The sequence below is a fragment of the Labrenzia sp. 011 genome (assembly GCF_003075075.1).
Lineage (GTDB): Bacteria > Pseudomonadota > Alphaproteobacteria > Rhizobiales > Stappiaceae > Roseibium.
On the sequence record NZ_QCYM01000011.1, the window covers coordinates 1 to 56974 of the forward strand.

Below are 56974 nucleotides of genomic sequence, written 5' to 3' on the forward strand. Positions count from 1 at the left end.
AAGTCATGGCTCACATCCTCTTGAAACGATCCGCGCCGCGCCATTCATTGTCGCGGTTGCGGGACAAGAGCATGGACGTCATGTCCATGGTTGTTGTCGATTGCCACCTCCCGGTGTGGAGCCACCGAACGGCAGCAGGCGGGTGGCGTAAGGGGACCGGGTGCCCGGGCAAAATCGCGCCAGGCACCCGGTCCGCGATCACGCTTCCATGTCCTGGCCGGGCCAGTAAGCGTAGAAGTTCAGATTCTGCATAACACCAACAGCCTGACCGTAGCCTTCAGCTGTTCGTTCTTTAACCAGCGCGGAAGTGGTGGCATGTCCTCCAAATCCGATTCCGCCAAACGAGTATCCGTCCGAGTTGTAGTAGTTGACTCTATAGGTTTCCCAGCCCGTCAAGCCCTCGACGTCTTCCGGGTGCTGGATTGTCAAGGTTCCATCCTTGAGCGCCTTTTGGAAAGACGGGTCATCGGCGTGGAGTTCTTTTAGGCCGGCGAGGACAGTTGCCTGGAACGTTTCCTCACTGACCTCCTCGAAGGAGATGAGCGTGTAGCTGGCCGCCGACCCAACGCGGTCGCGAATGGCTTCAGGCAGGTCCTCGCGCGACATCGTAGCGGTCTCGAAATATGTCACGTCACCTTTGGTCACTTTCCGGGCTTCGGTCGGAGCAATTCTCGAGGGATCCACAGACGTCAGTTCGGCGATCCTGGTCATGGCTTCCGAAGCCTTGGCGCTCAAGGAACTGCTGCCAAAATTCAGCAGGTTGTTCCCAGTTGGCGCAGCAAATCCAACTGTCGCATTTGTTGCAGCCGGCACGGCGCTCTGGAACAGTTGCAGGGCGGTCTGGGCGGTCGAATTGACCGGACTGAGAGAGGTCATGGCTCACATCCTCTTGAAACGAACCCGCACAGCAACAGTCATTGTTACTCGAGCAGGGCAAGGGTGTGGGCGTCATGCCCATGATCGCTATGATTGCATACGTGCTTTAAGAAGTGGTTAAGACCTGTAAATTTTGCGAATAACGTTTTGGGGGAATTTTACCGCGCAAACCTGGTGATGAATGCCAAAAAGGGGGCCGGGAAAATTGCCGGCCGCTCACAACCGGAGGGCAACAAATCCAGTTGTTCATGTCTGCGGTGACACTGCAGGTAGAGGTGTCATCATCGTATCCACAGGCCTCGGCTGAACCTGCATTCCTGTTCCGTGGCGCTTCATGGATACCCCCGACCGAAGGGGCGGCATTCGGGACGGACCATGCCCGGAAACAGGCGACCCCGGGCGCCGGAGGATCTGTCCGGCGCCCGGGGGCTGTCGCGAATCTGAAAGGCATGTGGGCCGGATACTGAATGGGCGACCGGGGGGGGAGCCGCCTGAAAACTGGTGTCAGCATCCGGCCCGGGAGGCCAGGGGCATTCCAGAGGCTATTGGGGTCAGGCCAGTCCGATGAAGGACAGGATAACGCCGACGACGACCACGAGACCGACGAGATAAATGATGTTGTGCATTTCGCTCTCCTTGTTCTGAAGTGAGAACGTGCGAGCCGCAAAAAGGTTCCTGATCCCTCATGATTTCAGGCGAATTGCGGAAATGCCCGGATCAGGCGGACGCGCCGCCCGGCTCCCAGCCTTCAGGCGCCATCTCAAATCCCTCGAACCGGAAGCCCGGCGCCACCGTGCAGCCCACGAGCGTCCAGGATCCCAGCGAGCGCGCCTGTTGCCAGCCGTCGCGGGGAACGATTCCCTGCGGACGCTGACCGGCAATCAGGTCGTTGCCCAGTGTGTGGATCTGTCTTTCCCGGCCATCGGGGCTTATGGAGAGTTCCAGGGGCGCGCCTGCGTACCAGTGCCAGGTCTCGACCGCATCGACCCTGTGCCAGCGGGACAAGACGCCTTCCGGCAGCAGGAAATAGATGAGTGTCGATGCCGCCCGGCCGGTGCCGTCGGTCTTTTCGTCCCGGAAGGTTTCGGCGTAAAAGCCGCCCTCCGGATGCGGCTGCATCCGCAGGAGGGCGACAACCTGTTCGGCGCTCATGGGCGGGCTGGCGGGCATATGCTGTCTCCTGATGGGCCAGGTGGGTACGAGCGGGCCCCGGGTGCGATCCGCTCAGGCGTGTCCGGCTTCCGTGCAAAAGGCCAGATCGTCAATGGTCTCGCGCAGGGCCGCGACAACTTCCTCATAGAGCAGCTGCATGTCCAGCCTGTGTCCGCCGCCATGCTGCAGCGGAATGGACTCCACCTGGCTGACAATACGGCTGACCACGTCCCTGGCCCGCTGTTCCGCCGATCGCGAGAGATGATTCTGACTGTCCGAAAGTGTCATGTATTTGCCCCTTCATGATCACAACACATGTGCATATGGGGGCAGATACCGGGGTTTTAAGTCCAGCGCGCAAGAAAAATATTCTTCGCGGCAAGGTTGCGAACGCCCGGCAAAGAACACGGCTCAGGCGTTGTCCTTGCGTGTGCGGATTTCGGTGAAAATCTCGGCGGCCGATTTGCCGGTCATGCCAAGAGCGGCTGCCACGGAAGGCTCTCCGGCGCGCAGAAACGGGTTGGTCGCCTTTTCCCGCGCCATGGTGGTCGGCAGGGTCGGGGCGTTGCGGGACCGCAATTCCGCCACTTCCCGGGCGCGGGCCTGCAGGTCCGCATTGTCAGGCTCGATGGTCAGGGCGAATCTGGCATTGGCTTCGGTATATTCGTGTCCGCAATAAATGACGGTGTCGTCGGGCAGCGTTCGCGCCAGCTTGGCAAGGGACGACCACATCATCTCCATGTCGCCTTCGAACACACGGCCGCAACCGAGCGAGAACAGGGTGTCGCCGGTGTGGGCCATCCCGATGGACGGGATGTACCAGGTAATCTGGTCGAGCGTGTGCCCGGGGGTTGCGAGCGCCTTGACCTCATAGGGGCCGCACAGCACATCGTCGCCGTCTTCCACGGTGCGGTCCAGTTCGGCGAGTTTCAGGCGGGATCGCTCCGGCCCGAATACCACCGCCCCGGTTTTCTGCTTGAGCTCTCCGAGCCCCTGTACATGATCCCAGTGGTGGTGGGTGATGAGAATATGGGTGAGGGTCCAGCCCTTTTCCTGCAGAGCCTGCTCATAGGGACCCGCATCGGGCACGTCGATGGCAATTGTCGCCCCGCTGTCGGTATCATGAACGAGCACACCGAAATTCTGGTCGAGGCAGTTGAACTGATGGATTTGCGTGGTGTCGCTCAAGGCCATGAAAAGGCTCCTGCAATGAGTGTCTGATGGAAACGTACAGTGTCAAAGAGAGGGCCGGAGAGCAAGGCAAGAGAGCTTGCGCTTTTGCCTCGTTGCCTGTTCAATCGCGACCGGCTGTAACCTCAAGGGCATGGATAGGCTCACGACCTGATGTATCTCGACGTCGTCCATCTGCGCGCTTTTTACGATTTGCCGCTCGGCCGGCTGCTGCGCGGCCTGATCGGGACCCCCATCCGCAAGATGTGGCCGGATCTGCAAGGCCAGAGCCTTCTGGGCATCGGGTATGCCGGGCCCTTCATGCGGCCCTATCTCGACCGGGCCGAGCGGGTGATCGCGGCGATGCCCGCGCCCCAGGGCGCCGTTCCCTGGCCACGGGAAAGAAACAGCAGCGCCTGCGCCCTTGTCGAGGATGACGCCCTGCCGTTTCCGGATGCCTATTTCGACCGGATCCTGCTGGTTCATGCGCTGGATCACTGCGCGGACCCCACCGCGCTGTTGCGGGAAGCCTGGCGTGTCCTGGCACCCGGCGGCCGGCTGATCGCGGTGGTGCCCAACCGGCGCGGCCTGTGGGCGCAATCGGAGCTGTCGCCTTTCGGTTACGGGCGCCCCTACTCGGGCAGCCAGCTCAGGGACCTTCTGAAAACCTGCCAGTTCAATGTCGTGGAGGACAGGGAGGCCCTGTTCATGCCGCCGTCCAGGGCGCGCTTCATTTTGCGGGCGGCGCGTACCTGGGAAGCGATCGGCCGCAGGATGTGGCCCGCCTTCGGCGGCATTCTGATCATGGAAGCGGAGAAAGTGGTTTTCCAGAGCCTGCCCGCCGACGGCAAGAAAAGCCGCTTGAGAGCATTGCGGCCGGTGTTCCTTCCCGAAGGGGTCGCGACCGGGCTGAAACCGCTGCGAGCCGTGCGCGGGACGGCGCACCCGAAGCGCTGACCGGGACTGCGCTCCTGTCCGGGAGAATCAGGCGGTGCGTCCGCGCGCTCATCGCTTCAGCAGAAAGACCGCCTGTTCGGCAACCAGGTTCCAGACCCACCACGGAGCGTTGACCGGGATCTTGTTGCCCTTGCCGCTGAGGGCGACCGCCTTTTCGACATCGGCGTCCAGCTCGTGACACAGCGCCACGAAATCCCTCAGCGAACAGAAATGAATGTTCGGCGTGTCATACCATTCGTAGGGCAGATATTTGGTCACCGGCATGCTGCCGCGGAACAGCAGCTGGGCGCGGTTGCGCCAATGGGCGAAATTGGGGATCGACACGATCACTTCCTTGCCGATGCGCAGAAGTTCGCTCATCACCCGTTTCGGTTCGCGGGTCGCCTGCAGGGTCTGGCTGAGAATGGCGACATCGAACGCCCGGTCCGGATAATCGAACAGGTCGGTGTCCGCATCGCCCTGGATGACCGAAAGGCCCCGGGCGACGCAGCGGTTGACGCCTTCCTGGGAAAGCTCGATGCCGCGTCCGTCCACCTGCCGTTCCCGGGTCAGCAGATCCAGCAGCGCGCCGTCTTCCGAGCCGATGTCGAGCACACGGGCTCCGTGCGGCACGAGCGAGGCCACCACCTTGTGGTCGCCGCGGATCTCGCCGGGCCCGGTTCTGGTCGGTGACAGGTTCATGGCCGGGACCCCGCCGTTTCGCCAGGCGCGGGCAGGCCGCGGACCCGGGCCGCGCCGGTGATGAACCCGTTGATGGTCTGGAACATTTCCGGGACATCCAGAAGGAAGGCGTCGTGCCCGCGATCGCTTTCGATCTCGACAAAGGACACATTCGCGGCCGCGGCGTTCAGCGCCTTGACGATCCGGCGGCTTTCGGACGTCGGGAACAGCCAGTCGGAGGTGAAGGACATGACGCAGAAACGGGTTCTGGTGTTCTTGAAGGCATTCGGCAGCGATCCGCCGAATTCCTGCGCCAGATCGAAATAGTCCATCGCGCGGGTTACATAGAGATAGGAATTGGCGTCGAAGCGGTCGACGAAGGTCATGCCCTGGTGGCGCAGGTAGCTTTCGATCTGGAAATCGGCGTCGAAACCGAATGTCAGGTGATCCCGGTCCTGAAGGTTGCGGCCGAATTTCTGGTGCAGGGATTCGTCCGACATATAGGTGACATGGGCTGCCATGCGCGCGATCGCAAGACCCTTGGTCGGGCGGACGCCTTCCTGGATGTAGTTGCCGCCGCGCCAGTCCGGATCGGCCATGATCGCCTGGCGGCCGACCTCGTGAAAGGCGATGTTCTGCGACGTGTGGCGGGCAGCCGCGGCAATCGGCACGGCGGCAAAGACCCGATCGGGATAGCTGACCGCCCATTGCAGCACCTGCATGCCGCCCATGGAGCCGCCGATCACCGCGAAGAGCGTGTCTATCTGCAGATGATCCAGCAACCGCGCCTGGGCGCGCACGATGTCGCGGATGGTCACCACCGGAAGGTCCAGCCCGTAGGGAACGCCGGTCTCGGGGTTCAGGGTTGCCGGGCCTGTCGTGCCGAGACAGCCGCCCAGCACATTGGCGCAGATGACGAAATAATGATTTGTGTCGATCGGCCTGCCCGGACCGACCATCAGGCTCCACCAGCCGGGCTTGCCGGTCACCGGGTTGGTCGATGCGGCATACTGGTCGCCGGTCAGGGCGTGGCAGACCACGACGGCATTGGTCCTGTCCGCATTCAGCTCGCCATAGGTCTCATAGGCGATCTGCCAGGGGCCGAGCCGCACCCCCGAATCCAGCTCCAGTGCCTCGTCGGCGGAAAATCGGGCGAGCTTGCTGGACGGCGTTTCGGATTCGCTGGCCTTCAGATTTTCGGCGGCAGCGGAATTGACGGTATCAGCGGACATGGCTTTTGAATTTGCTCTTTATCGTTCCGGGTGAATTTCCTGACCGATTGCAAAGTTCAGGGCTTGGCGGGTGCGCCAATCAGACTGGCGACCTAGCCGCGCGACGCGGCCGGAGTCAATGTTTTCTTTTGCGTTTGAGCGATCACATGCCTATGACTATGCGCCGCTGAACCGAAAAAAAAGGCCGGAGCCTCACATGTCTCAATTGCCGGACAGCGGACTGGCGCTGGACGAGTTGCGAACGCGAATAGACGCGATCGACGCACGTATTCACGCTGCCCTGATGGAGCGCGCGCAGGCAGAATCCGGATTCGCCGCCGCATCCCTCGCCGCGGGCGGAACAGGCAGTCTCTTTCATCCCGAACGCGACGCGGACATGATGCGCCAGATGGTGGAGCGGCATCAGGGAGACCTGCCGCTGGTCACGGTGGAGCACCTGTGGCGCGACATCATCTGTGCCTGCACCAGCCTTCAGTCGGATACGGCCGTCCATCTCGACGGCAGCGCCGAGCTGATCGACATGCTGGATCTGGCGCGGTTCTACTTCGGATTCTCGGTCGAACTGGTTCCCGGCAGCGATGCGGCCGATGTCGTCGGCGCCGTGGCCGGGGAGCCGGGCAACCTGGGTCTCGTCGCCCTGACCGACCGCGCGGAACTGCCCTGGTGGCGGGAACTGAGCGAGGCCGGCGCCCTGGTGCGGGCGCGTCTGCCCTTCGTGGTTCTGGACGAACGGCCGGCCGATCTGCCGGCCCTGGTCCTGGCCAGGGCCGACAGTCTTGTCGACAACGCCGATATTGCCGTTTATGACGCCCGCTGGACGGATATCCTGCCCGGAAAGCTGATGGACGAGGGGATCGAGGTGCTCAGCTTCTTCCGGTCCGCAAGAGGGGTGGATGCGCTGCTTGCGATTTCCGGCGACCTGCCGGAAGAGGACGTTCTCAAGGCCTGCGCGGCAGCGGGGGCCGAACCGGAGGTCCTGAGACGCGTCGGCGGATATGCCGCGCCGATCGACGGCAATGGCGATCCGGACGAAACATTCGAACCCGAAGATGCTTCCGGATCCGGAGAAGGAAGCGCTTGCGGATGACCGGGAAGGCAACAGTGACACAAGCGGAAGACACAGGGGCAAGGCGCCCCCGCCCCCGGGCGGGCGTTCTGGATATCGCGGCTTATGTGCCGGGAAAATCGAAGGGTACGCACGGCAGGACCCTGCACAAGCTCTCGTCAAACGAAACGCCGCTGGGCACCAGCGCCGCGGCCAGGGCCGCCTTCGAAGATGTGGCCGGCACGCTGGAGCTCTATCCGGACGGGTCCGCCTCGGAATTGCGCGCGGCCATCGGCGATGTCTACGGGCTCAATCCGGAGCGGATCATCTGCGGCGCCGGATCGGACGAGGTCCTGAGCCTGCTTGCCTACGGCTATCTCGGACCGGGTGACGAAGCGATCTATTCCGAACACGGTTTCCTGGTTTACGACATTGCCATCCGCGCAGCGGGCGCCACGCCGGTGATCGCTCCCGAAACCGACCTGACGACGGATGTCGACGCGATTCTGGCCCGGGTGACGGACAGGACGAAAATGGTGTTCATCGCCAATCCGAACAATCCGACCGGCACCTATCTGCCCTTCGAGGAGGTCCGGCGTCTGCATGAGGGCCTGCCGGCCGATGTGCTGCTGGTGCTGGATGCGGCCTATGCGGAGTATGTGCGCAGAAACGATTATGAAAGCGGCCTCGAGCTTGCCGCGACCGCCGACAATGTGTTCATGACGCGGACCTTTTCGAAGATTTACGGTCTTGCCAGTCTGCGTCTTGGCTGGGGGTTCGGCCCGGCGCATGTGATCGATGCCCTGAACCGTATCCGCGGACCGTTCAATGTTTCCGGCGGCGCCATCGCCGCGGGCATTGCGGCGGTCAGGGACCGGGAGTTCGTGGCGCGATCGGTGGAGCACAACGAAAAATGGCTCCCCTGGCTGACCTCCGAGCTTGAATCGCTCGGTCTCGGGGTGACGCCGAGCGTCGGCAATTTCGTGCTGATCCACTTTCCGGACCAGGACGGCAAGCGGGCGGTGGAAGCGGATGCCTATCTTCTGGAGCGCGGCTGCGTGCTGCGTCTTGTCGGCAACTACGGGCTGCCGAACGCCCTGCGCATGTCCGTCGGTTCGGAAGACGCCAACCGGACTGTCGTCGCGCATCTGAAAGATTTCCTGGCATCAGTCTGAAAGCACCACGAGTAAACATGACCGGTTCCCCCATCTTCGAACGCCTGGCCCTCATCGGGATCGGCCTGATCGGTTCTTCCCTCGCGCAGGCCGCCCGCCAGCGCGGTCTGGTCGGGGAAATCTCGATTTCCACCCGTTCGCCCGAGACGCTGCGCCGGGCCGAGGAACTGAAGCTCGGCGACAGCTATTCTCTGGATGCGGCCGTCGCGGTGGAGGGGGCCGATCTGGTGATCCTGTGCGTGCCGGTCGGCGCGAACGAAGCTGTGGCGAAATGGATCGCTCCGGCCCTGAAGAAGGGGGCCATCCTGACGGATGTCGGCTCGACCAAGGGGTCCGTGGTGGAACAGGTCAGTCCGCATGTGCCCGAGGGCGTGCATTTCATTCCCGGTCACCCGATTGCCGGGACGGAGGAATCGGGGCCGGATGCGGGATTTCCTTCCCTCTTCGAACAGCGCTGGTGCATCCTGACCCCGCCGGAGGGCGTGGACGAGCAGGCGCTGGAAAAACTCAGCGCCTTCTGGCGCGGCTGCGGGTCCGATGTGGACCGGATGGATGCCAGGCACCACGATCTGGTGCTGGCCATGGTGTCGCATCTGCCGCATCTGATCGCCTATAATATCGTGGGGACCGCCGACGATCTGGAGACCGTCACCAAGTCGGAAGTGATCAAGTATTCGGCGTCAGGCTTTCGCGACTTCACCCGTCTTGCCGCATCCGACCCGATCATGTGGCGGGATGTCTGCCTGAACAACAAGGACGCGATCCTGGAGATGCTGTCCCGGTTTTCCGAGGACCTGTCCGCCCTGCAGCGGGCCATCCGCTGGGGCGACGGACAGACGCTGTTCGATCTCTTCACCCGCACCCGCGGTATCCGCCGGTCGATCATCGAGGCGGGTCAGGAAACCGACGCGCCGGACTTCGGCCGGCACGTCAAGGACTGACAGAAGTTCAATTCGTGCGGTTGACGATGTACCCGGCAAGCGCCGTCAGGGTGTCCGCCTTCGGACCGTAGGGCGCCAGAAGGGTTTCGGCTTCCTGCAGCAGACGGCCGAGTTCCTGCCGCGTTTTTCCGGTCCCCCACAGACCGACCAGGGTCGCCTTGCCCGCCTCCGCATCCTTGCCCGTGGCCTTGCCAACGGTTTCCGGGCTTGCCTCCACATCCAGCAGATCGTCGGCCAGCTGGAAGGCAAGGCCCGTCAGCTCGCCGAAACGGGTCAGCCGGTCGATGTCGGCTTGTGAGGCATCGGCGAGAATCGCGCCCGCGCGGCAGGCATGACGCAGCAGGGCGCCGGTTTTCATGGACTGCAATTGCCGGATGTCCCTTTCCGAGCGGTCGCGATGCTCGGAGTCCAGGTCGAGCATCTGGCCGCCGGCCATGCCGCCGATGCCGGCGGCGCGGGACAGCTCCCGGCAAAGCCGCAGGCGGACGGCCGGGTCGGGGTGCACGGTTTCCTCGCAGATCACGTCAAAGGCCATTGTCAGCAGCGCGTCGCCGGCCAGGATCGCCGCGGCCTCGTCATAGGCCTTGTGGACCGTCGGCTGGCCGCGGCGCAGATCGTCGTCGTCCATGGCCGGCAGGTCGTCGTGGACCAGCGAATAGCAATGGACAAGCTCAACGGCACAGGCGGCCTGCAGCATGCCAGGGTCGGTCCGCCCGAACAGCCTGGCTGTTTCCAGAACGAGGACAGGCCGCAGGCGCTTGCCGCCATTGAGCGCGCCGTGGCGCATGGCGGCGAGAAGGCGCGGGGGGCGCAGGGACTCGCCGGTCAGGGGGGGCGCGCTCAACAGGCGGTCGAGAACAGTCTCCACATTTCCGGCCTGAACGGCCAGCCGCTGCTGCAATTCAAGGGTCACGAGGGGCTCCAGGCGTATCAGAGACTGTTGGAAACAAGGGCTTGATCCCGGTTTGGCAGCACATGGCGTCTGCCGGGCAGGCAACCGCGCGGAACCGGGTTGTCCTTCGACCTGCCGCGACGGGCAAGTCCGGCCCGGGAGGTCGGCAAAAGCCCGGTGTCAGCGACGGTTTGGCGATGCCTGGGTGTTGCTCGCGGCAGGGGCCGGGGAGACGATTTCGGGCAATGGTTCCCCTGAAATCCGGTCCTGGCGTGATAAAATCGACCTACAGAATATTTGACAGTGTTTCGATTGCTTAGCAATTTTGAGACTTCGCTTTCTTTTCGAGGAGCCGTCTTATGAAGCTGCTGTCGAAACTTCTTCGGTCAGTTATCAAACGTGGCCGGTTGCGTGTTTATGATGCCGCCGGTGCTCTCCATGAATTCGGGCCCGGAGAAGACGGCCCGACTGTAACCATCCGGCTGCATGATAAAAAGCTCCACCGGGCGCTTTTTTTCAACCCCGAACTGGCGGCGGCGGAGGCCTATATGGACGGCACGCTCACCCCGGAGGAAGGCTCCACCTGCTATGACCTCCTGCATCTGGTTTTCATAAACGACGATCCGGTCGACACCCATCCGCTGGGAAAGCTGCTCCCCGTGCACTGGGAAGCCCTGAGACGGTACCTGCATCTGAACGGCGTGGAGCGGGCGAAGGAGCAGGCCCGGCGTCACTACGACCTCTCTGCGGAGCTCTACAGGCTGTTTCTGGACGAGGGCATGAACTACAGCTGTGCCTATTACACCGATCCGGAGAACAGCCTGGAAGCCGCCCAGGCGGCGAAGCTGACCCATCTTGTTGCCAAACTGAACCTGGAACCGGACATGGAGGTGCTGGAGATCGGTGGCGGCTGGGGATCGCTGGCCATTCGCATGGCGCAGGCCGGGGCGCGGGTGACCTCGCTCAACGTGTCGCCGGAACAGGTGAAGGTGGCCGAAGCGCGCGTCAGGGATGCGGGGCTGGAAGACAGGATCACCTTCGTTCTGAAGGACTACCGGGAATACGAGGGGCAGTTCGACCGCATCATCTCCGTGGGCATGATGGAACATGTGGGCATGGGGCAGCTCGACGCCTATTTCGGCAAGGTGCGCGATTGCCTGACCGAAGGCGGCTATGCGGTCATCCACTCCATCGGGCGGATGACGCCACCGGGGATCACGGGGCCGTTTATCAGCAAGTATATTTTCCCAGGTGGCTACGTGCCCGCGCTGTCGGAAGTTTTCGCCTCCACCGAACGGCTCGGGTTATGGGTCTGCGACGCGGAGATCCTGCGGCTGCACTATTACTACACCATCCGGGACTGGCGCCGCCGGTTCGAGGCCAGGCGGGAGGAGGCCGCCAAGCTATATGATGAAACCTTCTGCAGAATGTGGGAGTTTTATCTGGGGGCCGTCGAGCTGGGATTCCTGCACGGTTCCAACATGGTGTTCCAGCTTCTCCTGTCGAAGGAACGGGACGCCGTGCCGATCGTCCGCGACTTCATGGTCGACAACGAACGGAAGCTGAATGGCGAGGTGTAACCTGCCTCTCCGGCATTCAGCGCTTGCGGGGCCGCTTCGCACCGGCTGCGAGGCGGTCCGCCGCCCTGACCCCGGTTCCGGCCGTCCGTTGTGCGGCGGCATCACCCAAAAGGGCGAACGATAACTTTTGCATTGACCGGGTTCCCCCGAAAGCAATTGCCTGTATCGTCAAGGCTCGATTTTTTTAAAGAATACGGGTGGATCGGCCCTTTGGCATATTCAGATCCAGCATTTCGGAGAATGACCTTATGAGACTGTTGTCGAGCCTGCTGCGATCCTTCATCAAGCGCGGGCAAATGCGGGTAATCGACGTTGCCGGGACGGTGCACGCCTTCGGGCCCGGCGAAGACGGTCCGACGGTGACCATCCGGTTGCACGACAAGGCCCTTTACCGCTCCCTGTTTCTCAATCCCGAACTGGCGGCCGGGGAAGCCTATATGGACGGCACGCTGACCATGGAGGAGGGGTCGACCTGCTACGATTTCATGTTCCTGTTCTCCATCAACCGGGCTCCGCTCGGGGCAAATCCGGTTCAGGGCCTGCTGCGCAAGGGCTGGAAGCTGTTCAGGAGGCATCAGCAGAAGAACAGCGTGGAGCGGGCCAAGTCCCAGGCGCGCCATCACTACGACCTGTCGACGGAGCTCTACAGGCTGTTCCTGGACGAGGGGCTGAACTATTCCTGCGCCTACTACCGGGACCCGGAAGAGCCGCTGGAATCGGCCCAGGCGGCAAAACTGAACCATCTTGTGGCCAAGCTCGATCTGGAACCGGACATGGAGGTGCTGGAGATCGGCGGCGGCTGGGGATCGCTGGCCATTCGCATGGCGCAGGCCGGGGCGCGGGTGACCTCGCTCAACGTGTCGCCGGAACAGGTGAAAGTGGCCGAAGCGCGGGTCAGGGACGCGGGTCTGGAAGACAGGGTCACCTTCGTTCTGAAGGACTACCGGGAATTCGAGGGCCAGTTCGACCGGATCATCTCGGTCGGAATGATGGAACATGTCGGCATAGGCCATCTCGATGCCTATTTCGGTCAGATCCGCAACTGCCTGACCCGGAGCGGTTATGCCGTCGTTCACTCCATCGGGCGCATGACCCCACCGGGCACCACCGGCCCCTTCATCCGCAAATATGTTTTTCCCGGGGGCTACGTGCCCGCGCTGTCGGAAGTTTTTGCGTCTACCGAACGGCTCGGGTTATGGGTCTGCGATGCGGAAATCCTGCGATTGCACTATTACTACACCATTCGGGACTGGCGCCGGCGTTTTGAAGACAGGCGCCCGGAGGTCGCTGACCTCTATGATGAAGCCTTCTGCCGGATGTGGGAGTTTTATCTGTGTGCCGTCGAGTTGGGGTTCCTGCACGGATCAAACATGGTGTTCCAGCTTCTCCTGTCGAAGGAACGGGATGCCGTGCCGATCGTCCGGGATTTCATTGTCGATAACGAACGGGAATTGAATGCCAAGGTGTAACCTGCATCTCGAGTACTCACTGATTGCCGGACCGCTTCGCCACCCGTGCGCCGGGTCGGACGCAAGGCCGTGCGTATCCGCCGGCCAGAAGGAGTCCTAGGAGATGCCGCCCAGGTCCAGGCCGGGAGGGGCTGGCGGCAGCGGCAGGGCGCCGCAGCGCAAGGCAGGCCTCTGGCGTATCCTCCGCAGGCGCATTCTTCAGCTGCTGCTCGTTCTGATCGCCCTGCCGCCGCTCCTGACCGTTGTCTATTCGGTTGTGCCGCCCGTGAGCACGCTGATGATCGCTCGGTACGCCCAGTTTCTTTGGGTCGACCGGCAGTGGGTGCCTCTGGAGAACATATCGCCGAACCTGATCAAATCGGTGATCGCGTCCGAGGACAGCGGCTTCTGCGACAACCACGGGGTGGAATGGGATGCGCTGCAGGACCAGGTCGAGGCCCTGAGCGACGGAGAGAAACCGCGTGGTGCCAGCACACTGACCATGCAGACGGCGAAAAACCTGTTCCTGTGGGGAGATCGTTCCTATCTGCGCAAGGCGCTGGAACTGCCGCTGGCGCTGATGATCAACGGCATTCTTTCCAAGAAGCGTATCCTTGAAATCTATCTGAACATCGCCGAATGGGGCGAAGGGATCTTCGGCGCGGAAGCGGCGGCCCAGGCGTGGTTCGGCAAGGCCGCCAGGGACCTGACACGGGTGGAAGCGGCCCGGCTTGCCACGGCGCTTCCCAATCCGCTTGCCCGCAATCCGGCGAAACCGGCGCCCGGACACCGGCGGCTGGCAGCCACCAATCTTGCCAGGGTTGCCGCGGCAGGGCCGATTTTCGGCTGTGTGCTGGACGGATAGGCATCTGGTTTCACCCCGGGAATCGGCTTGTTTTCCAGCGAAAAAGAATTTTTCCTGTTTGGGGTGGCAAAACACCGGAGTTGCCTGTATAACGCCGCCCATTCCAACACGTTGCGTGCTACCACGCCCCGGGCTAACCCGGTCCGGGCCGCGCGGTTATGGACCACGGAGAAAAATAAGATGGCCGTTCCAAAGAGAAAAACGTCGCGCTCCAAGCGCGGTTTTCGCCGTTCCACGGACGCCCTGAAGCAGCCGACCTATGTCGAGGACAAGGATTCGGGCGAACTTCGCCGCCCGCATCACGTTGACCTGAAGACCGGCATGTACCGGGGCCGTCAGATCCTGACCGCAAAAGAAGAGGCCTAAAGCCTCTTCCTCTGCTTTCGGGCAGGATCGCCGCATGGCAAAACAGAATTGAGGCTGGCCCGTTTCAACAGGCCGGTCTTTTTTCGATTCCGGTTGCGGCTCCGCCAACCGCAGCCGATTGCTCCCGAAGCGTGCTGCGTTGAACTGAATTCAGGAAAACCGCCCGATCTCGTGACTCCGCTCATACGCGACAGACTTCATGCGCGGGCGTGCCTTGAACCGGTCTCGAAGATCGTGTCAGCTCACTGCGTTCCACCCGATCCGGGTCCGTTCATACCGGGAGCCGCTCCATGCGCCTTTTCTCCGCCATTCCTTTCACGCTGTTCTCGTTTCTGATCTACAACGCCCTGGCCTTCACGGCGGGAGCGGCGGATCCGGGCTTCTGGGCACAGCCGGTAATTACCATCGCGATGGTTTCGGGCACCAGCTTCGAACTTCTGGCCAGCGATCTTCTCATCACTGGCGGCCTGTTCTTTCTGTTTATCGAGATCCTGAAAGCCACGCGCATCGGCACGACGGCGCTTCTGGACCATATGTTCTCGGTGCTGGTCTTCGTCGCCTATCTGGTGGAGTTCCTGGTGGTGCAACAGGCCGCGACATCCCTGTTCTTCATCCTGATGGCGATTGCCCTGATCGACGTGATTGCCGGCTTTTCGATCTCCATCACCGGAGCCCGCCGGGACGTTTCCTTCGGGCACGGGGACATGCACTGACCGTTCCGGTCCCGGCGCGATGCGCCATTGCGGACCGGGTGTTGAAGTTCAGTCGAAAATCGGCATCAGGAGCGGGGGCTTCAGGCGTCGCCGGATTTGTCCGGGAGGGCATGCTTCTGGATCAGCGGCAACTGGGTGAGGGTGAAGACAAGGGTGATCGGCATGATGCCGAAAACCTTGAAGCTGACCCAGAAATCGGTCGAGAAGCTGCGCCAGACGATCTCATTGATCGCGGCGAGTACGAAAAAGAAAATGCCCCAGCGGAAAGTCAGCTTGCGCCAGCCTTCGTCGGTCAACTGGAAGGCGCTGTCGAAGACGTAGCCGAGGAGGGCCTTGCCGAACAGCAGGCCGCCGAGGAGGATGGTGCCGAACAGGCAATTGACGATGGTCGGCTTCAGCTTGATGAACAGATCATCGTGCAGCCACAGGGTCAGGGCGCCGAAGACAAGCACAACGACGCCGGACACCAGCGGCATGATCGGCAGGCGCCGGGTCAGCCACAGCGACACCACAAGCGAGACGGTGATCGCCACCATGAAGGCGGCGGTCGCCAGAAAGATCGGCTTGCCGACGGCCTGCAGTGCGGGAAATGCTGCCGCGATCTGCTCGCCCCTGGCATTGAATAGGAAGAACACGCCGAGCGGACCGAGCTCCAGCGCCAGCTTCAGGAGCGGCGACAATTCCTTGCGCGTCGGATCGTTCGGGCCGTGTTCGAATTCCATGTCGGTGTTCATCCCGCTGCTGGGTTGTCATGCCACGGACATAGGGGATGCCAGGTGCCGGGGTCAAGCGTTCCGGCTGCAGGCGCACCGGGATGATCGTCTTTCCGGCCGATGGACGGGGGCGGCGCTCATGAAAAAGGGCGCCCGAACGGGGCGCCCTCGCAAGATGTCCGTTCGGTGCCGGTCAGCCGTTGGCGATGTACTGGCCGCCATTGATGGTGATGACGGCGCCGGTCATGAAGGCGGCGCTGTCCGACGCGAGATAGACGACGGTCTGGGCGATTTCCTCCGGATGGCCGAGACGGCCGACCGGAATGTTGGAAACAATCGATTCCAGCACCTTTTCCGGCATGGCGGCAACCATGTCGGTGTTGATGTAACCCGGACAGATGCAGTTGCAGGTAATGCCCTTGAAGGCATTTTCCTGCGCCAGCGCCTTGGTGAAGCCGATGACGCCGGCCTTGGCGGCGGAATAGTTGGTCTGGCCCATCTGGCCCTTCTGGCCGTTGATGGACGAGATGTTGATGATGCGTCCCGCGCTGCGACCGCGCATCCCGTTGATCACCGGATGGGTCATGGTGAACATGCTGTCGAGGTTGGTGGACAGCACCGCGCGCCACTGTTCGAAATCCATCTTGTGGAACATGCCGTCCCGGGTGATGCCGGCATTGTTGACGAGCACTGCCACCGGGCCGAGTTCCTCTTCCACCCGGGCCACGCCGGCGGCGCAGGCTTCAGGGTCGCAGACATCCCATTTGTAGACGTGGATTCCGGTTTCGGCCTTGAAGGCCTCCGCTTTTTCCGTGTTGCCGGCGTAGGTGGCCGCCACAGTGTATCCTGCGTCCTTGAGGCCGCGCGAAATCGCTTCGCCGATACCCCGTGTCCCACCCGTGACCAATGCGACCTTGCTCATGCACCTTCCTCCTCAAGTTCCGGTTCCGGCCCCTGCGGGCTCTCTGACCAACCTGTTTTCCTGTGCAGCCACATGAAAATGGAAAAGTTGATCGGCTTTAGACCTTTCGGGCTGCCTGTCCGCGTTCGTGAAAAAACGGCTTGCGTCTGACGGTCAGGTGTTGCCCGGCGTTCCTGTCTTGAATCATGGCCGGCACATTGCGGCCATGATTCATATCAAGATGCGCGATCAGCGTTCCAGGCACATGGCGACACCCATGCCGCCACCGATGCACAGGGTGGCGAGGCCTTTCCTGGCGTCCCGCTTGACCATCTCGTGGAGCAAGGTGGTGAGAACGCGTGCGCCGGAGGCCCCGATCGGATGGCCGATGGCGATCGCGCCGCCGTTGACGTTGACGATGTCCGGGTTCCAGCCCATGTCCTTGTTGACGGCGCAGGCCTGCGCGGCGAAGGCTTCGTTGGCCTCGACCAGGTCGAGATCGGCGGCGGACCAGCCGGCCTTTTCCAGGGCCTTGCGGGAAGAGGGGATCGGGCCGGTGCCCATGATGGACGGATCGACGCCGGCGGTTGCCCAGGAGGCGATGCGGGCGAGCGGGGTCAGGCCGCGCTTTTCCGCTTCCGCCGCGCTCATGACGATGAGAGCGGCGGCGCCGTCGTTGATGCCCGAGGCATTGCCCGCAGTGACGGAGCCTTCCTTGGTGAAGGCCGGGCGCAGCTTGGCAACGCTTTCGAGCGTGGTACCGTGACGGATATATTCGTCGTCCTCGACCACACGCTCGGACTTGCGTTCCTTGACGGTGACCGGTGTGATCTCGTCCTTGAACCTGCCCGCCTTCTGCGCGGCTTCGGCCTTGTTCTGCGAGGCGACGGCGAATGCGTCCTGCTGCTCGCGGCTGATCTGCCATTTCTCGGCGACATTCTCGGCGGTCTGACCCATATGGTAGCCGTTGAAGGCATCCCAGAGACCGTCCTTGATCATGGTGTCGATCATCTTGAAATCGCCCATCTTGTAGCCTGCGCGCATATAGGCGCAGTGGGGCGAGAGCGACATGTTTTCCTGGCCGCCGGCCAGCATGATCGTTGCGTCTCCGGCAATGATCTGTTGTGCGGCGATGGCGACGGTGCGCAGGCCGGACCCGCAGACCTGATTGAGCGTCCAGGCGGTGGCGCTGTCGGGGAGGCCGGCATGGATGGCGGCCTGGCGGGCCGGGTTCTGGCCCTGTCCGGCGGTCAGCACCTGGCCGAAGACCACTTCATCGATTTCGCCGGGCTCGACACCGGCCTTTTCCATGGCGGCCTTCATGACGAGGGCGCCAAGATCATGCGCCGGTGTGTTGGCAAAAGCTCCATTGAAGGACCCGACAGGCGTTCGGGTCGCGCTGACAATGACAATATCGGTGGAAGCGCTCATCATACTCTCCAGGACTTGCGGCCGATCAACCGTAGAATAGCGGTGGCTCTCCGGCACTTTGCGGCTCTTGACGATGGATGGACTAGACAACCGCAGCGGTCGTCGTGTCAACCGTATCACCCCTTATTCCGGAAGCGGATTTGGCATTTGCGGCATCATCCTTTTGGTGGCGTCCATAAAAAGAGTGGCACGATCCGACATGATTGGCTTAGTCTCAGGAACGGAGGTGACGGCAGTACGGCGAAGGCCTTGTCGTCAAATGGGAAACGAGCCGTAAGGCTGACAGGCGGAAGTGACGAATGGCCAAAACCAGCGAGCCGACAATCATCAAGAAATACGCCAACAGGCGGCTGTACAACACGGGCACCAGCACCTATGTGACGCTTGAGGATCTGGCGGTGATGGTGAAGGGGGAAGAGGATTTTATCGTCTTCGATGCGAAGAGCGGCGATGACATCACCCGCTCCGTCCTGACCCAGATCATTTTCGAACAGGAAGGCAAGGGCCAGAACCTGCTCCCGGTCACATTCCTGCGCCAGCTGATCCGCTTTTACGGCGACAGCATGCAGGGGCTCGTGCCGAGCTTTCTGGAGTATTCGATGACCTCCCTGACCAAGGAGCAGGAAAAGCTGCGCGGCCAGATGAGCGAGGCGTTCGGCGCCACCGCCTTCGACGCCATCGAGGACCAGGTCAAACGCAATACGGAAATGTTCGAGCGGGCGATGAAGATGTTCATGCCGTTTCCCACCGGCGAGGGCGGGACTTCCGCCGGGGCGACGGCCGGTGAGGCAAAGTCCGGCAAGGCGGATCCGTCGGACCTGGACGACATGAAGCGCCAGCTCGAGGAAATGCAGAAGAAGATCAATCAGCTTTCCGACAAGCCTTGAGGCGTCCGGAAAGCGGACAGGTCCCGACACCAATGTGACGTTGCTCCCGGACCTTGTGCCGGGTCACGCCGGGACGGCCGGTCCCATGCGGCTCCGGTGACGGGCGAAGGCAATCCGGCGTTCGCCGGACGTTCCCCGCCTGTCAGCGCGAGACGGCGCCCTGAGGGGCCGCCGCATGCAGGGGAGCCTTCAACCGCAGTCCGGAACCAGTTTCGCCGCCTCGATGCCCGCCACCGCGCAGGTCTCGTCATTGTCGGAACTGTCGCCGGTGATGCCGACGGCGCCGAGGGTTTCATTCTCCGCATTCCTGATCAATACCCCGCCGGGCACCGGCACGATCGCGCCGCCGGAGACGCCGTTCAGGGCGTTGACGAAATGGGGCCGGGACTCCGCGTTGGCATTCAGCCATCTGGTTCCGGTGCCCACCGCCAGCGCACCGATCGCCTTGCCGGTGGCGATCTGCGGCCGCATGATCGAGGAACCGTCCTGGCGCTTGAGCAAAATCGTGTGACCGCCGGCGTCCAGAACCGCAACCGTCATCGGCTTCAGGTTGAGCTCCGCGGCTTTTTCAAGCGCGGCGGTCGTAATGGTCTCTGCTGTGGAAAGTGTGAGTTTGCGCATTTCGCCGCTTCTCCTTAAGGTGCTGCCGCAATGCGGGTTTGCTATCAGAACCCGGTGTTGTCGCAAAGGCGTATTCGCCGACAAGCAATTAGTGCAAAACGGAAAAGATCGGCGGGAGGAATTCAGTGATTCGCGATTTTCAGGCACCGGGCCGCTCTGCGGTTCATGCGCGGGAAGCCATGGCGTCGACTTCGCATCCCCTGGCGACAAGTGCTGCGCTTGAAGTTCTTCAGGGCGGCGGAAACGCGGTTGACGCGGCCATTGCCGCTGTTGCGGTCCAATGTGTCGTCGAGCCGCATATGACCGGGATTGGCGGCGATTGTTTCGCCATCGTGATGGAACCCGACGGCGGTCTGACCGGCTTCAACGGCTCGGGTGCGGCGCCGCGGGCGGCGACCCCCCAGAAGCTTGCCGAACTCGGGGTCTCGCAGATCACCGACAGCTCGCCGCATGCGGTGACCGTGCCCGGGGCCATCCGGGCGTGGGACACGCTGCTCAAGGCTCATGGAACGCGTGATTTCAGGTCCCTGCTCAGCCGCGCCATCCACTATGCCCGTGAAGGTTTTCCGGTTGCCCCGCGTGTTGCCCACGACTGGGCCGGCGAAGTCGAAAAACTTGCCGGTGATCCGGTGACGGCCGCCACATATCTGGTCGGCGGCAAAGCGCCCGGAACCGGAACGATCCTGAAATATCCGCGCCTGGCCGATACGCTGGAAAAGATCGCCGAAGGCGGCGCCGATGCCTTCTATGGCGGTGACGTTGCCGAGGATATCGTCGACGCCCTTCGCGCCCGGGGCGGACTGATGACCACGGACGATCTGGCCGCCTGCCATACGACGGCGGTTTCGCCGGTACTGCGCGACTACAAGGGCCATACGGTTGCGGAATTGCCGCCCAATGGTCAGGGAATCGTCGCGCTGATCATGCTCGGGCTGCTGGAGCGGTTCGATCTGGAGAGCCTGGATCCCGCCGGTGCGGAACGCTTCCATCTGGAGATGGAGGCGGCCCGGATCGCCTATGGGGTGCGCGACAGATTCGTCACCGATCCCGGTTACATGGACGTCTGCCATTCCCATCTGATCGGCGAAGATTATCTCGACCGGCTCGCCAAGCAGATCTCCACCAGCGGACGGATGACGTCCGTGCCGCATGCCCATCTGGCACCGCAGACCGACACGGTCTATCTGACGGTGGTGGACCGGAATGGTCTGGCGGTTTCCTTCATCAACTCGCTGTTCAGCAGCTTCGGCAGCGGTATCCTTGCTCCGGAGAGCGGTGTCCTGCTGCATTGCCGGGGGAAATCCTTCAAGGCGGAGCCGGGACATCCGAATTCCATCGACGGCGGCAAGCGGCCGCTGCACACGATCATTCCCGCGATGGTCCTCAAGGACGGCGCCCCATGGCTGTCCTTCGGCGTGATGGGCGGCCAGTATCAGGCCTGCGGCCACGCCCATGTACTGACCAACATCATCGATTACGGCATGGATGTGCAGGCGGCGATCGATTTTCCGCGCATGTTCTACGACATGGACAGCCATGAGCTGCAGGCGGAGAACCGGATTCCCTCCGCGACGCTCGACGGTCTGAGAGCATTGGGCCATTCCGTCGTGCCCGCGCATGAGCCGATCGGCGGCAGCCAGGCGATCATGATCGACCGTACCCGAGGGCTGCTGACCGCCGGGTCCGATCCGCGCAAGGACGGGCACGCGGCCGGGTACTGATCCCGGCACGTGCTGACCGGGACCGGCCGGCCACCCGTGCGAGGCCGCGTCAATTTGATCCTTGAGAAATCCGGACGCCGGGTGTTCATTGCCGCCGGACGCGCCCGCATGACATGAGGTCTCAAGATGCCCGGTCCCTCGAGGCGAGAAATACTGCTTGGCAGCGCGGCAAGCGTTGCCGCTTTCGCTGCCGGAAGCCTTGCCGCCGGTACGGCGCAGGCCGCCGATCACGTTCTGACCCTTGCCGGTCTCGATCACCGCATCCTGCCGGATGCCCTTACCCGCGGCATGATGAGCTTTGCCGCGGACGGTCCGCCGCCGGTGTTGCGGTTCCGCCAGGGCGAGAAAACGACGATCGACGTCACGAATGCGCTTCAGGAGGCCTCGGTGGTGCACTGGCACGGGCTGAGGATCGCCAACCGGATGGATGGTGTGCCCTATCTGACGCAATATCCCATCGAAGCCGGACAGACGTTTCGCTACGCCTTCACGCCGCCGGATGCGGGAACCTTCTGGTATCATCCCCATTGCAACACGCTGGAGCAGATGGCCAGGGGGCTGACGGGCGTTCTTGTCGTCGAGGAAGCGGAAGATCCGGGATTCGACCGGGACCTGCCCATGAACATCCGCGACTTCCGCCTGGGCGGAGACGGCCAGTTCATCGATTTCTTCAAGCCCCGCAATGCCGCCCGTGGCGGGACCTATGGTACCGTCTCGACGGTGAACTGGCAGTCAGACCCCGTCTATGAACTGGAGGCGGGCAGTCTCGTTCGGCTGCGGCTGGCGGTGACCGATGTCACCCGTGTGGGATCCTATGAGATCGCCGGGGCCGAGGCTCGGGTGATCGCACTCGATTCCCATCCCCTTCCCGTGCCGCTGCCGGCCTCCGGCGTGATGCTTGCCCCCGGTCAACGGGCCGATGTGGCCCTGCGGGTTCCGGACGATGAGGGTGAGGAGGTGCGTCTGGTGCTGAACCGGCCGAGCGGGCCAAAGCAGCTGGCGCGGTTCCGGCCGAAGGGGGCCAGCCTGCATCGGGATCTGCGGGAACTGAAGCCGTTGCGGCCGAATCCGTTTGCCGAACCCGATCTTGAGAATGCGGAGCTGCTGGAATTCGTCTTCGGCTGGTCGCCGGAAGGGGATGCGCCGCAAGCGAGCCTGTGCGGATCGCTCGGCTATACGTTCTGGTCGATCAACCGGGTCGCCTGGCCCGGGGATCTGCCCGGACCCTTCGATCCGCTGGCGCGGCTGAAACTGGGAAAGTCCTACATATTGCGGTTGCGCAACGAGACCCCGAACGACCATCCGATTCATCTGCACGGCGTTTCGTTCAAGCTGCTGCGCTCCAACAAGCGTGACCTGCCGCCGCTGGTGACCGATACCGCCCTGCTTCAATCGCAGGAAACGATGGACGTCGCCCTGGTCGCCGACAATCCCGGCGACTGGGCGTTCCATTGCCACGTGATCGAACACCAGAAAACCGGCCTGGCCGGCTTCCTGAGGATCGAGGACTAGACCGGCCCGGGGTTCGATCCTGTGGGTGCGCGAGTGCGGAGATTCTTCAGGACCGGGATGTCACACCGATACGGACCAGGAATGGAACGTCCGCCCGTCCTCGGCCGCCGTGGCATATTGTGCCAGATGCTGCTGCCGTTCCAGAGGGGTTTCGGCAATGGTATCGCGGCCTGCCAGAAGCTGTGTGGCGTATTCTGAATGAGCACCGTGATGGGCGTCTCGCTGCAGGGCGGCTGAAGCCACATGCGCGGGGAGCGCGTCGATCTCGCGGAAGCGGGCTGCGGTCGTCGATGTCCTGTCCCGGCCTGACGGGGCGACCGGCTTTTGCCGGATGCGCAGGGAATGGATTGCGGAAACGGGTGTTACTTGCATTTCGAGCTCCGTGGCGGACCAGTCCGTGGCCAATCTTTCGGAGTCCGGGAAAGCCCCGGAACTGACAAGGAGCTTAAGCGGTGCGGCAGAAGGAAACTGTGTTGCCTGTCACAAACAGGCAGATATCACGGGGCGCGGATGCAAGCCGAGGGCGGATCAACGCGGATATTTCCGCTTTCCGCAATCGGGTCAACGCTCGGTCTTGAGCAGAAAACCCGCGGCACGCTGGCGCGGCAGGGCGGCGGTGGCACGATAGCTGTCGACACCGCGCAGGGGTTCCGTCCGTCTGAAGGTCCGCGTCTGCGGATCGCCGTCACGGGTGGCGATCAGATGGGCGAGAAAAATCGAATTCGGGTAATAGCGCGATGAAAATGCCGCCTGTTCCTGCTCCAGAACCGGCTGAACGGGAACCGGAAGACAGGAGGAAACGTCCGGCCGTTGCTCGCTCTCCGTCTCTCCCTTAGAGGGACGTCTGCGCCTCACATTGGCACGGTCTGCAGAGGTAACCGGGTTCACTCGCACGTTTCAACGCCTCATTGTTTCAGATTGACACGCATTGAGCGGCCATGCCTGAAACGTCGCAATCAGCGTGCCACGTTATACGTCTGTTAACCTTTTGTCCGCAGAAACCGGACATTCCGCGCAAAAATAGTTAACAGACCGCCCCAAAATCGGACGGGTGCTGTGGGGAGCGGGGAAAAGAGAGGGACCGGGCCGGCGGAACCCGGCTTCGCCCGGATCGGCCGGGGCCCGGGTGATGCCCTCAGAACGCCAGGATGACGGTTGCCGCGAACAGCATGACCGTCGGGTAGAAGGTCAGCGCGAAGCCGAAAGCCCTGGCCCCGGCGCCCTTTGCATATCCGTGCCAGAACAGCGCCCGTCCCAGCCAGAAAAGGACTGCGGCAACGGGAAGGGCTCCCAGCATCCGGTCCGGGGCGAGGGCCGCGAAGCTGGCGTATACAAATCCCGCCAGAACGGTCTGTTCCAGGGTGTTCTGCAGGACCGCCTGGTAAATCCGCGCCATGTCCGTTCCAGTGGTCAGGCCGCTGCCGTCAATGTCCGCGGGTGTGAAGAAACGGTGCCGGGCCAGGATGCCGATTGTCGCCAGCAACCAGAAAGCGGCGAACAGGGTCGACCGGGCGGCCAGCGCCATCCTGGCGGATGCCGTGTCTGCGGGCAGCCAGGTTTCCGGGATCAGCCATGCTGCCGCACCCAGGACAAGCGCGGAAACGGCCAGGGCGGACAGCATGCCCCGCATGACGCTGACCTGTTTTGGGGAAATGGGCATCGAGGTCGCCTTTTCAGTTGCTGAAGGGTCTTTTCAAGGGATCACAAAGTTGCCCGAAAGAAAAGCGCGGCCGAAGCCGCGCTTTTGCAATTCGTATCGGTGTTCAGGCCGGCTCAGTCGGGGGCCTTGCCGGTCCAGGCCGAGCGGTCGAGATCCAGATCCGCGAACTTGTCCGGATCCAGAACGGGGCGGGAGATGCCGTCCCGGAGCTGTCCCTTGAAATCGTCCAGAATCCGCTTGGCGGTGGGGAACAGCATCATCAGGGCCAGGAGGTTCACCATGGCCAGGATGCCCATCAGCGGGTCGGAGAAGAAGAACACGGAGGTGGCGTTCGGTGCCGTCGCGCCCAGAAAGACGACTCCCATGACCACGATCCGCAGGACCAGCGGCGCCGCAGTGTTTCCGGTCATGGAACTCAGGGCGTTTTCGCCGAGATAGTAGTTGTAGATGATGGAACTGAACGCGAAGAGCAGGATCGCCGCCGCCAGGAAATAGCTGGTCCATTCGCCCAGATGGGAGACCAGCGACTGCTGGGTCAGCACGATGCCGTCGACACCTTCGGCGCCCGGCGTATAGACATCGCCCATCAGGATGATCATTGCCGTACAGGTGCAGATGATCATGGTGTCGATGAACACCGAAAAGGACTGGGTGATCCCCTGGCTGACGGGGTGGCGCACCTCGGCGGTGGCTGCGACGTTCGGGGCGGACCCGAGACCGGCCTCGTTGGAGAACAGGCCCCGGCGCAACCCCTGTGCGATCGCCGCTCCCATGCCACCACCGACAGCCTCCTCCAGGCCGAAGGCGTTGGCGACGATCGTGTAGAGGACCGCCGGAATTTCGGTAATGTTCAGGAGAATGATGATGAGGGCCATGGCGATATAGCCGATTGCCATGACGGGCACGACGACATCGGCCACCTTGGCGATGCGGTGAATGCCGCCGAAAATGATCAGGCCGGTGATGGCGGTGAGCGCAATTCCCGTCCACAGGCGTCCGACGCCGATGCTTTCCTCAACGGCGCCTGCAACGGTGTTGCCCTGAAAGGCATTGAACCCGAGCGCGAAGGAAGCGATCAGGCAGACCGCGTACAGAATGGCCAGCCACTTGTACTGCTTGCCCAGTCCGTAGAGGATAGAGCGGGCGGGGCCGCCATGATAGGTGCCGTCTCCCGCCGAGCGCTTGTAAAGCTGGGCCAGAGAACATTCGATCAGGCTGGTCGCCATCCCGACAAGGGCAATGGCCCACATCCAGAAGACAGCGCCCGGTCCGCCGAGTGTGATCGCGACAGCGACACCGGCGATGTTGCCGCCGCCGACGCGGCCACCGACGGACAGGAGAAGGGCCTCACGCGCGGAAATCGCATTGGGATCACCGGACTGGTTTCTGGAGGACAGGACCCGGAACATGCGCAGGAAAAACCGGATCTGGACGAAGCCGGTGACCACCGTGAAAAAGATGCCGATGACGACAAGAAACGGGATGAGTGCCCATCCCCAGGTTAAATCGCCGATCAGTGCGAAAAACGATTCCACGAACTGCATGGCTCCAGCCTCCCCTGTGTTTTCATTCGGATTCTGACGTGGCGTCAGAGTCCAGCTGAAGCGACAAGTTAGGCTTCAATTCGAGGCGAGTGCAATGAAAAAGAAATTGCCCGGCCTGCAATCAGGGGCTGTGTCATGGTCGGTTATCTACCGTTCCGTCCGCCGGGGCGATAGGCGGGCAGACAAACAAAAACGCGGCCCCGGGGGACCGCGTTTCCTTCAATCCGGACGGGCCGGAAAACCTTATGCGGCCAGAGCGCCCTCTGCCTGATCGACCAGAACCTTGAAGGCATCCGGCTGATTGATGGCGAGGTCTGACAGAATCTTGCGGTCAACTTCGATGCCGGCCTTGGTCAGACCGTTGATGAAGCGGCCGTAGGTCATGCCGTGCTGACGCGTTGCGGCGTTGATGCGCTGGATCCAGAGCGAACGGAAGTTGCGCTTCTTGGCCTTGCGGTCGCGGTAGGCGTATTGTCCTGCCTTCTCGACGGCCTGCTTGGCAATGCGGATGGTGTTCTTGCGACGGCCATAATAACCTTTGGCAGCCTTGAGAACTTTCTTGTGGCGAGCGTGGGCGGTTACGCCCCGTTTGACGCGTGACATCTAGGTAGTCTCCTTCGGGGCTGGCGTTATGCGTAGGGCAGGAACTGCTTCACGACCTTGGCATCCTGGGCGCTCAGCGTGGTGGTGCCACGGGCGTTGCGGATGAACTTGGTCGAGCGCTTGATCATGCCATGACGCTTGCCGGCCTGCGCGGTTTTCACCTTGCCGGTCGCAGTCAACTTGAAGCGCTTCTTGGCGCCTGACTTGGTCTTCAGCTTGGGCATTTTGCATCCTTTCGTTTGTGCGACCGCGTCAAAGCGGCCACTCTTTAGTTGGTGCATTCAGAGCCGACACGGCATGCCCTTGGTCTGTCGCGGGAAACGGCCTGCATCGGGATGCAGAAAACCGGCCCACGACGAGCCGGACGACTCTGGACCGGGCGCTTATATGGGAGCTTTCCGCCGAATGCAACCGGATTCCTAAGAGAATGACCGCTTCCGGCATGCGACCCGATGCGTTTGCGCGGTGGAGACCTGGATGCCGAGGCGGCCGGCGGTTCGGCAACTGACCCCTGAACGCGGCCGCCCCGGCGGATCAGGCGTTCACATCGACGACAACCCGGCCTCTCACCTGTCCTTTCAGGATATCGGCCCCGAGCTTCGGCAGGTCTTCCAGGGTGGCGGTCTGGATGACGGCTTCGAGCTTGTCCATCGGCAGGTCCTTCGCGAGACGCTCCCAGGCCTTCAGGCGGGCGTCATAGGGTTTCATGACGCTGTCGATGCCGAGCAGATTGACCCCGCGCAGCAGGAAGGGAATGACGGTTGCCGGCAGGGCCGCGCCGCCGGCAAGTCCGACGGCGGCAACCGAGGCGCCGTATTTCATCTGCCCGAGAATGCGCGCCAGCATGGAGCCGCCAACCGCGTCGATGCAGCCGGCCCAGGTTTCGCTTTCCAGCGGCCGCTTGACCGTTTCACTGACATCGTCACGGGGGACGATCCGGCTGGCGCCGAGCGACTTGAGATAGTCCCAGGTGGTTTCCCGCCCGGTCACGGCGGCGACCTCATAGCCGAGATTGGAGAGGATCGCCGTGGCGACGGAGCCGACGCCGCCCGCGGCGCCGGTGACCAGAACCGGGCCGTTTTCGGGCTTCAGGCCGTGTTCCTCAAGTGCCATGATGGCGAGCATGGCGGTAAAGCCCGCCGTGCCGATCGCCATGGCGTCGCGTGTGGTCAGTCCCTGGGGCAGGGGCACGAGCCATTCGCCCTTGACGCAGGCCTTCTGGGCATAGCCACCCCACCAGGCCTCGCCGACCCGCCAGCCGGTAAGCACGACCTTGTCGCCGGGCTGGTACCAGTTGTCGGAGGATTCCTCGACGGTGCCGGCAAAATCGATTCCCGGTACGTGCGGATAATTGCGCACCAATCCGCCGCCCGGCCCGAGGCACAGCCCGTCCTTGTAGTTCAGCGTCGAATATTCGACCGCGACGGTCACATTGGCTTCCGGCAGCCGGGTCTCTTCGATTTCCTGGATGGTGGCGTGTGTCTTGCCGTCCTCGTCCTTGTCGACAATAAGTGCTTTGAAGGTCATTTGAGCGGGTCCTGCTGGTTGGTTTCTCTCGCAATGTCCTGGCCTGGCGGCGCAGAACGGGTATCTGGATCTTCCCGGCCGGTTGAATTCGGCCGTGTTTCCTGGAGAACGCGGCAAGGTGGTCTCCGGTTGCGGTTCTGCCTTCCCGGATTTCTGCCGGGCCGGCTCTCAAGCGGCCGCTTCGGCGGCCGGCCCGGCCCAGTCGATCTGGCAGATTTCGGCGCTGCGGCCATCGAAATCCCAGACACGACCATAGGCGCGCACCCGGCCCTGTGTCGCGGTGGCGACGGTTATATCCGGTCCCATCCAGTAGGCGGTGTTGGTGACGACAATATCCTCGTCGGGATTTCCGCCCCGGACGGGCTCCACCTCGCCCTTGATGGCCTTGCCGACGATCAGCCGGCGCTTCTTGCCTTCGTTGGTATAGGAGACCGGCGCCCGTTCTGCTCCCAGGAATTCGCTGACCAGAACCCGGAACAGGCCGGTTGTCCCCTTTGCCTGGCCGGAGAAAATCCTGATCAGGGCGTCATAGGCTGCGTCGCTGGCCCGTTCGTCGATATAGGCGGCGGCCTTCCAGTTGCCGCGTGCCATGAGACCGGGGATCTCCAGAACCAGGCCGACATTGAGGCCGGACAGATCCGTGCCTTCGTAATGGCCCTCGTCGATGCGAACCCCCGCCCAGGCCTGGCAGTAGCCCTCCGTGGGCGGGTGCTGGCCGAGGGAGACAACGCAGGGGCAGAAAACCGTGCAGTTGCAGTTCAGGATCAACTCCCCGCGAATGGCCCAGCCGGACATGCAGTTCTCCTTTGCGTCAGTTTGGCAGGAATGGCAGGACAATCACGGTTGTGCCTGCAAGTATGAGGAAGACACCGAGCGGCGCGTTTATTTTCGCGCCGATTTCCGGCAGTTTTTCGAGGGTCATCAGCACCATGGCGAAGGCCATGATCGCGAGATTCATGGTGCCCGCGACGAAGGCCAGCAGCATGAGCGCCCAGCAGCAGCCGAGACAGACCGACCCGAGCCGCAGGCCGAGCCTGTAGGCGCCGGGGCTGCCCGGCTGCCAGTGGGTGAGGAAGAACGCCATCGGGCTCTGGCAGGCTTTCAGGCAGGCGGCCTTCAGCGCGCTGAACTGATAGAGCCCGGCGGCGGCAAGCAGGGCGCCGCTGAACAGATGGGAGGTCGACCGGCCGAGCGGATCGATCAGGCCAAGGGAGGCCAGGCGGACCTGAAGAAGGGCGGCGGCGACGGAAAATCCCAGCCAGACGGTGAGATAGCCTGCAACCAGAACGGCCAGGGAAAACCCGCTGGCGGCCGCCGTATGGGTCAGATCCGCATAGGTGCGGAAAGCCGGGAAAGCCGTGGGGGCCATCATTGCCAGGGACATCAGCACCCACATCAGAACGCTGGTGCCATAGCCGGTGGCGGCGACCGTGTTCGAGCATAGCCACAGAAGCGCGCCGAGGCCCGACCGGTTTGCAAAAGCCCCGTCCGGCGGAAAGGCCTGCATGGCGAAGAGCGCGCTCCAGGCTGTCAGAACAGCGGCAAAAAACAGCAACGCCAGTGCCCCGCGGCCCGGCAGCAACCGTGCAAGTGTCCTCACCTCGTCCTCCCCGGACCGGCCGTTCCCGGCGCCCTGGGCGCCTGTGGCCGGTCCCGCAGATTTGCGCCTGCCGCCGTCGGCGTCCGGGCGCGTCATGCCTTGTTGTGCCAACGCTGCTCCGGCAACGGATAAAAGTCAAACATTTAATTGTCAGACATTTATACCTTTGCGATTGACCCCGCCCTGGCCGGTGACTAATTTCGACGGGTTTCCGGAAGGTCCGCTGGTCTTGCGGGGAATAACCGGACGGGCGGCAACTGGAGTGCACTGTGGCGATCGAGTTCAACACGATTCAGAAAGAGGGTCTGTCGGTTCAGATCGCCAACGCCATCCGCAACGCCATCCTGGACGGACGACTCACGGGCGAGGAGCGGCTGCCGAGCGAGGCGGAACTGGCGGAACGCTTCGGCGTTTCCAGATCCACGGTCCGCGAAGCGCTGAAACGGCTCGCGGCACAGAACCTGATCCGCAGCGAGCGCGGGTCTGCGGGCGGTGCCTTCGTCAACCGGATCACCTGGTCCGAGGCGACGGACAATCTGGTCACCACCACCCGGCTCCTGATCGGGATGAACGATATTCCGCTGGAGGATGCGATCGAGGCGCGGTTCGCGCTGGAATCCGCCGCCCTGCCGCTTGCCGCGGCGCATCGCACCGATGCCCAGCTTGGCGACCTGCGGGCGGAAATCAGCCGTCAGCGCGATCCGCTGACCAGCGACGAGGCGTTTTGCGCCTCGGATGTCACCTTTCATTCGGTGATCGCCGGGGCGACGGCAAATCCGCTGCTGGCATTCCAGCTTTCCGCCGCCTTCGAAGCCATGCAGCCGCTGATGAACATGCTGGTCTACCGTCTTCGCGACCGGGAGCGGATCGCCGACTTTCACGAGGCCCTGGCAGCGGCGCTCGAGGCGCATGACAGTGCCGCGGCATCGGTGAGTCTCGAGGCCCTGTCGGCCTATACAAGAGAACTGGCCGCCCAGCGCCGCAAGCCCAAGAGCGACTGAGCGGCTTCACCGCGTGCCGCCGTGCCGGGGATCCTCGGCGTGGAATTGCGTCAGGACTCTGAGTGATACGGCCCTTTTCCCTGCACTTCCCCTGCGTGCCTTCAGCACCGGATGTCGAATCGGAGGACCGTGCGATGCACGTTTTGCGGGTGTTTCGCAGGTGCGGCATACCCTTTCGTTGCGTTTTGTCCGCCTAAAGTATAATATAGACAAAAGTCGAATGCCGATTCGATGATTTCAGAGGAGTGATCACGATGAAGTACTGGAGCCTCGCCGTCGTAGCACTGGTGATTGTGGGCGTTGCCGCAGTCCGGCATGTGAATCCCAACCATGAACTGGCCGGTGCGACCACCAGTTCGGGCGTTCCCGTCACCACGCTGCATACGCCGGTCACGCCGTAAAACGGGCCGGACCGGACGGGCCGCGCACAGGGGCCCGCGGCGGACGCTGTGCGACTGAAGAAAATCCAATTCAGTTTGCCGGTGGCAGCGCGTCAGCGGAAGGCTTTGTCGGTGGCATCCGCCCAGCGGGTTCCGCGAATGAGATCTCATTCCTGCCAAAAGCAGCCTGACATCCCTTGACTGTGCACTGAACCGTAACCGCTGGGAAGATCTCCCTGAAATCGCTTGCGGGAGTATTGATCCGGCCTGTGGTGACGGTACCATTGCACCCTGGTCGTTCAGCCATGACACGGCTCTCCTGCGGCAGATCGATCGCCGTGAGAGCGACGACATGAATTTCTTCATTTACGTCCCCTCAGGCGCTGCCGCTGCTGAAACCTGAGACGCAAGATTACGTCCCGACGCTTGACCCGTCAGTTTACGATGCCGGCGGCACGCATTTTCTGAAGCGGAGCTTTGCACAGATCGGCGAAATCGATTTTATTTGTTGCGGCCGGCTGACGGAGCGTTCCAGGTCGATGGCAGATCTTCTCGGCCGTCCGGGATTGTCTGTTGCGCAGCGAACGGCGTATGAACGCAGGCGGGAGCGCATTTGCGCAGCAGGGAAAGGACGTGTCTGTGTTCACTGATCAAGGCGCCGGAAGGCCGCCGCCGACGGGGCCGTTTCGCTTCCTTGCCTTGGATGTTGAAACGGCAAACAACGAGCGCGCCTCGATTTGCCAGGTGGGGCTTGCCTGTGTCGGCAGGGACGGATCGATTGCTACCTGGTCGACCTTCGTCGATCCATGCACGTCGGTCTGGACATGTACCTGGGTCCACGGCATCTGCGAAGAAACGGTGCGCGGTGCCCCCCGGTTTCCGGAGGTGCTCTCGGTGCTTACGCGGGTGGTTGCAGGGCATACTGTTTTCCAGCACAGCAGCTTTGACCGCAGCGCGGTCAATGCGGCCTGCGCGCAGCATGGCTGTTTCGCCCCGGACTGGCACTGGCGTGACAGTGTCACTGTTGCCCGCCGGGCGTGGCCGGAGCTGAAGGGAAACGGCGGCCATGGCCTGAAGTCGCTCAAGAACCATCTGGGTCTCCAATTCAGGCATCATGACGGGGAAGAGGACGCGCGTGCAGCCGCGGAGGTTGTGCTTCTGGCAGAGGCGGAGACACAATTGAGTTTTGAAGTCCTTGCGGGACAAGCCAGTCGCAAGCTTTCAAACGCTGGCGCACGATCCAGCCGACGCGGCTGAGTGCAAAGTCACAAGTGACCCGTCACGATTTGCATGGACTCTGGAAAAATGGTGACCCCGACTGGATTCGAACCAGTGACCCTCAGATTAGGAATCTGATGCTCTATCCTGCTGAGCTACGGGGCCCCGAAGCGGTCGATTAGCACGATTTGTTTCTCTTTGCGACCCCTCAGGCACAGGGAGACAAAGAAAGCTGTCGCGCGGGGCGGGGCGGCCGGAAGTGCTTTTTTCGGGCGTGTCTTCGGCTTGCCTTAATCGCTGCTTAGCAGTCTTTCCTGAAACGGCTCTTTTCTGCTGCCGCGCGGAACGATGTCTCCGCGCCGGCGTTTCCGGTCTGCAGGGTTTCCCGGCGGACCGATTGCGGGTCAGGGAAGAGCCAGCCAACCAGTTTGCGTGTCGTGAGTGCACGGCAGGCAGGTTGAATTCGCGGATCGGTTGAGAGGGCAGCGGGTGTCGAGCGGGCGCTTGGGCAACGGAACGATGGATGGTAATGGCGGTGGCTGCGGGCGGATGATCTTTCGCCGGCTCGTCTGCCTTGCCGGAGCCTTGCTCGCGGCCCGGTCCGCCCTGGCGACGGAGGCCGATCCGCAGATGCTTGCGCGGGCCGCCCATGAAACATGCGTCCCGGCGGACGCCGTTCCCGTGAAGATCGAAGGGCCGGCGGAAGAGGGGGTCTATGTCGATCCGGCAGGGCAGCGCTATTTTGCCAGCGACCTCTATTTTCCGGCCTCCGGACCGGACCCGGAGGAGGAGGCGGCGGATGTGACGGCCGCCGATGCCGGCCCGGTTCTCGAAGCGGTGCCGCTCGGTCCGCCGAACCGCTGGGGCCTGATACCGGCCTGGATCGTCGTGAGAAACGGGGACGAAGGACAGATGCTGCAGGCTGCCCGGCTCATGGACGGGGCGGCGGTCTTCGCGCCCGAGCGGGCGGACAGCGCCTGTGCCGGCCTGCTGCGGCTGGCGGAAACGGCGGCGCGCCGAGAACAGCGCGGCCTTTGGGGAGACAAGACGGCCGCGCCTGTCTATTCTGCCGCAAGGCCGGGCCTGCTTGAAGAGAAGACCGGAGACTATGTGATCGTCAGGGGGCGCGTTGTTTCCCTTGGAAAAACGGAAAGCACCCGCTATCTGAATTTCGGAAAATACTGGAAAACGGACTTTACGGTCACGCTGAAGACCTCCGATGAGGCTATCTTCGACGCGACCCTCGGCCGTTCGGGCCGGCCGGTGGCGGATCTGGCGGGAAAGTTCGTCGAGCTGCGTGGTTTCATTCAGACGCGGGACGGCCCGCATATGGCGCTTCGTCATCCGGAGCAACTGGTGGTACTGGAGCATCCCGCGCTTGACTGAGCAAGGACGAGGGCGTCTCAAGATTTTGAAATCGATCAACTTTTCCGCTTTCATGCAAAGGGCGTGGAAGCGGGACGATCCCGAAGCAAAAGGGCAGGACGTGGCGGCCAGGACCGGAACCGAATTCCGTCAGCTGTCTCTCGTCGGGACGCGGAAAACCGCCGGCCGCCGGGGTGTGTACCTGTGGCTGCGAACCGCCGTGGCCTGCGGTCTGGCGCTTGCCGTGACCTCCTGTCAGCTGCTGGGCGACGGTGCCACCGTGGGGTCGGTGGTGCCAGGCACCCTGCGCCCCAATCTTGCCAACGATATCGGCGAGCGCGAACATCCGCGCGTGGTGGCCACCTATGGCGGCGTTTACAACGATCCGGGCGCGGAGCGGGCCGTTGCCAGCGTGGTCGGCCGTCTTGTGGCCGCCTCGGAAGATCCCTCGCAAAGCTACAAGATCACCATCCTAAATTCCCCGGCGATCAACGCCTTTGCCCTGCCTGGTGGGTATCTCTATGTGACGCGCGGACTGCTGGCGCTTGCGAACGACACGTCGGAAGTCGCGGCGGTGCTCTCCCACGAGATGGCGCATGTGACCGCCAATCACGCGATCAAGCGCCAGAAGAGGGCGGAAGCCAGGCAGCTGGCGAACAGGATCCTCACCGACGTGGTTCAGGATTCCGAGGAAGCCCGCAAGGCGATCATTTCCTCGCAGCTGTCCTTTGCCCGATTCAGTCAGGTGCAGGAACTGGAAGCGGACGCGATCGGCGTCAAGACCCTCGCCAAGGCGGGCTTCGACCCCTATGCGGCGGCCAGGTTCCTGCGCTCGATGGCGGCTTTCGCGCGCTATCAGTCGGCGGACAAGTCCGCGTCCCCCGCTCCGGACTTCCTGTCCTCGCATCCCTCGACGCCGGAACGGCTGCAGATCGCCGTCCGCTCCGCCCGCCAGATCGGCGCGCCGGGGATCGGCGAGCGCGACAGGGACCGTTATCTCAGCCAGATCGACGGCATGCTGTTCGGCGACGATCCGCTGGAAGGATTCGTGCGCGGCCGCTCGTTCCTGCACAAGGCGCTGGGCATCGGGTTCACGGTTCCCGCGGGCTATATTCTTGAGAACTCGCCGGAAGCGGTGCTTGCCAGCAACGGCGACGGCACGGCGATCCGCTTCGACGGGGCCGATGTCAGCGGCTATACGGACCTGGTGGACTACATGAAGTCGGGCTGGATCAACGGGCTGCTGCCGGAAAGCGTCCGCCAGACCACCATCAACGGCTTGCCCGGAGTGACCGGCGCGGCGATCACCCAGGGCTGGTCGTTCCGCATCGCGGTGCTGCGTATCGGCCGGACCGGTTACCGGTTCATTTTCGCCAGCCGCTCGCCGAATGACACCTTCGACAATGATTTCCGCGAAACGATCGAGAGTTTCTCGCAACTGACCCCGACGGAACGGGCGCGGCTGCGGTCTCTGCGGATCAAGGTGGTCAAGACCAGGGCCGGGGACACGCCGCGCAAACTGGCGATCGGCATGAGTGGCGTCGAGCCGTCGCGGCGTCTGGAGTTCTTCTCGATCCTGAACGATCTGGCGCCGGACAAGCCGATTCCGGCGGGAACGGCGGTCAAGCTGGTGGTCGACTAGGACCTGAGCGCGGATCCTCCGCGCCCCTTCACGGGGTTCCGTCCAAGTGGATCAGAATGCGCTGTAGACAGCCTGGTCCGGCTGGGCGGCCAGCAAGGCGGACTTGAGCTTTTCCATTGCCCGGCTTTCGATCTGGCGGACCCGTTCCTTGGAAATGCCGAGTTTCGTGCCGAGTGCCTCCAGTGTGGCGCCTTCTTCCGACAGGCGCCGCTCGCGGACGATCTTCAGTTCCCGTTCGCTCAGGACTTCAAGGGCCGAGGAAAGCCAGCGGTGGCGCCGTTCCGTGTCAATGTTTCCGGTGACGATCTCGTCAGGCAGGGGCGCATCCGAGACGAGGAAGTCCTGCCGGTCGGCGCTTGAGCCGTCGCTGTCGGTGATCGGCGCGTTCAGGGAGGTGTCCGGTCCGGACAGGCGTGCATTCATCAGGGCCACATCGGACTGCTTGACGCCGATGGCATCGGCGATCTTGCGATGCAGTTCGCTGTCGGTGAGCGGGGTCTGGCTGCTGGAGAGTTTCGCCCGCAGCCTGCGCAGGTTGAAGAACAGCGCCTTCTGGGTGGAGGAGGTCCCGCCGCGCACGATCGACCAGTTGCGCAGGATGTAGTCCTGGATCGAGGCCCGGATCCACCATGTGGCATAGGTGGAGAACCGCACTTCCCGTTCCGGTTCGAACCGGGCGGCGGCTTCCAGCAGTCCGACATGGCCTTCCTGGATCAGGTCGCCCAGAGGCAGGCCGAAATTCCGGAAGCGCGAGGCAACCGCGATCACCAGGCGCATGTGGGAGAGGGACAGCTTCTCGAGCGCCTTTTCATCCCGGTCGTCCCGCCATCGGAAGGCGAGCTCCAGTTCCTCTTCGCGGGTGAGATAGGGGGCCTTCATGGCCGCCCGCACGAGCTGTCGTTTTTCGCTAAAGGACATGACCGGCACTCCGATATGTTATCGGGGGGATTACGTGGCTTCAGTCAGCCTAGATCACTTCCGCCGGCCTTTGGGGCGGAAATTGTGCACTTCTGCGTGATATCTGCGTGGCCGCGTGGTCCGGAACGCGGCTGAAAGGAAAAGGGGCCGGCCCTCAGACCGACGGCCAACCCCCGGCGCTGTCCTTCCACACAAGGACAGCGTGGCTGCGCGCTGATCCGCAATCCGGCGCATATGGCGCGGGAAAGTGGACACCGAACCCGAACAAGCGATTGAAATCATTATATTCAAGGTGAGGCGCGGCGCGGAAGATATTCGGTTTCCGGGTCGGCACCCGACGTGCCTCGCAATGTCCTGATAGGCATTGCTCGCAAACGAAAGGGGCCCGGATTTCTCCGGACCCCTCATCATTTCTTCAAGGCGGAAACCGCGATCAGGCAGCTTCTTCCTTGCTGGCGTCCTGTTCGGCCGCTTCTGCTTCTGCTTCCGCCTCGGCAGCTGCGGCTGCCTTCAGGCGGCTCGGAGATTTTGCCAGGTTCTGCTCGATCTGCTTGACCGCCTCGGTTTCAGAACACTTGTTCACGGCTGCGATTTCGCGCGCCATGCGGTCGAGGGCCGCTTCATAGAGCTGACGTTCGGAATAGGACTGTTCCGGCTGGGTGTCGGACCGGAAAAGATCGCGGACAACTTCGGAGATCGAGTTCAGATCGCCGGAGTTGATTTTCGCTTCATATTCCTGCGCACGGCGGCTCCACATGGTCCGCTTGACGCGCGGACGGCCCCGTACGGTTTCGAGCGCCTTCTTGACCGCGGCGGGATCGCCGAGCTTGCGCATGCCGACGGACGCGATCTTGGCGACCGGGACACGCAGGGTCATCTTGTCCTGTTCGAAAACGATGACGAGCAACTCCAAAGTGTGACCCGCGACGCTCTGTTCTTCAATAGCGGTAATCTGGCCGACACCGTGGGACGGATAAACAATGTACTCGCCGGTTTTGAAACCTTGACGCTGCGCGGTCTTTTTGGGGTTCGTTGCCATATTTGTATTCTCTCCTGCGCAGTTGATCGGTCCGGTCAGGACCGGTGACGGACCGCGATGCGGTCCCCTGTTTTTGTGACACGCACCCTGTCGAAGCGATCCGAAGTGGAACGCCTGTGGATGTGCGGCGTGTCAGGGCTGGTCAGTCGTCAATTTCCACTCTAGAACCTTGTTCAGTCATACGACCTGCCGGGATCCTACGCTGTCCGGTAACACTGGCCCGGGACGCGTTTGAAAGACTCCGTTTAGGGGGTTGTTCTCGTGGTTGGCGACTATCCCCTGAAACATAACATACTTTTGTGGAAAATTAAAGTGTTGCGCTTTTCTGGTGCGCAAAGGGCACAGACCATCCGTGCGAGCCGGTGAGTCAGGTGCCTGAATAAATTCGCTAAATCGCTGCGTTCCCCGGGTACCGCCCGGCCTGTGTCAGGCCGCGGCGAAACAACATGGGCGAATCACTTGGGAGGTTCAGGCGAGAAATACTCTTCGAGCTTGTTTTTCTTGCCGTCAAACTCTTCGGCTTCCGGAAGAGCGTCTTTCTTCTCGGTAATGTTCGGCCATTTTTCGGAGTATTCGGCGTTCAGTTCGACCCATTTTTCCAGGCCTGGCTCGGTGTCCGGCAGAATGGCCTCGGCCGGGCACTCCGGCTCACAGACACCGCAGTCGATGCATTCGTCCGGATTAATGACAAGCATGTTCTCGCCTTCGTAGAAGCAATCCACGGGACAGACTTCAACACAGTCGGTGTATTTGCATTTGATGCAGTTGTCTGTGACGACGTAGGTCATCGGTATCCTCATTCGGTGCCGGTTCCGGCGGGACAGGGTGGGAGGCCCTGCTCCGGTCCGGCGGTTCCTGGCAGGCCTGTTCGCCTTGCACGGGCAGCTCTCACGGGAGCCGCAGCGTTAAAAATCTTGCTGCTGTTGGGTATCGTTTTTGGCATCTGCGCGCAAGCGTACAGGATGCCGCAATCCGCGACGATATGAGAAAGTTATTCTGTTTTGCAGCCGTTTGACGGATTTTGCCTCAATTGTCGCTGCGAAAGGCATCGATCTTGCGCCTGTCGCGCTTGGTCGGACGGCCGGCGCCAGCTTCCCGCAGGGCCGGCTGCGCGGGAGTGACCTGCCTGGGCGGCGGTGGCGGAGACAGGTCCTCGTAGAGCTTGCGAGCTTCCTCGAAGGGGCCGCGGCGGGTGCCGAGGGCGGCCACCTTCAGCACCAGGACCCGTCTGTCCTGGGCAATGGTGAGGACGTCGCCGACGCGGACGGTCTTGCTGGGGGTTGTGATCTTGTCGCCGTTGGCCCTGACATGCCTGGAGGAGATCAGTTTCTGGGCAAGGGAGCGGGACTTGGTGACCCTGGCGTACCAGAGCCACTTGTCTATGCGCAGGCTGCCACCGGCAGCATCTGGAACGGGCGCAGGAATTATTTCTTGTCCTTGTTGTCCATATTCGCCTTCAACGCCAGCAGCGCTGCGAAGGGAGAATTGGGATCGATCGGCTTGTCCCTGGGGGGCTTGTCGCGGCGGTTGCCACCGTCAGGCCCTTTCGGGCCACCGGGCTGACCGCCCCGGTTGCGGTTGGGGCCGCCCTTGCCATGGCGCTTTTCCCCGGGGCCAGCGTTCTTCGGCGGCTGTCCCTTGCGCTCGCCGCCCCGGCGCTGGTCCTGGCGGCCGCGCGGACGGCGGTCGTGGCGGCCGGGCCGCCAGATCTCGATGGTGACCGTTTCCATTTCGGGCGCCGCCTCGGCAGGCTCGGATGATGTCGCGGCGTCGGCCGCTTCCGTTCCCGTTTCCGCCGCAGCTTCCACGGAGGGAGCGCCGGATGTTTCCGCCGTCTCCGCCGCAGTCCCGGCAGGTGCCGCTTCTCCGGCAGACGCGGATGGGGTCGTCTCGGCGGCCGTGTCCGTTGCAGGTTCAGCGTTCGCTTCGGTTGTCGCGGGTTCGGATGTCCCGGACTCCGTCGTTTCCGGTGCGGTTGCCTCCGGCCCGGGTGTCTCCGGCTCGGCGGGCTCCTGTTCGGTGCTTGTCGCGCCGGTCTGTTCAACAGCTTCTGCGGTTTCTTCGCCGGCCGGTGCGGCCTGCGTTTCTTCATCCGGTGCGGCGGGGGCTTCCTGTGCAGGTGCATCCGAGGCCGGCTCCGCAGAGGTGGCCTTTTTCTCGTCCGCGGCCGGTTTCGCAGTCACCGGGCGCTGAATTTCCTTGGTCTCCACCCTGTAGCCGAGGGATTTGAGCACGGCGGTGAAATCCTCGCCGGCGCAGCCGAGCAGGGACGTCATGGCGACGGTCACCGTGAAACCGCCGCCCTGGGCGATGGCGCCTTCCGGCGGGCTCACATCCGCATCCAGCGGCTTCCAGGCGATCAGCGGCCGGATGAGATCGGCCAGGCGTTCCAGAATGTCGACGCGAACGGCTCTCGGACCGCAGACGCGGAAACCGACAACCTTGTAGAGCGCCTTGTCGATGGTTTCGTCGACCGGAATGGACGTGCGGCCGGATGCGGACAGCTGCGGCAGCTCGGCCATGCCGTTCATGTCCAGCGAGCCGTGCTTGAGCGCCCAGAGCTGGGCAAGAAGCTGGCTTGGTGCCGGTTTCAGCAGGGCCGGCACGAAAATCGTATAGGCCCCGAACCGTACGCCGTGCTTGCGCAGGGAGGCGCGCATGTCCTGGTCGAGCTGGCGGATTTCGTCGGAGGCGTCCTGGCGCTCGAGAATACCGAGGCCCTCGACGATCCGGAAGGCGATGCCCCGCGCCAAGCCTTCGAGGCCTTCGCCGGTCTTCAGGTCGGCCAGGGGTTTCAGCAGAGTGTCGATCTGTGCCTTGATCCACAGGTCCAGGCGGGCCTGCACCGCGTCGCGGGCCGGGCCCGTCAGGTGTTCGTCGGCCAGCAGCAGGACCGTCGGGGACAGCACGTCCTCACCGGCGACAAGCTTGGCGACCGGTTCGCCGCGCCAGCGGATCGCCCCTTCCGACGTCAGCACGAAGTCGCTGTTCTCGGACTTGTCCAGCTTTTCCGCGCGGGATTCGATCTCGGTCGTCAGGGCCTTCTGCGCGGTAGCGCGGACGGTCTTGCCGTCGGGGCCTTCGGCCGCCGAATCGGGGGCAAACCGGAAGCCAAGCAGATTTCCGATGTGCTGACCTTCAACGAGCACATCACCGCTCGATGTAATTTCCGCTTCCAGCATTGCGTTCTCTCTCAGACGTCGCATCAATACACTTGTTCGCCGATCCACGAACCGCTGGGTCAGCCGTTCGTGAAGGGCGTCGGACAATTTGTCCTCTATGCCGCTTGTCTCTCCCTGCCAGTAGGCCGGATCGGCCAGCCAGTCAGGGCGATTGGCGACATAGGTCCACGTCCGGATATGGGCAATCCGGTTCGCGAGAGTGTCGATATCACCATCTGTGCGGTCTGCGAAGGCCAATTGACGTTTAAACCAGTCGTCGGCGATCGCGTTGTCCTGCATCAAATGCGTGTAAATCGTGTTCAGCAGGTCCGCATGGTTCGCCGGGGCTATCTTGCGATAGTCGGGGATCTGACACACGTCCCATAACAATTCGACCGCATTTCCCCCTTTTGCCATGTCGGATATTGCGGAATCGCGCAATAAATGTTCAAGGGCGGTGATGTCGTCACCGGTCGGCGTTCTCGCAAGACCGTCTTCCTTGGGCACGACATCGAGGCTTCGGCGCAGGGCCGCGGTCGATGAAAAATCCAGCGCACTGTTGCGCCATTGCAGCACTTTCAGGCTGTCGAAGTGGTGACTTTCGATCTGTTCGACCAGATCGTCGCTCAGCGGATCGACGCGTCCGGTCACGCCGAAGGTGCCGTCGCGCGTGTGCCGGCCGGCGCGTCCGGCGATCTGCCCCATCTCCGATGCGGTGAGCTGGCGGTACTGGTAACCGTCGTATTTGCGGTTGCCGGCGAAGGCGATGTGCTGGAGATCCAGGTTCAGGCCCATGCCGATGGCGTCGGTGGCGACCAGGTGGTCGACATCGCCGTTCTGGAACAGCTCGACCTGGGCATTGCGGGTGCGCGGGCTCAGGGAACCCAGAACGACGGCCGCGCCGCCGCGCTGGCGGCGGAGCAGTTCGGCGATGGAATAGACCTCGTCGGAGGAGAAGGCGACCACGGCGGAGCGGGCCGGCAATCGCGACACCTTTTTCGAACCGGCATATTCCAGGACCGACATGCGCGGCCGCGTGACCACATTGAGACCCGGGATCAGCCGCTCCAGCAGCGGGCGGATGGTGGCCGCGCCCAGCAGCAGCGTTTCGGAGCGGCCGCGCAGGTTCAGGATACGGTCGGTGAAGACATGGCCGCGATCCAGGTTCCCGGCGAGCTGCACCTCGTCGATGGCGACGAATTCCGTGTTCAGGTCGAGCGGCATGGCCTCGACCGTCGAAACCCAGAAGCGCGGATTCTTCGGAATGATCTTCTCTTCGCCGGTGATCAGCGCCACCGCGTCCGGGCCGGCGCGTTCGGCGACGCGGCCGTAGACCTCGCGCGCCAGCAGCCGCAGCGGCAGCCCGATCAGGCCGGACGACTGCGCCAGCATGCGCTCGATGGCGAGGTGGGTTTTCCCGGTGTTGGTCGGTCCCAGGACCGCAGTCACGGTGCGGGACCGGGCCGTACGCGGCAGCGGCAAGGTTTGAGGACGGGGCATGGAAATAGTTGTGACCGGTTTTCTTGGGGCGCGTCGCCTATATCTGGTGCGGGGTGTCTACCACAGGCGGGCGGGACGTGTCCCCATTCTTTTCCGGCGCAGGTGGGGATTCTTCGGGGTGGAAATTAGTTGTGGAGAACGACTCTGGAACAAACCGGAACCGAATCGGCTACTTCGGGGGATTCAGGATTTGTTCCCTACGAGATGTGGTTCGAAGCCGGTCAGGGGCCACGAAATCGTGAATCCGGTCAAGGGTTTGAGTCATGAACGTGATTTGCCGGCTTCGTCCGCGCAAATGCTGTCAAGAATTAATTTCCGGATAATTGCGAGATCGGCACGAGACGCGGTGGCGTTAACATCCGGACACAGGGAGAACGAAAGGCGCCCGAATCGCTGTTGCGAGGGTGTTTTCGCTCTGTTCTCACAACATCTGGTAGGATGACCCCGGCGTCCCCCGTAGAGCGGCCTGCCTGCGGGCCTTGTGCGGCGATGGACGGACGGAAGCGTAAAGCGGAATGTCCCGAAATGACCCGGGCGGCGCATGCGGTGTTTTTCCGCTCAGGTCGGGACCGAGCCGGCATTTTTGTTGCGCCGCAAATTTTTTGAAAAATGAGCTGCTGCCGGAACTTGGAAGAAATAACCTTTCATTTTCCAATAGTTACCGGAGCAGGTGCAAAAAAAATTCCTGAGCTGGGAAAGGGACACGGTTTCTTCCTCTTTTCAATCGCACCCGACCAAAGTAGAAATCTTGCTGAAACAGGCTTCATTCTTGCTTGATATTAGGGAGAGAGCGTTTGGCGATAACGAAGATTCTCGTTGCAAACAGGTCCGAAATCGCGATCCGGGTTTTCAGGGCGGCCAATGAGCTTGGCCTGAAGACGGTGGCGATCTATGCCGAACAGGACAAGCTGGCGCTGCACCGGTTCAAGTCGGACGAGGCGTATCAGGTCGGCAAGGGTCTCGGCCCGATCGAAGCCTATCTGGCCATCGACGAGATTATCCGTGTCGCCAAGCTGTCCGGCGCCGATGCGATCCATCCGGGCTACGGCCTGCTGTCGGAAAGTCCGGAGTTCGTGGATGCCTGCGAAGAGGCGGGCATCATCTTCATCGGGCCGAAGTCCGAAACCATGCGCCGTCTCGGCAACAAGATCGCCGCCCGCAATCTGGCGCTCGAGGCCGGCGTGCCGGTGATGCCGGCCACCGAACCGCTGCCCGACGACATGGGCGAGATCAAGCGGCAGGCCGCCGAAGTCGGTTATCCGGTGATGCTGAAGGCGTCCTGGGGCGGCGGCGGACGCGGCATGCGGGTGATCCCGGATGAAGCGACTCTGGAAAAGGAAGTTCTGGCGGCCAAGCGCGAAGCCATGGCGGCCTTCGGCAAGGACGAGATCTATCTGGAAAAACTGGTGCAGCGCGCGCGCCACGTGGAAGTGCAGATCCTCGGGGACGGCCAGGGGGGGCTCGTTCACCTGTTCGAACGGGACTGTTCCATCCAGCGTCGCCACCAGAAGGTGGTGGAGCGCGCGCCGGCGCCCTATCTCCCCGACGACAAACGGGCCGAACTGTGCGCATACGGCCTGAAGATCGGCAAGGCGGTGAACTACCGCGGCGCGGGCACGGTCGAATTCCTCATGGATGCCGATACGGGCGCCGTCTATTTCATCGAGGTCAATCCGCGCGTCCAGGTGGAGCATACGGTGACCGAGGAAGTCACCGGCATCGATATCGTCCAGGCGCAGATCAAGATCGCCGAGGGGGCGCGGATCGGCACGCCGGAAAGCGGCGTCCCCGATCAGGAGGACATCCATCTCAACGGCCACGCCCTGCAGTGCCGCATCACGACCGAGGATCCGGACCAGAATTTCATTCCCGACTACGGCCGCATCACCGCCTATCGCGGCGCCACCGGCTTCGGTATCCGTCTGGACGGGGGCACGGCCTATTCCGGCGCGGTGATCACACGTTTCTACGATCCGCTGCTGGAAAAGGTCACTGCCTGGGCGCCGACCGCGGAAGACGCGCGCAAGCGCATGGACCGTGCCCTGCGCGAATTCCGCATCCGCGGCGTGGCGACCAATCTGGTGTTTCTGGAAAACATCATCGGCCACCCGGATTTCAAGGCCAACGACTATACGACCCGGTTCATCGACGATACGCCGGCCCTGTTCCAGCAGACCCGGCGCCAGGACCGGGCCACCAAGCTGCTGACCTATATCGCGGATGTGTCGGTCAACGGCCATCCGGAAACCAAGAACCGGGCGCGGCCGCCGAAGGACGTCGCCGCTCCGGTGGTTCCCGATTTCGGCGATGCGCAACCCGCCGGCACCCGGCAGCTGCTTGACGAGCTGGGACCGAAGGGGTTTGCCGACTGGATGGCCGGACAGAGCCGGACCCTGGTCACCGATACCACCATGCGCGACGCGCATCAGTCGCTGCTCGCCACGCGAATGCGCAGCCATGATATCGTCAATGTGGCGGAAGCCTATTCCGCCGGTCTGCCGACATTGTTCTCGCTGGAATGCTGGGGCGGGGCGACCTTCGACGTGGCCATGCGCTTCCTGACGGAAAGCCCGTGGGAGCGCCTGCACAAGATCCGCGAGAAGGCGCCGAACATCCTGCTTCAGATGCTGCTGCGCGGCTCGAACGGCGTCGGATACACCAATTACCCGGACAATGTGGTCCGTTTCTTCGTCTCCCAGGCGGCGGAAAACGGCGTCGATCTCTTCCGTGTCTTCGACTGTCTGAACTGGGTCGAGAACATGCGTGTGTCCATGGATGCGGTGCAGGAAGCCGGAAAGCTGTGCGAGGGTGTGCTGTGCTACACCGGCGACATGCTGGACAGCGCCCGGCCGAAATACGACCTGAAATACTATGTCGGGCTGGCAAAGGAGCTGGAAGCGGCCGGTGCGCATATTCTCGGCATCAAGGACATGGCCGGCCTGATGAAGCCGGAAGCCGCGAAAATCCTGATCAGGACGCTGAAGGAAGAGGTTCCCCTGCCGATCCACTTCCATACGCACGATACCTCCGGCATCGCGGCGGCGACCGTGCTGGCGGCTGTCGAGGCGGGAGCGGATGCGATCGACGCGGCAATGGATGCGCTGTCCGGCCTCACCTCCCAGCCGTGTCTGGGCTCCATCGTGGAAGCCCTGCGCGGCAGCGAACGGGATACGGGCCTCGACGCGAAGGTGATCCGCCAGATCTCCTTCTACTGGGAGGCGGTGCGCACCCAGTACCGGGCCTTCGAAAGCGATCTTCGCTTCGGTGCCTCCGAAGTCTATCTGCACGAGATGCCCGGCGGGCAGTTTACCAACCTCAAGGAACAGGCCCGGTCCCTCGGCCTGGAAACACGCTGGCACGAGGTGGCGCAGGCCTATGCGGACGTCAACATGATGTTCGGGGACATCGTCAAGGTGACGCCGTCGTCCAAGGTGGTCGGTGACATGGCGCTGATGATGGTCAGCCAGGGTCTCACGGTGGACGAGGTTCTGGATCCGGCCAAGGACGTGGCCTTCCCGGACAGCGTGGTGAACATGCTGCATGGGGATCTCGGCCAGTCTCCCGGCGGATGGCCGGAAGCCCTGCAGAAGAAGGTTCTGAAGGGAGAGGCGCCGATCACGGTCCGTCCCGGTTCTCTGCTGAAGCAGGCCGACCTGGACGCGGAGCGGCAGGCGGTGGCGGAGAAGACAGGGCGCGAGATCGACGATACCGAACTGGCCTCCTATCTGATGTATCCGAAGGTGTTCACGGATTTCGACAAGGCGCAGCAGCAGTACGGTCCGACGTCCGTCCTGCCGACGCCGGTCTATTTCTACGGCCTGGAGCAGGGTCAGGAGATCTTCGTCGACCTGGAGCCGGGCAAGACGCTGGTCCTGCGCTGTCAGGCCATCGGGGAGACGGACGAGAAGGGCGAAAAGAAGGTCTTCTTCGAACTCAACGGCCAGCCGCGCAGCGTCAAGGTTCCCGACCGGGCACATGGGGCTTCCGGTGTGGCGGCCATGCGCAAGGCGGAAGACGGCAATGCCGCCCATGTGGGTGCACCGATGCCGGGCGTGATCTCCACCGTTGCGATTGCCGCCGGGCAGGACGTGAAGGCCGGGGACGTGCTGGTCTCCATCGAGGCGATGAAGATGGAAACCGCGCTGCATGCGGAACGCGACGGCAAGGTCAAGGAAGTCCTGGTCTCGCCGGGGTCCCAGATCGACGCCAAGGACCTGCTGGTGGTGTTCGAAAGCTGAGCGGGGTCATTTCGATCGTGCGGGCCCCGTGGCCCGCACGATCGGCAACCGCACCGGCCTATTCGGCCGCCTTCAGCATGCCGTGCTGGACGGGGGCTTCCGCCGTGCCGATCCACAGATCCAGAAAGCGGTCAAGCCACTGGCGGACGGCCGGATCGTAAACGAAGCGGCCGGCGAAATGATCGCGGCGTTGCTGGGCGCCGGGAAGATCCATGCGCGGCGCGCCTCTGGTGGTCCAGCGGACCATCATCTGATGGGTGAGTTCCGGGTGGAACTGGATGCCATAGGCGCAGGGGCCGACGCGGATGGCCTGGTTGGGATAGACCGGCCCTTCCGCCAGAAGCTCCGCACCCCGTGGAAGGTCGAAACCTTCCCGGTGCCACTGATAGACCTTTTTCGGCCAGTCCATCAGGGACTTCCCCGCTGTGGTCGCCTTCAGCGGATAATAGCCGATTTCCACCAGGTCGTCGTGATGCCCGGCAACCCGGCCGCCGAGATGCTTGACCATCATCTGCGCACCGAGGCATATGCCGAGAAAGGGTTTCTTCTCCTTGAGCGCAACGCCGATCCAGTCGATTTCCCTGAGCAGGAAGCCGTCGGGGTCGTTAGCGCTCATCGGGCCGCCGAAAATCACGGCACCGGCGTGATCATCCATCGTTTCCGGGAGCTTGTCGCCGAACCGGGGCTTGCGGATGTCGAGCGAGAAGCCGCGCTTCACCAGTTCCAGCCCGACACGGCCGGGTGAGGAATGCTCCTGGTGGAGGATGACCAGGACCCTGGGCCGGGGTCCCGTGTGATCAGTTTGGAAATGCATGTTCCCAATATGCTGCAGGCGAGAGCGAAAATCGAGTCCTCTTGCCGGCGAACTGCGTGCAAAAGAATGCAACGGTCGATTAAAATCGAGGCGTTATTCGACTTCGCCCGCTTCCGGCGCGGTCTTGGCTACCTTGTGGCGGAGGGTCATCCGGTCCCGTGTGGAAACGCCGAGAAGTTCGGCCACTCGCCAGATGGTATTGTCCTCGAATTCATGGACCTGGCCGTCCGCGTAGACGATTTCCCACATCATCTCGACAATGGCGAGACGCTCGGCTTCGTCGGTCGTGCGCTTGAGAATCGAGGTGAAGCCGTAAAGGTCCACCGCTTCCTCGTCGCGCTGTCTGGCGATGTCGATGAGTTCGGTGGTTTCCTTGTCCGTCAGTTCGTAGCGCTGCTGCAGGATCTCGCGGAGCTTCGCGCTCTCGCTCTCCTCGATCACACCATCGATATCGATCAGATGAAACAGCAAAGCCGCCGCTGCCAGACGCTTGTCATCCTCAGCGAAGGTTTTCTCTCCGCTGTCTCCAAATGTCAGTTCGCGAACAAAGCTTTTCAGCGCATCGAGCATTTCTGTCGTCCTTGTTTTCCGGCTGCGCCCCCGGCAGCCTGGAGCATTCCGCTTTCCCGAATTTGAAGCAAAGATGCTCCGCCCCTCCTATTCGCTTCAACACATTGGCTTTCGCGCGGTTCCGTATCGAAGCAGACCGGTGCAAATAGACATAATAAACTTTCTTTAGCATCAAAGAGTTGATGACGACTTTAAATGAATGACATGGGAATTGAATCCGGCATTTGACAGTCATGTTTTTTGAATCGTTCTAAAGTATTGATTTTTTTTGAGTTTTAACTTGACTTTCAGCCTCATAAAATGGTTTCACCGGTCCCTGCAAAGCGCTTTCGGCGCGCCGATATCATTCAGTTTTCGCCTGCGGAATATCCGTTTTCGATCGCAGGCGGCATAGAAATTGGGATGGAAAAATGAATTCCTTCAAGCTTGGCCTTCTGGCCGCCACCGCCCTCTTCGTCACCCCTGCACTGGCTGCCGCTCCTGCGGACATCCTGTCCACCTACGGGGATATCGCCCAGGCGGCCTATGAGGACTCCCTGGAAAGCGCGAAGACGCTGAAATCCGCTATCGACGCTCTGGTCGCGGAGCCGAGCGAAGCCAATCTGCAGGCCGCCCGTGCCGCATGGGTCGAAGCTCGCAACCCCTACCAGCAGACCGAGGCCTACCGGTTCGGCAATGCCATTGTCGACGATTGGGAAGGCAAGGTGAATGCCTGGCCGCTCGACGAGGGCCTGATCGATTATGTCGATGCTTCCTACGGTGAAGACTCCGAGGAAAATGCTTTCTACGCGGCGAATGTCATCGCCAATCCGAGCCTGAAGGTGGGCGGCGAAACGATCGATGCCACGGTGATCACCGCTGAACTGCTTGCCGACACCCTTCAGGAAGCCGGAGAAGTGGAAGCCAACGTGGCGACCGGTTACCATGCCATCGAATTCCTTCTGTGGGGCCAGGACCTGAACGGCACTGATGCGGGTGCAGGCAGCCGTCCGGCCACCGATTTCGATCCGGAGAACTGCACGGGCGGCAATTGCGAGCGCCGTGTCCAGTATCTCCAGGCAGCGACCGATCTCCTGATTTCCGATCTGGAAGAAATGACGGCGGCCTGGGCGCCGGGCGGTGCCGCCCGTGAGGACCTTGCTGCAAAAGGTGATGAAGGCGGTCTGGCGACGATCCTGACCGGCATGGGATCTCTTTCCTATGGTGAACTGGCCGGTGAACGCATCAAGCTCGGCCTGATGCTGCATGATCCGGAGGAAGAGCACGACTGCTTCTCCGACAATACGCACATGTCCCACTACAATGACGTGGTCGGCATCCGGAATGTCTATTTCGGCGAATACAAGAGCCCGCTGGGCAACGATGTGTCGGGCGCCTCGCTGGCCGACATGGTCGCGGAGAAGGATCCGGCTCTGGCCGAAGAAATGAAGGCGAAGCTGGATGCCACTCTGGCGGCTTTCGAGGCCATGAAGGCTCGCGCGGAAGCCGGCGAAGCCTATGACCAGATGATCGGCGAAGGCAACGACGAGGGCAATGCGGTCGTTCAGGCCGCCGTCGACGCCCTGGTGGACCAGACTGCTTCAATTGAACGCGTTGTCAAAGTGCTTGAGCTGCACGACATTGCCTTCGAAGGATCCGACAGCCTGGACAATCCGACAGCCGTCTTCGAATAGGACAGACTAAAGGCCGGGAGAGTTCCTCATCTCTCCCGGTCCGGTGCTTTCGCGGATCCGGGGGGCCGCGCAAGCAGATCAGGATGCGATGATGAAATCTTGGCCCATACAGGGTGCCGCCGCCGCGCTGCTCGTTTGTTTTTCAGCGAGTCCCCTGTCGGCGAAAGACGCTTTGGCCTACCGTACGGACCTGTCGGACACCGATCGTGCGAAAGTGGCAAAAGTTCTCCGGCCGCCGGAGACATTCGACAGGCCCGAGCCGTTCGAGCCGATGCAGGGCGGAGCGGGAACGTCAACGCGCCGTCCCGGCCGGGACGCGTTTTCCCTGTCCAACAGCAATCTCACCTTCGAGGAAGAACAGACCTTCAAGCTCGGCAACGGGCTGTTCAAGAAGCTGTGGACCTCTTCCCCTTCCTCGACACAGGCGTCCGATGGTCTCGGGCCGCTTTTCAACGCCCGCTCCTGTCAGGGATGCCACCTGAAGGATGGCCGGGGCCGGCCGCCCCGTCCCGGAGAGGAGGCCGTGTCGCTGTTCCTGCGCCTTTCGGTGCCGCCGCAGACGGATGAACAGCGCCGCCTGCTGGCAGCCAGGAAAATCCTTTCGGTGCCCGAACCCACCTATGGCGGCCAGTTCCAGACCTTCGCCGTTACCGGCCTTGAGGCCGAAGGCCGGTTCGACATAGAGCATGAGGACATCGAGTTGCCGCTGAACGGTGGCGAAACGGCCGTGCTGCAAAAGCCGGTCTACCGGATCCGCGATCTGGGATATGGAGACATGCATCCGGACACGATGATTTCGCCGCGCGTGGCGCCGCCGATGATCGGCCTCGGCCTGCTGCAGGCGATTCATCCGGGCGATATCGAAAGTCGCGCCGATCCGGAGGATCTCGACGGCGACGGGATTTCCGGCAGGGTCAGCCTTGTTCCGGATCCGGAAACCGGAGAGCCCGTCCTTGGCCGCTTTGGCTGGAAAGCGTCGCAACCGACGATCCGCGCGCAATCGGCGGCGGCCTTTTCAGGCGATATCGGTCTGAGTTCTCCTGACGAGCCGGACAATTACGGCGATTGCACCCAGGCCCAGACCGCCTGCCGGGCACTGCCGCATGGCGAGCAGACCCGGCTGGGTGTCTCGGAGGCGCCCGATCCGGTCATGGATCTGGTGACGTTCTATTCCGAAAACCTTGCCGTGCCCATGCGCCGGGACGTGGATGATCCGCAGGTGCTCAGGGGCAAGCAGGTCTTTCACGACGCCGGCTGTGCCTCGTGCCACCATCCGAAATATGTGACCAGCCGTGATGCGGAAAATCCGGCGCACCGGTTCCAGCTCATCTGGCCGTACACCGACCTTCTGCTGCACGACATGGGCGAAGGCCTTGCCGACGGCAGGCCCGTGGGGGATGCGGACGGGCGTGAATGGCGGACGCCGCCGCTCTGGGGAGTCGGCCTGACACGAACCGTCAACAATCACACGCGGTTCCTGCACGACGGGCGTGCAAGAAACCTGCTGGAAGCCATCCTGTGGCATGGCGGCGAAGCGACGCAGGCGCGCGACACCGTTATTGCGTTAAGTCCCGGGGATCGTCAGTCTCTGATCCGCTTTCTGGAGTCCTTGTGATGCGTTTTTGGGTTTTGGCGGCCTTCGCCGTGTTTTCTGCGGTCCCGGCTTCGGCGGCGGATTTCAATCCGCCGATCGCCCGGATGATCTCGAACTACATCCAGCCGGCTATGGCGGAATTCGCCACCACCGCAGACAGGCTGCCCGATGCGGTGACCAGTGTCTGTTCGGACGCGAGTCCGTCCGCGGTGGCCGGGTTCCGGACCGCCTATGCGGACACGCTTGCTGCGTTTTCCAGGATCCACTTTCTGAGGTTGGGTCCGCTTCTCGAAGATGACAGGCTCAGTCGCCTGGCCTTCCTGCCCGACCCGCGCGGCATTGCGCAGCGGCAGATCCGCAAGATCTACGCGAAGAAGGATGCCGGTGTGGGCGCCGCGGAAAGCCTGAGGGACAAGAGCGTCGCGGTTCAGGGTCTGACAGCGCTGCAACTGATTGCCTTCGACAAGGAGAGCGAGGTCGTTCTCGGCCGGGCGGACGCGGACAGGGACTTTACCTGCGCCTATGCGCTGGCGATTGCCAGAAACGTCGCTGCCATTGCCGACGACGTCGCCGCCGACTGGGAGGACAAGGACGGATTCCAGTCGGTGCTGTTGTCGGGCGGTCCGCAGAACGACCGCTACCGGTCTTCCCAGGAAGCGATGGAAAGCGTCTTCAATGCACTGGTCACCGGCCTGATCATCGTCCGGGACCAGGATCTTCTTCCGGCGCTGGGAGCCTCCGAGGCGAAAGCCCGGCCAAACCGTTTTCCCTTTTCCCGGTCCGCCAATTCCATCCAGTATCTTTCCGGTGAATTGCACGGCCTCCAGGACGCGGTCACGAGTCTCGAGCTGGAGGACATGACGCCTTCCGACTTTCACTGGATCTTCGCCGCACTCGATTTCGAATTCGGAAACGCGCAGAAATTACTGAGCGAACTGGAGCCGCCGTTGCGGCAGACCTTCGGGCAAGGGGAGAGCTATTCGCAGGTGACTGTGCTGGCGATCACGCTGCAGTCCATCCGCGATACGATGGCGCTCGAACTGGCCGGTGCCCTGGGGCTCGCGGGCGGTTTCAATTCCCTGGACGGTGACTGAAGCCAATTCCTGCGCTTCCCATCCCTGATGAAGACCAGGTCGCCTCAAACCAGTTCATCTTCGTTTATGAGTTCACACCCTAACGGAACAGGTTGAAGATCAAGATGAGCCGCACATTCAAGACGGTTTCCAGAAGAAGCTTCCTTGCCGCCATGGGCAGCCTGGCGGCCGCGCCCGTGTTTTCGCGGTCCACGCTTGCCGAGAGCCTGCTGAACCGGGAGGCGGCCGATGGCGTGCCGCTCTTTGCCAGCGCCTTCCGGAAAGCCGATGGCGCGTTCGGGATCGGTATCGTGGACGACCTCGGCCAGATTCTGGCGCAGATCTCGCTGCCGGGCCGGGGGCACGGCATCGCGGTCGCGCCGGACGGCTCCCGCTTTGTCGCCTTCGCCAGACGACCGGGCACATTTGCCGTCGTCGTGAGACCCTTCGAGGACTCCCGGCCGGAGCTGATCACCAGCCAGCCCGGCCGGCATTTTTACGGTCATGGCTGTTTTTCGGCCGATGGCCGGCTGCTCTATGCGGTGGAAAACGATTTTCGCGCCGCGCGCGGGGTCATCGGCATCTACGACATGAGCGGCGGCGAGACACGGCGTATCGGCGAATTCGAGACGAACGGCATCGGGCCGCATGACATTCTTCTGAGCCCGGACCGTCTCACCCTGGTCGTTGCCAATGGGGGCATTGAAACCCGTCCCGATACGGGGCGCGAAAAGCTCAACCTGGATACGATGGCGCCGTCCGTCGTCTTCATCGACAGCCGGAGCGGCGATCTTCTCGCCCAGCATGCGCTGGACAAGGATTTGCACCAGCTTTCGCTTCGCCACATGGCTTTGGACGCGCAGGGGCGGGTGTGGGTCGGTGGCCAGTTCGAAGGATCGCTCGACGAGGTGCCGCCGCTGGTGGGGGTCTTCTCCCGGGACGGGGCGCCTCAACTGACCGCCATCCCCGATCCTGTGGCTTCGGGTCTGCGCAATTATATCGGCTCGGTGACGGCCAACGCGGGCGGCGACGTGATTGCAGCCTCGGCGCCGCGTGGCGGCCAGACGCTGTTCTGGAATTCCGCCACCTGCGCGTATCTTGGCGCCCGGACGGTCCCGGACGGCTGCGGCGTCGCACCGATAGACCAGGGCAGTTTCCTGATTTCCGACGGCAATGGGGCGCTTTCCCTGGTCGCCGATCCGGCCGCCCCGGCGGAAATCCTGGCCCGGCCGCCGGGCATCGCCTGGGACAATCACCTGTTTACACTGGGTCTTTGATCCGGGAGCGACCGATTTTCCCGATTTTGCTTGCCCCATCGGGAAGCGGGTGATTCCGCCGATTTCAACGCCGCGTAGCATTCAGACGGCCTGAAACCGGCACTTTTCCTGCTTTTGTCAAATTCAGCGGGCATCTTTGCACCCGGATTGGTCTACATTGGGGCCGATTCGCGAAGGGGAGACGTTGAAATGCGGCGGCTTTTGATCGGACTGGGCAGTCTGGCTTTCATTCTCGTGGCCATCATCCTGGTGGTTCCGTTGTTCCTGCCCAAGGAAGAAATCAAACGCCAGGTTGTCGAGGAAGTGGACAGCCGGCTGGGCTGGCGTGTGCGTCTCGACGGACCTGTGTCCCTCTCCCTGTTTCCGGGGTTTTCCCTTGTCGCGGAAAATGTCGGTCTTGCCGGTGAGGCCGGTGCGGACGGAATCGAATTCGCCAAGGCCGAGCGGATCGCGTTCGGGCTGGCCTGGTCCGGGCTGATCTCGGGCAATGTGCAGGTGACCGGCATCGCGCTGGACGAGCCGGATATCTATCTGGAGATCGGTCCGGACGGCGCGACGAGCTGGGAGCCGCGCAGAAACCTTGAAGGCGATACGCCAACATCCGGCGAGGAAGTCACCACGCCCCGGTCGGTGGAGACTGCCGCGCCGAAAACACCGGTCGAGCAGGACGGCCGGTCCGAAGTTTCTTCCGGCGGTTATCTGAAAAGCATCGGTGTCGACAGCCTGACGATCACCGGCGGCACGCTGACCTACAAGGATCAGGCCGGCGGCCAGTCCTTCAAGGTCGGAAATCTGGATCTGGCGCTGCGGGCTCCGGATCTTGGCGGCGATGTGGATCTTACCGCCAGTTTCACTTTCCAGGAAAAGCCCATCAGCATCACCGGCGCGCTGACCGATCCCCTGGGTCTGAGCACGGGGGAACAGGCACCTGTTTCCCTGACGGTCTCCTCAGGAGAGAATGCGGTGACGATTTCCGGTGAGGCCGGTATCGAGCCGTTGCGGGCGGATCTGGTTCTCGAAGGGGGCGGGCCTTCCCTGATGGCGCTCGCCGCCCTGGCGGGGCAGGACCTGGCAGTCGATCCGGGGGCCTATCAACTGGACGCGAAGGTATCCGGCAGCGAGGCGGCTGTTTCGATCGCCGACCTTCAACTGGTGCTCGGCGAGCTGTCCCTGGGCGGGGCTGCGGATGCGAATCTCTCCGGACTGGTACCGGAAGTCTCCGGACGGCTCGTTCTGAAGGACGGGTCCATAGCCGATCTCCTTCGGCTGGCGGGACAGGATCTGCCGGCCAGCGGGAAACTGAGCGCCGATCTGGCGTTTGAAACCGTCGGCATGACCGGTGAGGAACTGGTGGCCGGACTTGATCTCAACGGGTCCGTTTCGATCGCCGAAGGCGAAATCGGCGGTCTCGGGCTGGCGTCCGCCGTGGGCGGGGACCCGGAAGCCGACAGGCTGACAGATCTGGCCATGGATGTGGATCTACAGGGCCTTGAAAATCCGATCTCGCTCAGCGGAGCGCTCGCATGGCGCGGTGAAGCCTTCAGCGTGACCGGGCGGGCGGATACGGCCAAGCTTCTGGCCGGACACGCCGCGCCGGTTCTGGTGACGGTCAAGGGCCGGCGGGTGGGTGCCGGATTTGACGGCACGGCGTCGATCTCGGGCGCGCTGGATGGCGCAGTGAACGTCGAAACCGCGGATTTGCGCGGACTGATGGCGTGGATGGGCCAGCCGATCGGCGCAGGAAACGGGCTGAAGACATTCAAGGCCTCCGGTATTTTCGGCATGCAGGGCGATACGCTGACCTTCGAGGAGACACGCTTTACGCTCGACGCGACCTCCGGCGAGGCCAACGGCAAGGTCCGCCTGGGCGGCAAGCCAAGCGTCACCGCGCGCCTCGCGCTGCGCGAGCTGGTGCTTGATCCCTATCTGGGCGGGTCGTCCGCCTCGGGTGGTGGAGCGGCCAAATCCGCCGGATCTTCCGGCGGTGGCCAGGGAGGCGCGAAGAAGCAGACTGCCTCCGGCTGGAGCAGCGCGCCGATCGATTTTTCCGGCCTTCAGGCGGTGGATGCGGACTTCAAGCTCACGACCAGCGAAATCCGCTGGGACAATATCAAGATCGACGAAAGCGCGCTGTCCACGACCATAAAGAACGGGGTGCTGACCGCGACGCTCGAGAAGCTTTCGCTTTACGGCGGCTCGGGCAGCGGAACCGTGACGCTGAACGGCGCGTCGGCAACGCCGCAGGTCGCCGCAGAGGTTTCGCTGTCCAAGCTGAATGCCTATCCCCTGTTGCGCGATGCAGCCGGTTTTGAGTGGATCGAGGGCAAGGCGGCAATCGGTCTCAAGGTGACCTCCAGAGGCGGCAGCGAGCAGGCGCTCGTCCAGGGGCTGAACGGCACGGCGAGCTACCAGTTCGCGGACGGCGCGATCCGCGGCATCAATATTCCGCAGATGGTCAGGGGACTGTCTCTCGAAACCCTGCTCGGCTGGCAGGAGGCTTCTTCGGCGAAAACCGATTTCAGCTCGCTTGGCGCGACGTTCCAGATCGAGAACGGCATTGCCACGACAAGTGATCTGTCGCTGGTCGGGCCTCTGGTCCGCATGACCGGCAAGGGGACGACCGACATGCCGCAACAGAGTCTTGCCTGGCGGGTGGAGCCGAAAATCGTGCCGACGCTCGAAGGCCAGGCGCCGCAGCCGCGCCGGAAGGGCGAGGACAAGAAGCTCGCCGGCCTGGGTGTGCCGATCGTGATCGAGGGCTCCTGGAACGACCCGCGCATCTATCCGGACATCAAGGGCATTCTGGAAAATCCGGAAGCAGCCTACAAGCAGCTGCAGAAGTCCGGCGGCGAACTGATTTCCATCCTGCAGGGCAAGTCGGATCCGTCCGAGGCGTTGGTCGACACCGCCAACAAGGCGATCGAGAAGGCGACGGGCGGTCGCACGCAAATCGATGTCCAGAAGGTCATCGAGGGCGACGTCGATGACGAGGAAGTGCTCAAGGCCGTGGAGGAAGGTTTCGGCCTGCCGGCCGGCCTGCTGGGGAACGTCTTCGGAAACAAGAAAAAGAAGAATTGAGGCCTTTCACGCTACGGCCTTCGGGACGCGCGTGATCCGGGCGGGGTCTGTCTCGCCCGGAAAGGGGCTATCTCCCGCGTAACGCGCTTGCGGCCCGCTGCAGCAGGCCTCGCAGCCTGGCGGTGAGGCGTTTTTTCGTTGCGCGGAAGGCGTTTCCATATGTGGGTGTCTGTTCATCCAGCCAGATCACGTTGACCGGCAGCGATGACATGGTCAGCCTGTCCGAGCGAAGGGGCATGTCCGGGGTCGTGATCTCGTAGAAACATTCGTAGTCCGGCCACTGATATCCGTCTTCCCAGGTCCAGCAGTTGTGAGCCTGGTAATGGCGCATCAGTTTTTCGCCGAGGGCCTTGTCCGTCGGCAGCAGATCCGAGGCCATCCCGAGGCGCGGAGTGTTCCTTTCCATGAAATAGAGCACGCGATCGCTGACGTAGCTGGTGACGAATATCCTGATCTTCCGCCGCTTGCCCAGATGCGCCACGGCCCGAAAGACCTGAATATGTTCCTCGTGTCCGTATTCGCCCCAGGGATTGTGGGTGACGACAGTGTCTCCATCGTCAATGTGCTGTTCCAGCGCTTTCACGAGCAGGTGGAAGTTCTTCTTGTAAACGTCCTTGTTGCGGCCGCAGCGCACGCCGTAG

Annotated in this window: 51 protein-coding genes and 1 tRNA gene (1 of these 52 cut by a window edge); 23 read left to right on the forward strand and 29 right to left on the reverse strand. The window is 62.7% G+C overall.

Going from position 1 to position 56974, the window contains the following annotated elements:
- Nucleotides 1–198 precede the first annotated feature (198 nt).
- The 4 genes from DCO57_RS12895 to gloB all read right to left on the reverse strand — a co-directional run bounded on the left by DCO57_RS12895 (nt 199) and on the right by gloB (nt 3222).
- A complete protein-coding gene (locus DCO57_RS12895) occupies nt 199–876 on the reverse strand; it encodes a hypothetical protein (protein ID WP_116699325.1) in 678 nt (225 codons plus the stop codon).
- 717 nt (nt 877–1593) lie between these two features.
- Entirely contained in the window at nt 1594–2046 is a 453-nt protein-coding gene (locus DCO57_RS12905) for a cupin domain-containing protein (RefSeq protein WP_116699327.1), read from the reverse strand.
- Nucleotides 2047–2100: 54 nt separating this feature from the next.
- Nucleotides 2101–2316 carry a hypothetical protein gene (locus DCO57_RS12910; protein ID WP_116699328.1) on the reverse strand — a complete coding sequence of 72 codons (216 nt, stop codon included), beginning with the start codon at nt 2314–2316 and terminating at the stop codon, nt 2101–2103.
- Nucleotides 2317–2439: 123 nt separating this feature from the next.
- Nucleotides 2440–3222 (reverse strand): hydroxyacylglutathione hydrolase, encoded by a 783-nt coding sequence (gene gloB, locus DCO57_RS12915; protein ID WP_116699329.1) that lies wholly within the window; start codon nt 3220–3222, stop codon nt 2440–2442.
- Nucleotides 3223–3372: 150 nt separating this feature from the next.
- Here gloB and DCO57_RS12920 point away from each other — a divergent pair, with 150 nt between their 5' ends.
- A complete protein-coding gene (locus tag DCO57_RS12920; protein WP_116699330.1) occupies nt 3373–4155 on the forward strand; it encodes a class I SAM-dependent methyltransferase in 783 nt (260 codons plus the stop codon).
- A 48-nt stretch (nt 4156–4203) separates the two neighbouring features.
- Here the strand turns inward: DCO57_RS12920 and metW are convergent, their stop codons facing one another.
- Nucleotides 4204–4836 (reverse strand): methionine biosynthesis protein MetW, encoded by a 633-nt coding sequence (metW, locus tag DCO57_RS12925; RefSeq protein ID WP_116699331.1) that lies wholly within the window; start codon nt 4834–4836, stop codon nt 4204–4206.
- Nucleotides 4833–6047, reverse strand: a complete 1215-nt coding sequence (locus DCO57_RS12930) for a homoserine O-acetyltransferase (protein WP_116699332.1) — start codon at nt 6045–6047, stop codon at nt 4833–4835. The genes metW and DCO57_RS12930 overlap by 4 nt, the downstream gene beginning before the upstream one ends.
- Nucleotides 6048–6243: 196 nt before the next feature.
- On the opposite strand from DCO57_RS12930, the gene DCO57_RS12935 reads away from it, so the two are divergent.
- From DCO57_RS12935 to DCO57_RS12945, 3 genes are read left to right on the forward strand one after another with little or no spacing between them, the layout of a single operon-like run.
- Nucleotides 6244–7134 (forward strand): chorismate mutase, encoded by an 891-nt coding sequence (locus DCO57_RS12935; protein WP_208977934.1) that lies wholly within the window; start codon nt 6244–6246, stop codon nt 7132–7134.
- Nucleotides 7131–8267 (forward strand): histidinol-phosphate transaminase, encoded by a 1137-nt coding sequence (locus DCO57_RS12940; protein WP_116699334.1) that lies wholly within the window; start codon nt 7131–7133, stop codon nt 8265–8267. Before DCO57_RS12935 ends, DCO57_RS12940 begins: the two co-directional genes overlap by 4 nt.
- A gap of 17 nt (nt 8268–8284) precedes the next feature.
- Nucleotides 8285–9208 carry a prephenate/arogenate dehydrogenase family protein gene (locus DCO57_RS12945; protein WP_116699335.1) on the forward strand — a complete coding sequence of 308 codons (924 nt, stop codon included), beginning with the start codon at nt 8285–8287 and terminating at the stop codon, nt 9206–9208.
- Nucleotides 9209–9215: 7 nt separating this feature from the next.
- Here the strand turns inward: DCO57_RS12945 and DCO57_RS12950 are convergent, their stop codons facing one another.
- Nucleotides 9216–10076, reverse strand: a complete 861-nt coding sequence (locus DCO57_RS12950; RefSeq protein WP_244287942.1) for a polyprenyl synthetase family protein — start codon at nt 10074–10076, stop codon at nt 9216–9218.
- A gap of 383 nt (nt 10077–10459) precedes the next feature.
- Here DCO57_RS12950 and DCO57_RS12955 point away from each other — a divergent pair, with 383 nt between their 5' ends.
- The 5 genes from DCO57_RS12955 (at nt 10460) to DCO57_RS12975 (ending at nt 15072) form a co-directional block, all read left to right on the forward strand.
- Nucleotides 10460–11680 (forward strand): cyclopropane-fatty-acyl-phospholipid synthase family protein, encoded by a 1221-nt coding sequence (locus tag DCO57_RS12955; protein ID WP_116699336.1) that lies wholly within the window; start codon nt 10460–10462, stop codon nt 11678–11680.
- A gap of 248 nt (nt 11681–11928) precedes the next feature.
- Nucleotides 11929–13149, forward strand: a complete 1221-nt coding sequence (locus DCO57_RS12960; RefSeq protein WP_116699337.1) for a cyclopropane-fatty-acyl-phospholipid synthase family protein — start codon at nt 11929–11931, stop codon at nt 13147–13149.
- A 103-nt stretch (nt 13150–13252) separates the two neighbouring features.
- On the forward strand, nt 13253–13993 hold the full coding sequence (gene mtgA, locus DCO57_RS12965; RefSeq protein ID WP_116699338.1) for a monofunctional biosynthetic peptidoglycan transglycosylase: 741 nt from the start codon (nt 13253–13255) through the stop codon (nt 13991–13993).
- A gap of 180 nt (nt 13994–14173) precedes the next feature.
- Nucleotides 14174–14359 carry a 50S ribosomal protein L32 gene (rpmF, locus tag DCO57_RS12970; RefSeq protein WP_068408258.1) on the forward strand — a complete coding sequence of 62 codons (186 nt, stop codon included), beginning with the start codon at nt 14174–14176 and terminating at the stop codon, nt 14357–14359.
- A 290-nt stretch (nt 14360–14649) separates the two neighbouring features.
- Complete coding sequence (locus DCO57_RS12975) at nt 14650–15072, forward strand: hypothetical protein (RefSeq protein ID WP_116699339.1); 423 nt, start codon at nt 14650–14652, stop codon at nt 15070–15072.
- Between the two features lie 80 nt (nt 15073–15152).
- Here DCO57_RS12975 and DCO57_RS12980 read toward each other — a convergent pair whose 3' ends face one another.
- The 3 genes from DCO57_RS12980 to DCO57_RS12990 form a co-directional block, all read right to left on the reverse strand.
- The gene (locus DCO57_RS12980; RefSeq protein ID WP_116699452.1) at nt 15153–15794 is read right to left on the reverse strand and encodes a septation protein A; all 642 of its coding nucleotides are present in this window, start codon (nt 15792–15794) and stop codon (nt 15153–15155) included.
- Nucleotides 15795–15978: 184 nt separating this feature from the next.
- Nucleotides 15979–16707 (reverse strand): acetoacetyl-CoA reductase, encoded by a 729-nt coding sequence (phbB, locus tag DCO57_RS12985; RefSeq protein WP_116699340.1) that lies wholly within the window; start codon nt 16705–16707, stop codon nt 15979–15981.
- 228 nt (nt 16708–16935) lie between these two features.
- Nucleotides 16936–18117 (reverse strand): acetyl-CoA C-acetyltransferase, encoded by a 1182-nt coding sequence (locus DCO57_RS12990; protein WP_116699341.1) that lies wholly within the window; start codon nt 18115–18117, stop codon nt 16936–16938.
- A gap of 299 nt (nt 18118–18416) precedes the next feature.
- Between DCO57_RS12990 and phaR the strand changes: the two genes are divergently transcribed.
- Nucleotides 18417–19004: a polyhydroxyalkanoate synthesis repressor PhaR gene (phaR, locus tag DCO57_RS12995; RefSeq protein ID WP_116699342.1), complete on the forward strand. Its 588-nt coding sequence runs from the start codon at nt 18417–18419 to the stop codon at nt 19002–19004.
- Nucleotides 19005–19193: 189 nt separating this feature from the next.
- Here the strand turns inward: phaR and DCO57_RS13000 are convergent, their stop codons facing one another.
- Nucleotides 19194–19625: a heme-binding protein gene (locus DCO57_RS13000; RefSeq protein WP_116699343.1), complete on the reverse strand. Its 432-nt coding sequence runs from the start codon at nt 19623–19625 to the stop codon at nt 19194–19196.
- 125 nt (nt 19626–19750) lie between these two features.
- Here DCO57_RS13000 and ggt point away from each other — a divergent pair, with 125 nt between their 5' ends.
- Nucleotides 19751–21346 carry a gamma-glutamyltransferase gene (gene ggt, locus DCO57_RS13005; protein WP_116699344.1) on the forward strand — a complete coding sequence of 532 codons (1596 nt, stop codon included), beginning with the start codon at nt 19751–19753 and terminating at the stop codon, nt 21344–21346.
- A gap of 126 nt (nt 21347–21472) precedes the next feature.
- A complete protein-coding gene (locus DCO57_RS13010) occupies nt 21473–22858 on the forward strand; it encodes a multicopper oxidase family protein (RefSeq protein WP_116699345.1) in 1386 nt (461 codons plus the stop codon).
- 60 nt (nt 22859–22918) lie between these two features.
- On the opposite strand, the gene DCO57_RS13015 is transcribed toward DCO57_RS13010, so the two are convergent.
- The 9 genes from DCO57_RS13015 to DCO57_RS13055 all read right to left on the reverse strand — a co-directional run bounded on the left by DCO57_RS13015 (nt 22919) and on the right by DCO57_RS13055 (nt 29888).
- Entirely contained in the window at nt 22919–23230 is a 312-nt protein-coding gene (locus DCO57_RS13015) for a hypothetical protein (protein WP_133192668.1), read from the reverse strand.
- A 189-nt stretch (nt 23231–23419) separates the two neighbouring features.
- A complete protein-coding gene (locus DCO57_RS13020) occupies nt 23420–23713 on the reverse strand; it encodes a hypothetical protein (RefSeq protein ID WP_116699453.1) in 294 nt (97 codons plus the stop codon).
- Nucleotides 23714–23993: 280 nt separating this feature from the next.
- A complete protein-coding gene (locus DCO57_RS13025; protein WP_208977935.1) occupies nt 23994–24518 on the reverse strand; it encodes an MAPEG family protein in 525 nt (174 codons plus the stop codon).
- A 113-nt stretch (nt 24519–24631) separates the two neighbouring features.
- Entirely contained in the window at nt 24632–26062 is a 1431-nt protein-coding gene (locus DCO57_RS13030; protein ID WP_116699347.1) for an alanine/glycine:cation symporter family protein, read from the reverse strand.
- 243 nt (nt 26063–26305) lie between these two features.
- A complete protein-coding gene (gene rplT, locus DCO57_RS13035) occupies nt 26306–26665 on the reverse strand; it encodes a 50S ribosomal protein L20 (RefSeq protein WP_116699348.1) in 360 nt (119 codons plus the stop codon).
- 26 nt (nt 26666–26691) lie between these two features.
- Nucleotides 26692–26889, reverse strand: a complete 198-nt coding sequence (gene rpmI, locus DCO57_RS13040; protein WP_103221755.1) for a 50S ribosomal protein L35 — start codon at nt 26887–26889, stop codon at nt 26692–26694.
- A 310-nt stretch (nt 26890–27199) separates the two neighbouring features.
- Nucleotides 27200–28192: an MDR family oxidoreductase gene (locus tag DCO57_RS13045; protein ID WP_116699349.1), complete on the reverse strand. Its 993-nt coding sequence runs from the start codon at nt 28190–28192 to the stop codon at nt 27200–27202.
- Between the two features lie 168 nt (nt 28193–28360).
- Nucleotides 28361–28987 carry a DUF1326 domain-containing protein gene (locus DCO57_RS13050; protein WP_116699350.1) on the reverse strand — a complete coding sequence of 209 codons (627 nt, stop codon included), beginning with the start codon at nt 28985–28987 and terminating at the stop codon, nt 28361–28363.
- Between the two features lie 16 nt (nt 28988–29003).
- Nucleotides 29004–29888 (reverse strand): DUF2182 domain-containing protein, encoded by an 885-nt coding sequence (locus tag DCO57_RS13055; RefSeq protein ID WP_116699351.1) that lies wholly within the window; start codon nt 29886–29888, stop codon nt 29004–29006.
- Nucleotides 29889–30061: 173 nt separating this feature from the next.
- Here DCO57_RS13055 and DCO57_RS13060 point away from each other — a divergent pair, with 173 nt between their 5' ends.
- The 3 genes from DCO57_RS13060 to DCO57_RS13065 all read left to right on the forward strand — a co-directional run bounded on the left by DCO57_RS13060 (nt 30062) and on the right by DCO57_RS13065 (nt 32430).
- Nucleotides 30062–30793 carry a GntR family transcriptional regulator gene (locus DCO57_RS13060; protein WP_116699352.1) on the forward strand — a complete coding sequence of 244 codons (732 nt, stop codon included), beginning with the start codon at nt 30062–30064 and terminating at the stop codon, nt 30791–30793.
- Nucleotides 30794–31047: 254 nt separating this feature from the next.
- Entirely contained in the window at nt 31048–31194 is a 147-nt protein-coding gene (locus DCO57_RS23535) for a hypothetical protein (protein WP_165814734.1), read from the forward strand.
- Nucleotides 31195–31812: 618 nt separating this feature from the next.
- On the forward strand, nt 31813–32430 hold the full coding sequence (locus DCO57_RS13065) for an exonuclease domain-containing protein (protein ID WP_244287937.1): 618 nt from the start codon (nt 31813–31815) through the stop codon (nt 32428–32430).
- A gap of 49 nt (nt 32431–32479) precedes the next feature.
- On the opposite strand, the gene DCO57_RS13070 is transcribed toward DCO57_RS13065, so the two are convergent.
- A tRNA-Arg gene (locus DCO57_RS13070) sits at nt 32480–32556 on the reverse strand.
- A gap of 354 nt (nt 32557–32910) precedes the next feature.
- On the opposite strand from DCO57_RS13070, the gene DCO57_RS13075 reads away from it, so the two are divergent.
- Together DCO57_RS13075 and DCO57_RS13080 are read left to right on the forward strand one after the other, a co-directional pair.
- Nucleotides 32911–33777 carry a hypothetical protein gene (locus tag DCO57_RS13075; RefSeq protein WP_133192669.1) on the forward strand — a complete coding sequence of 289 codons (867 nt, stop codon included), beginning with the start codon at nt 32911–32913 and terminating at the stop codon, nt 33775–33777.
- Complete coding sequence (locus DCO57_RS13080; RefSeq protein WP_244287938.1) at nt 33770–35398, forward strand: M48 family metalloprotease; 1629 nt, start codon at nt 33770–33772, stop codon at nt 35396–35398. The genes DCO57_RS13075 and DCO57_RS13080 overlap by 8 nt, the downstream gene beginning before the upstream one ends.
- Nucleotides 35399–35449: 51 nt before the next feature.
- Here DCO57_RS13080 and DCO57_RS13085 read toward each other — a convergent pair whose 3' ends face one another.
- From DCO57_RS13085 to DCO57_RS13105, 5 genes are all read right to left on the reverse strand, one after another.
- Complete coding sequence (locus DCO57_RS13085) at nt 35450–36316, reverse strand: RNA polymerase factor sigma-32 (protein ID WP_116699456.1); 867 nt, start codon at nt 36314–36316, stop codon at nt 35450–35452.
- A 433-nt stretch (nt 36317–36749) separates the two neighbouring features.
- The gene (locus DCO57_RS13090; RefSeq protein ID WP_116699355.1) at nt 36750–37355 is read right to left on the reverse strand and encodes a CarD family transcriptional regulator; all 606 of its coding nucleotides are present in this window, start codon (nt 37353–37355) and stop codon (nt 36750–36752) included.
- A gap of 455 nt (nt 37356–37810) precedes the next feature.
- Nucleotides 37811–38143, reverse strand: coding sequence for a ferredoxin FdxA (fdxA, locus tag DCO57_RS13095; RefSeq protein ID WP_116699356.1), 333 nt, complete (start codon nt 38141–38143; stop codon nt 37811–37813).
- A 238-nt stretch (nt 38144–38381) separates the two neighbouring features.
- Nucleotides 38382–38744 carry an RNA-binding S4 domain-containing protein gene (locus DCO57_RS13100; RefSeq protein WP_244287943.1) on the reverse strand — a complete coding sequence of 121 codons (363 nt, stop codon included), beginning with the start codon at nt 38742–38744 and terminating at the stop codon, nt 38382–38384.
- 35 nt (nt 38745–38779) lie between these two features.
- A complete protein-coding gene (locus tag DCO57_RS13105; RefSeq protein WP_116699358.1) occupies nt 38780–42016 on the reverse strand; it encodes a helicase-related protein in 3237 nt (1078 codons plus the stop codon).
- Nucleotides 42017–42810: 794 nt separating this feature from the next.
- Here DCO57_RS13105 and pyc point away from each other — a divergent pair.
- A complete protein-coding gene (gene pyc, locus DCO57_RS13110; RefSeq protein WP_116699359.1) occupies nt 42811–46254 on the forward strand; it encodes a pyruvate carboxylase in 3444 nt (1147 codons plus the stop codon).
- Between the two features lie 58 nt (nt 46255–46312).
- Here the strand turns inward: pyc and DCO57_RS13115 are convergent, their stop codons facing one another.
- Entirely contained in the window at nt 46313–47068 is a 756-nt protein-coding gene (locus DCO57_RS13115) for a glutamine amidotransferase (protein ID WP_116699360.1), read from the reverse strand.
- A 93-nt stretch (nt 47069–47161) separates the two neighbouring features.
- Nucleotides 47162–47638 (reverse strand): TerB family tellurite resistance protein, encoded by a 477-nt coding sequence (locus tag DCO57_RS13120; RefSeq protein ID WP_116699361.1) that lies wholly within the window; start codon nt 47636–47638, stop codon nt 47162–47164.
- 410 nt (nt 47639–48048) lie between these two features.
- Between DCO57_RS13120 and DCO57_RS13125 the strand changes: the two genes are divergently transcribed.
- The 5 genes from DCO57_RS13125 (at nt 48049) to DCO57_RS13145 (ending at nt 56333) form a co-directional block, all read left to right on the forward strand.
- Nucleotides 48049–49311, forward strand: a complete 1263-nt coding sequence (locus tag DCO57_RS13125; protein WP_116699362.1) for an imelysin family protein — start codon at nt 48049–48051, stop codon at nt 49309–49311.
- A gap of 91 nt (nt 49312–49402) precedes the next feature.
- Nucleotides 49403–50926: a di-heme oxidoredictase family protein gene (locus DCO57_RS13130; RefSeq protein ID WP_116699457.1), complete on the forward strand. Its 1524-nt coding sequence runs from the start codon at nt 49403–49405 to the stop codon at nt 50924–50926.
- The gene (locus DCO57_RS13135; protein ID WP_116699363.1) at nt 50926–51999 is read left to right on the forward strand and encodes an imelysin family protein; all 1074 of its coding nucleotides are present in this window, start codon (nt 50926–50928) and stop codon (nt 51997–51999) included. The genes DCO57_RS13130 and DCO57_RS13135 overlap by 1 nt, the downstream gene beginning before the upstream one ends.
- A 104-nt stretch (nt 52000–52103) precedes the next feature.
- Nucleotides 52104–53255, forward strand: a complete 1152-nt coding sequence (locus tag DCO57_RS13140; RefSeq protein WP_116699458.1) for a DUF1513 domain-containing protein — start codon at nt 52104–52106, stop codon at nt 53253–53255.
- A gap of 189 nt (nt 53256–53444) precedes the next feature.
- Complete coding sequence (locus tag DCO57_RS13145) at nt 53445–56333, forward strand: AsmA family protein (RefSeq protein ID WP_116699364.1); 2889 nt, start codon at nt 53445–53447, stop codon at nt 56331–56333.
- 67 nt (nt 56334–56400) lie between these two features.
- Here the strand turns inward: DCO57_RS13145 and DCO57_RS13150 are convergent, their stop codons facing one another.
- On the reverse strand, nt 56401–56974 hold the 3' portion of the coding sequence (locus DCO57_RS13150) for a hypothetical protein (protein WP_133192670.1). The gene runs 254 nt beyond the window's last position; the window shows 574 of its 828 coding nt (coding positions 255–828); its start codon lies off the right edge, out of view; the stop codon is at nt 56401–56403.

Excerpts from the sequence above, each read along its gene's own strand:
- DCO57_RS12895 (WP_116699325.1), bottom strand. The coding sequence starts at position 876 with ATGACCTCTCTCAGTCCGGTCAATTCGACCGCCCAGACCGCCCTGCAA.
- DCO57_RS12905 (WP_116699327.1), bottom strand. The coding sequence starts at position 2,046 with ATGCCCGCCAGCCCGCCCATGAGCGCCGAACAGGTTGTCGCCCTCCTG.
- DCO57_RS12910 (WP_116699328.1), bottom strand. The coding sequence starts at position 2,316 with ATGACACTTTCGGACAGTCAGAATCATCTCTCGCGATCGGCGGAACAG.
- gloB (WP_116699329.1), bottom strand. The coding sequence starts at position 3,222 with ATGGCCTTGAGCGACACCACGCAAATCCATCAGTTCAACTGCCTCGAC.
- DCO57_RS12920 (WP_116699330.1), top strand. The coding sequence starts at position 3,373 with ATGTATCTCGACGTCGTCCATCTGCGCGCTTTTTACGATTTGCCGCTC.
- metW (WP_116699331.1), bottom strand. The coding sequence starts at position 4,836 with ATGAACCTGTCACCGACCAGAACCGGGCCCGGCGAGATCCGCGGCGAC.
- DCO57_RS12930 (WP_116699332.1), bottom strand. The coding sequence starts at position 6,047 with ATGTCCGCTGATACCGTCAATTCCGCTGCCGCCGAAAATCTGAAGGCC.
- DCO57_RS12935 (WP_208977934.1), top strand. The coding sequence starts at position 6,244 with ATGTCTCAATTGCCGGACAGCGGACTGGCGCTGGACGAGTTGCGAACG.
- DCO57_RS12940 (WP_116699334.1), top strand. The coding sequence starts at position 7,131 with ATGACCGGGAAGGCAACAGTGACACAAGCGGAAGACACAGGGGCAAGG.
- DCO57_RS12945 (WP_116699335.1), top strand. The coding sequence starts at position 8,285 with ATGACCGGTTCCCCCATCTTCGAACGCCTGGCCCTCATCGGGATCGGC.
- DCO57_RS12955 (WP_116699336.1), top strand. The coding sequence starts at position 10,460 with ATGAAGCTGCTGTCGAAACTTCTTCGGTCAGTTATCAAACGTGGCCGG.
- DCO57_RS12960 (WP_116699337.1), top strand. The coding sequence starts at position 11,929 with ATGAGACTGTTGTCGAGCCTGCTGCGATCCTTCATCAAGCGCGGGCAA.
- mtgA (WP_116699338.1), top strand. The coding sequence starts at position 13,253 with ATGCCGCCCAGGTCCAGGCCGGGAGGGGCTGGCGGCAGCGGCAGGGCG.
- rpmF (WP_068408258.1), top strand. The coding sequence starts at position 14,174 with ATGGCCGTTCCAAAGAGAAAAACGTCGCGCTCCAAGCGCGGTTTTCGC.
- DCO57_RS12975 (WP_116699339.1), top strand. The coding sequence starts at position 14,650 with ATGCGCCTTTTCTCCGCCATTCCTTTCACGCTGTTCTCGTTTCTGATC.
- DCO57_RS12980 (WP_116699452.1), bottom strand. The coding sequence starts at position 15,794 with ATGGAATTCGAACACGGCCCGAACGATCCGACGCGCAAGGAATTGTCG.
- phbB (WP_116699340.1), bottom strand. The coding sequence starts at position 16,707 with ATGAGCAAGGTCGCATTGGTCACGGGTGGGACACGGGGTATCGGCGAA.
- DCO57_RS12990 (WP_116699341.1), bottom strand. The coding sequence starts at position 18,117 with ATGAGCGCTTCCACCGATATTGTCATTGTCAGCGCGACCCGAACGCCT.
- phaR (WP_116699342.1), top strand. The coding sequence starts at position 18,417 with ATGGCCAAAACCAGCGAGCCGACAATCATCAAGAAATACGCCAACAGG.
- DCO57_RS13000 (WP_116699343.1), bottom strand. The coding sequence starts at position 19,625 with ATGCGCAAACTCACACTTTCCACAGCAGAGACCATTACGACCGCCGCG.
- DCO57_RS13010 (WP_116699345.1), top strand. The coding sequence starts at position 21,473 with ATGCCCGGTCCCTCGAGGCGAGAAATACTGCTTGGCAGCGCGGCAAGC.
- DCO57_RS13015 (WP_133192668.1), bottom strand. The coding sequence starts at position 23,230 with ATGCAAGTAACACCCGTTTCCGCAATCCATTCCCTGCGCATCCGGCAA.
- DCO57_RS13025 (WP_208977935.1), bottom strand. The coding sequence starts at position 24,518 with ATGCCCATTTCCCCAAAACAGGTCAGCGTCATGCGGGGCATGCTGTCC.
- DCO57_RS13030 (WP_116699347.1), bottom strand. The coding sequence starts at position 26,062 with ATGCAGTTCGTGGAATCGTTTTTCGCACTGATCGGCGATTTAACCTGG.
- rplT (WP_116699348.1), bottom strand. The coding sequence starts at position 26,665 with ATGTCACGCGTCAAACGGGGCGTAACCGCCCACGCTCGCCACAAGAAA.
- rpmI (WP_103221755.1), bottom strand. The coding sequence starts at position 26,889 with ATGCCCAAGCTGAAGACCAAGTCAGGCGCCAAGAAGCGCTTCAAGTTG.
- DCO57_RS13045 (WP_116699349.1), bottom strand. The coding sequence starts at position 28,192 with ATGACCTTCAAAGCACTTATTGTCGACAAGGACGAGGACGGCAAGACA.
- DCO57_RS13050 (WP_116699350.1), bottom strand. The coding sequence starts at position 28,987 with ATGTCCGGCTGGGCCATTCGCGGGGAGTTGATCCTGAACTGCAACTGC.
- DCO57_RS13055 (WP_116699351.1), bottom strand. The coding sequence starts at position 29,888 with ATGACGCGCCCGGACGCCGACGGCGGCAGGCGCAAATCTGCGGGACCG.
- DCO57_RS23535 (WP_165814734.1), top strand. The coding sequence starts at position 31,048 with ATGAAGTACTGGAGCCTCGCCGTCGTAGCACTGGTGATTGTGGGCGTT.
- DCO57_RS13075 (WP_133192669.1), top strand. The coding sequence starts at position 32,911 with ATGGATGGTAATGGCGGTGGCTGCGGGCGGATGATCTTTCGCCGGCTC.
- DCO57_RS13085 (WP_116699456.1), bottom strand. The coding sequence starts at position 36,316 with ATGTCCTTTAGCGAAAAACGACAGCTCGTGCGGGCGGCCATGAAGGCC.
- DCO57_RS13090 (WP_116699355.1), bottom strand. The coding sequence starts at position 37,355 with ATGGCAACGAACCCCAAAAAGACCGCGCAGCGTCAAGGTTTCAAAACC.
- fdxA (WP_116699356.1), bottom strand. The coding sequence starts at position 38,143 with ATGACCTACGTCGTCACAGACAACTGCATCAAATGCAAATACACCGAC.
- DCO57_RS13105 (WP_116699358.1), bottom strand. The coding sequence starts at position 42,016 with ATGCCCCGTCCTCAAACCTTGCCGCTGCCGCGTACGGCCCGGTCCCGC.
- DCO57_RS13115 (WP_116699360.1), bottom strand. The coding sequence starts at position 47,068 with ATGCATTTCCAAACTGATCACACGGGACCCCGGCCCAGGGTCCTGGTC.
- DCO57_RS13120 (WP_116699361.1), bottom strand. The coding sequence starts at position 47,638 with ATGCTCGATGCGCTGAAAAGCTTTGTTCGCGAACTGACATTTGGAGAC.
- DCO57_RS13125 (WP_116699362.1), top strand. The coding sequence starts at position 48,049 with ATGAATTCCTTCAAGCTTGGCCTTCTGGCCGCCACCGCCCTCTTCGTC.
- DCO57_RS13130 (WP_116699457.1), top strand. The coding sequence starts at position 49,403 with ATGAAATCTTGGCCCATACAGGGTGCCGCCGCCGCGCTGCTCGTTTGT.
- DCO57_RS13135 (WP_116699363.1), top strand. The coding sequence starts at position 50,926 with ATGCGTTTTTGGGTTTTGGCGGCCTTCGCCGTGTTTTCTGCGGTCCCG.
- DCO57_RS13140 (WP_116699458.1), top strand. The coding sequence starts at position 52,104 with ATGAGCCGCACATTCAAGACGGTTTCCAGAAGAAGCTTCCTTGCCGCC.
- DCO57_RS13145 (WP_116699364.1), top strand. The coding sequence starts at position 53,445 with ATGCGGCGGCTTTTGATCGGACTGGGCAGTCTGGCTTTCATTCTCGTG.